39 protein-coding genes (1 of these 39 running past the window's edge) are annotated in these 57,671 nt (G+C 67.8%); 13 read left to right on the top strand and 26 right to left on the bottom strand.

The window, feature by feature from the left end:
- Positions 1 to 947: the 5' end (the start) of a type VI secretion system Vgr family protein gene (locus KEG57_RS45230; RefSeq protein WP_272427300.1), read on the bottom strand. It extends 1,261 nt beyond the left edge of the window; only the first 947 of its 2,208 coding nucleotides appear in the window; it begins with the start codon at positions 945 to 947; its stop codon lies off the left edge, out of view.
- A 72-nt stretch (positions 948 to 1,019) separates the two neighbouring features.
- Positions 1,020 to 2,501 carry a CHASE3 domain-containing protein gene (locus tag KEG57_RS45225; protein WP_272427298.1) on the bottom strand — a complete coding sequence of 494 codons (1,482 nt, stop codon included), beginning with the start codon at positions 2,499 to 2,501 and terminating at the stop codon, positions 1,020 to 1,022.
- A 316-nt stretch (positions 2,502 to 2,817) separates the two neighbouring features.
- On the opposite strand from KEG57_RS45225, the gene KEG57_RS45220 reads away from it, so the two are divergent.
- Positions 2,818 to 3,756, top strand: a complete 939-nt coding sequence (locus KEG57_RS45220) for a DUF72 domain-containing protein (protein ID WP_272427297.1) — start codon at positions 2,818 to 2,820, stop codon at positions 3,754 to 3,756.
- 3 nt (positions 3,757 to 3,759) lie between these two features.
- Here the strand turns inward: KEG57_RS45220 and KEG57_RS45215 are convergent, their stop codons facing one another.
- The 5 genes from KEG57_RS45215 to KEG57_RS45195 all read right to left on the bottom strand — a co-directional run bounded on the left by KEG57_RS45215 (position 3,760) and on the right by KEG57_RS45195 (position 10,385).
- Positions 3,760 to 6,150, bottom strand: coding sequence for an alpha-amylase family glycosyl hydrolase (locus tag KEG57_RS45215; RefSeq protein ID WP_272427295.1), 2,391 nt, complete (start codon positions 6,148 to 6,150; stop codon positions 3,760 to 3,762).
- 31 nt (positions 6,151 to 6,181) lie between these two features.
- Positions 6,182 to 7,021 (bottom strand): 2-oxo acid dehydrogenase subunit E2, encoded by an 840-nt coding sequence (locus KEG57_RS45210; RefSeq protein ID WP_272427293.1) that lies wholly within the window; start codon positions 7,019 to 7,021, stop codon positions 6,182 to 6,184.
- Between the two features lie 38 nt (positions 7,022 to 7,059).
- Complete coding sequence (locus KEG57_RS45205; RefSeq protein ID WP_272427291.1) at positions 7,060 to 7,923, bottom strand: Crp/Fnr family transcriptional regulator; 864 nt, start codon at positions 7,921 to 7,923, stop codon at positions 7,060 to 7,062.
- Between the two features lie 95 nt (positions 7,924 to 8,018).
- Positions 8,019 to 9,446 carry a PAS domain-containing protein gene (locus tag KEG57_RS45200; protein WP_272459684.1) on the bottom strand — a complete coding sequence of 476 codons (1,428 nt, stop codon included), beginning with the start codon at positions 9,444 to 9,446 and terminating at the stop codon, positions 8,019 to 8,021.
- A gap of 138 nt (positions 9,447 to 9,584) precedes the next feature.
- Positions 9,585 to 10,385 (bottom strand): crotonase/enoyl-CoA hydratase family protein, encoded by an 801-nt coding sequence (locus KEG57_RS45195; protein WP_272427288.1) that lies wholly within the window; start codon positions 10,383 to 10,385, stop codon positions 9,585 to 9,587.
- A gap of 112 nt (positions 10,386 to 10,497) precedes the next feature.
- Between KEG57_RS45195 and KEG57_RS45190 the strand changes: the two genes are divergently transcribed.
- Positions 10,498 to 12,060 (top strand): serine/threonine-protein kinase, encoded by a 1,563-nt coding sequence (locus tag KEG57_RS45190; protein ID WP_272427287.1) that lies wholly within the window; start codon positions 10,498 to 10,500, stop codon positions 12,058 to 12,060.
- 378 nt (positions 12,061 to 12,438) lie between these two features.
- Here KEG57_RS45190 and ybaK read toward each other — a convergent pair whose 3' ends face one another.
- The 3 genes from ybaK to KEG57_RS45175 all read right to left on the bottom strand — a co-directional run bounded on the left by ybaK (position 12,439) and on the right by KEG57_RS45175 (position 14,294).
- On the bottom strand, positions 12,439 to 12,912 hold the full coding sequence (ybaK, locus tag KEG57_RS45185) for a Cys-tRNA(Pro) deacylase (RefSeq protein ID WP_272427286.1): 474 nt from the start codon (positions 12,910 to 12,912) through the stop codon (positions 12,439 to 12,441).
- A complete protein-coding gene (locus KEG57_RS45180) occupies positions 12,909 to 13,865 on the bottom strand; it encodes a PLP-dependent cysteine synthase family protein (RefSeq protein WP_272427284.1) in 957 nt (318 codons plus the stop codon). Before KEG57_RS45180 ends, ybaK begins: the two co-directional genes overlap by 4 nt.
- Positions 13,866 to 13,934: 69 nt before the next feature.
- Positions 13,935 to 14,294, bottom strand: coding sequence for a DnaJ family domain-containing protein (locus KEG57_RS45175; protein ID WP_272427282.1), 360 nt, complete (start codon positions 14,292 to 14,294; stop codon positions 13,935 to 13,937).
- A gap of 199 nt (positions 14,295 to 14,493) precedes the next feature.
- Here KEG57_RS45175 and KEG57_RS45170 point away from each other — a divergent pair, with 199 nt between their 5' ends.
- The 4 genes from KEG57_RS45170 to KEG57_RS45155 all read left to right on the top strand — a co-directional run bounded on the left by KEG57_RS45170 (position 14,494) and on the right by KEG57_RS45155 (position 28,569).
- Positions 14,494 to 15,132, top strand: coding sequence for a hypothetical protein (locus tag KEG57_RS45170; protein WP_272459683.1), 639 nt, complete (start codon positions 14,494 to 14,496; stop codon positions 15,130 to 15,132).
- The gene (locus KEG57_RS45165) at positions 15,132 to 16,721 is read left to right on the top strand and encodes an SDR family NAD(P)-dependent oxidoreductase (RefSeq protein ID WP_272459682.1); all 1,590 of its coding nucleotides are present in this window, start codon (positions 15,132 to 15,134) and stop codon (positions 16,719 to 16,721) included. The genes KEG57_RS45170 and KEG57_RS45165 overlap by 1 nt, the downstream gene beginning before the upstream one ends.
- Before the next feature lie 229 nt (positions 16,722 to 16,950).
- Positions 16,951 to 22,665, top strand: a complete 5,715-nt coding sequence (locus KEG57_RS45160) for a sensor histidine kinase (RefSeq protein WP_272427277.1) — start codon at positions 16,951 to 16,953, stop codon at positions 22,663 to 22,665.
- A 234-nt stretch (positions 22,666 to 22,899) separates the two neighbouring features.
- Positions 22,900 to 28,569, top strand: a complete 5,670-nt coding sequence (locus tag KEG57_RS45155) for a sensor histidine kinase (protein WP_272427276.1) — start codon at positions 22,900 to 22,902, stop codon at positions 28,567 to 28,569.
- On the opposite strand, the gene KEG57_RS45150 is transcribed toward KEG57_RS45155, so the two are convergent.
- From KEG57_RS45150 to cysK, 6 genes are all read right to left on the bottom strand, one after another.
- Entirely contained in the window at positions 28,566 to 29,720 is a 1,155-nt protein-coding gene (locus KEG57_RS45150; RefSeq protein ID WP_272427275.1) for a PAS domain S-box protein, read from the bottom strand. The genes KEG57_RS45155 and KEG57_RS45150 overlap by 4 nt on opposite strands.
- Before the next feature lie 62 nt (positions 29,721 to 29,782).
- On the bottom strand, positions 29,783 to 30,742 hold the full coding sequence (locus KEG57_RS45145; protein WP_272427274.1) for a glucose 1-dehydrogenase: 960 nt from the start codon (positions 30,740 to 30,742) through the stop codon (positions 29,783 to 29,785).
- An 8-nt stretch (positions 30,743 to 30,750) separates the two neighbouring features.
- A complete protein-coding gene (locus tag KEG57_RS45140; RefSeq protein ID WP_272427272.1) occupies positions 30,751 to 31,647 on the bottom strand; it encodes a DUF1295 domain-containing protein in 897 nt (298 codons plus the stop codon).
- Complete coding sequence (locus KEG57_RS45135; protein WP_272427270.1) at positions 31,644 to 33,866, bottom strand: molybdopterin-containing oxidoreductase family protein; 2,223 nt, start codon at positions 33,864 to 33,866, stop codon at positions 31,644 to 31,646. The genes KEG57_RS45140 and KEG57_RS45135 overlap by 4 nt, the downstream gene beginning before the upstream one ends.
- 75 nt (positions 33,867 to 33,941) lie before the next feature.
- On the bottom strand, positions 33,942 to 34,910 hold the full coding sequence (locus tag KEG57_RS45130) for a serine O-acetyltransferase (RefSeq protein WP_272459681.1): 969 nt from the start codon (positions 34,908 to 34,910) through the stop codon (positions 33,942 to 33,944).
- Between the two features lie 53 nt (positions 34,911 to 34,963).
- Positions 34,964 to 35,947 (bottom strand): cysteine synthase A, encoded by a 984-nt coding sequence (cysK, locus tag KEG57_RS45125; RefSeq protein WP_272427267.1) that lies wholly within the window; start codon positions 35,945 to 35,947, stop codon positions 34,964 to 34,966.
- A 135-nt stretch (positions 35,948 to 36,082) separates the two neighbouring features.
- Here cysK and KEG57_RS45120 point away from each other — a divergent pair, with 135 nt between their 5' ends.
- Positions 36,083 to 37,630: a beta propeller repeat protein gene (locus KEG57_RS45120; protein WP_272427265.1), complete on the top strand. Its 1,548-nt coding sequence runs from the start codon at positions 36,083 to 36,085 to the stop codon at positions 37,628 to 37,630.
- A 27-nt stretch (positions 37,631 to 37,657) separates the two neighbouring features.
- Here KEG57_RS45120 and KEG57_RS45115 read toward each other — a convergent pair whose 3' ends face one another.
- On the bottom strand, positions 37,658 to 38,239 hold the full coding sequence (locus KEG57_RS45115) for a hypothetical protein (protein ID WP_272427262.1): 582 nt from the start codon (positions 38,237 to 38,239) through the stop codon (positions 37,658 to 37,660).
- A 236-nt stretch (positions 38,240 to 38,475) separates the two neighbouring features.
- Between KEG57_RS45115 and KEG57_RS45110 the strand changes: the two genes are divergently transcribed.
- Positions 38,476 to 38,784: a hypothetical protein gene (locus KEG57_RS45110; RefSeq protein ID WP_272427260.1), complete on the top strand. Its 309-nt coding sequence runs from the start codon at positions 38,476 to 38,478 to the stop codon at positions 38,782 to 38,784.
- On the opposite strand, the gene KEG57_RS45105 is transcribed toward KEG57_RS45110, so the two are convergent.
- Positions 38,775 to 39,329: a hypothetical protein gene (locus KEG57_RS45105; protein ID WP_272427258.1), complete on the bottom strand. Its 555-nt coding sequence runs from the start codon at positions 39,327 to 39,329 to the stop codon at positions 38,775 to 38,777. The genes KEG57_RS45110 and KEG57_RS45105 overlap by 10 nt on opposite strands.
- A gap of 112 nt (positions 39,330 to 39,441) precedes the next feature.
- Between KEG57_RS45105 and KEG57_RS45100 the strand changes: the two genes are divergently transcribed.
- Positions 39,442 to 40,776 carry an ATP-binding protein gene (locus KEG57_RS45100; RefSeq protein ID WP_272427256.1) on the top strand — a complete coding sequence of 445 codons (1,335 nt, stop codon included), beginning with the start codon at positions 39,442 to 39,444 and terminating at the stop codon, positions 40,774 to 40,776.
- On the opposite strand, the gene KEG57_RS45095 is transcribed toward KEG57_RS45100, so the two are convergent.
- Positions 40,769 to 41,968 (bottom strand): hypothetical protein, encoded by a 1,200-nt coding sequence (locus KEG57_RS45095; protein WP_272427255.1) that lies wholly within the window; start codon positions 41,966 to 41,968, stop codon positions 40,769 to 40,771. The two genes, KEG57_RS45100 and KEG57_RS45095, sit on opposite strands and share 8 nt — an antisense overlap.
- A 205-nt stretch (positions 41,969 to 42,173) precedes the next feature.
- On the opposite strand from KEG57_RS45095, the gene KEG57_RS45090 reads away from it, so the two are divergent.
- Genes KEG57_RS45090 through KEG57_RS45080 form a run of 3 tightly spaced genes read left to right on the top strand, consistent with a single transcriptional unit; the run spans position 42,174 to position 45,820 of the window.
- Positions 42,174 to 42,740: a hypothetical protein gene (locus KEG57_RS45090; RefSeq protein WP_272427254.1), complete on the top strand. Its 567-nt coding sequence runs from the start codon at positions 42,174 to 42,176 to the stop codon at positions 42,738 to 42,740.
- An 11-nt stretch (positions 42,741 to 42,751) separates the two neighbouring features.
- Positions 42,752 to 44,122: an SGNH/GDSL hydrolase family protein gene (locus tag KEG57_RS45085; RefSeq protein WP_272427253.1), complete on the top strand. Its 1,371-nt coding sequence runs from the start codon at positions 42,752 to 42,754 to the stop codon at positions 44,120 to 44,122.
- Positions 44,123 to 44,173: 51 nt separating this feature from the next.
- Entirely contained in the window at positions 44,174 to 45,820 is a 1,647-nt protein-coding gene (locus KEG57_RS45080; protein WP_272427251.1) for a DUF2169 family type VI secretion system accessory protein, read from the top strand.
- On the opposite strand, the gene KEG57_RS45075 is transcribed toward KEG57_RS45080, so the two are convergent.
- The 7 genes from KEG57_RS45075 to KEG57_RS45045 all read right to left on the bottom strand — a co-directional run bounded on the left by KEG57_RS45075 (position 45,821) and on the right by KEG57_RS45045 (position 55,272).
- On the bottom strand, positions 45,821 to 46,879 hold the full coding sequence (locus tag KEG57_RS45075; RefSeq protein WP_272427250.1) for a S41 family peptidase: 1,059 nt from the start codon (positions 46,877 to 46,879) through the stop codon (positions 45,821 to 45,823). It lies immediately after the preceding gene.
- A gap of 13 nt (positions 46,880 to 46,892) precedes the next feature.
- Positions 46,893 to 47,438, bottom strand: a complete 546-nt coding sequence (locus tag KEG57_RS45070; RefSeq protein WP_272427248.1) for a DUF3540 domain-containing protein — start codon at positions 47,436 to 47,438, stop codon at positions 46,893 to 46,895.
- Between the two features lie 10 nt (positions 47,439 to 47,448).
- Complete coding sequence (locus KEG57_RS55960; RefSeq protein ID WP_272427247.1) at positions 47,449 to 49,128, bottom strand: pentapeptide repeat-containing protein; 1,680 nt, start codon at positions 49,126 to 49,128, stop codon at positions 47,449 to 47,451.
- Positions 49,125 to 51,557, bottom strand: a complete 2,433-nt coding sequence (locus tag KEG57_RS45060) for a DUF2169 family type VI secretion system accessory protein (RefSeq protein ID WP_272427245.1) — start codon at positions 51,555 to 51,557, stop codon at positions 49,125 to 49,127. Before KEG57_RS45060 ends, KEG57_RS55960 begins: the two co-directional genes overlap by 4 nt.
- Before the next feature lie 18 nt (positions 51,558 to 51,575).
- On the bottom strand, positions 51,576 to 53,123 hold the full coding sequence (locus tag KEG57_RS45055; protein ID WP_272427243.1) for a hypothetical protein: 1,548 nt from the start codon (positions 53,121 to 53,123) through the stop codon (positions 51,576 to 51,578).
- A gap of 71 nt (positions 53,124 to 53,194) precedes the next feature.
- On the bottom strand, positions 53,195 to 53,806 hold the full coding sequence (locus KEG57_RS45050; protein ID WP_272427241.1) for a COMM domain-containing protein: 612 nt from the start codon (positions 53,804 to 53,806) through the stop codon (positions 53,195 to 53,197).
- Positions 53,806 to 55,272, bottom strand: coding sequence for a type VI secretion system Vgr family protein (locus KEG57_RS45045; protein ID WP_272427239.1), 1,467 nt, complete (start codon positions 55,270 to 55,272; stop codon positions 53,806 to 53,808). Before KEG57_RS45045 ends, KEG57_RS45050 begins: the two co-directional genes overlap by 1 nt.
- Positions 55,273 to 55,412: 140 nt before the next feature.
- On the opposite strand from KEG57_RS45045, the gene KEG57_RS45040 reads away from it, so the two are divergent.
- Entirely contained in the window at positions 55,413 to 57,464 is a 2,052-nt protein-coding gene (locus tag KEG57_RS45040; RefSeq protein ID WP_272427238.1) for a type VI secretion system Vgr family protein, read from the top strand.
- Positions 57,465 to 57,671: the final 207 nt, after the last annotated feature.

Raw genomic sequence — 57,671 nt, 5'->3', positions numbered from 1 at the left:
ACCTCCGAGACGAGGAACCGTTGGTCGAAGAGATCCGCGCCGCCGCCCGCGACTTCGACCAGCCGGCCGGGCCGGAGGCGCATGCAATCGCTCGTCGCCGTGACCTTCACCTCGTCGCGGCGGAGCTGTTCGAGCCTGCGCCTCGCCCGCGCCTCGGCCGCGCGCGCGTCGGGTACACAAGCCGGGTACTCGAGCCATTCGAGCGCGCCCTCGCCGGCCTCGCCGTCGAGGTAGACGTCCGGGTGATCCACGTCGAAATCGCGGACGAACACCCGATCATGGGACAACCCCGCCTCCCACGCGAGCGAGAGGAGCGCGCGCACGCCCCTCACGCGCGTGGCGCCCGGTCCAGCGAAGGGCAGGCGCGGATCGCCGTCGATCCCGTCGTGCGAGGCCGTCCCGTCGCCGAAGAGCACGCGCCACGCGCCGTCCTCGTCCGTCTCGGTCCAGAACGAGATGCCCTCGCGCGCGAGCAAGCGGCGCACGAAATCCCACTCGGCCTCGCCATGCTGCGTGCAGAGCGGATACAGCGGGTATTCGCCCGAGAGCCTCGCCACGATCACGTCCCGCGGCACGCCCGCGCCCGCGAGGACCTCGGTGACGACCTCCTCGGAAGTCTTGTCCCGAAAAACCCGATACCCCGCCCGGAGCGCGAGCGGCGCGAGCGGATCCGCGAGGCGGAGCGAGAGCACACGATCGCGGCCGCGGCCCGCCTCCTCGGCCACCTCCATCACCACGAGCTGGATCGCGCGCGCCGTGCCCTCCTCGGGATCGGAGAGCACGAGGACGCACGGGGCCCGGACGAGGGATGCCGGATCGACCTCACCCGCGGCGACCACGACGATCTCGAACGACGAGAGGTCGTCCATGATTTCGCGTCCGTCGAGCGAGAGGACCACGTTCTCGCCGAGGGGCTCGCAGACGAAGGCGACGTCCTGGGTCGTCACGAGGCACGAATCTACAGGACCGGGCGTACGACCTCAAGCGCCGCCGTCCACGGCAATTCGTAATCGATGGCGTCAGGCCGCGAGCTCTTGGGTATCCTTGCGGACGAGCCGCGAGAGCTCGCGTGACATGACGACGATCTCCGAAGCGGTCTGGAGCGTCTGGCCCGAGCTCGCCGCCGTCTCGCGCGCCGTCGCCGCGACTTCCTCGATGGCCGTGCTCATCTGCTCCATGGCGCTCGTCTGCTGTTGCGTGCTGAGCTCGATCTCGCGCGAGGCTTCGGCCGTGCTGGCCACGTAATCGGCGATCCGCTTGAAGCTCTCGGTCAGCTCGCCGAAGCGGCGTGTCCCGTTCTCCACGGCCTTGGCGCCGTCCTCGGTCGCCATGACGGTCGTGTTCGCGGCACCGCGGATCTCCTCGATGAGCCGGCGGATGTCCTTCGTCGCGCTGCCCACGCGATCGGCGAGCTTGCGGATCTCGCTCGCCACGACGCCGAACCGCCGCCCTGTGTCGCCCGCGCCGACGGCCTCGATGGTCGCGTTGATCGCGAGGATGTTCGTCTGCTCGGAGAGCTCGTTGATGATGTCGAGAATGCCGCCGATCTCGTGCGATTTGCGGCCGAGATGGATCATGTGATCGACGATGCGCTGGACCTCGTTCTGCACGCCGAGGATGGCCTCGGTCGCGGCCGCGACCGTGCGTTCGCCGGTCCTCGCGGCCTGCGTGGTCTCGCCGCCGAGCTGCGTGACCCGCTGCGCGCTGCCGGCGATCTGGCGCGCGGTGGAGACGAGCTGGCGCGACGTCGTCGACACTTCCGTGGTGGTCTGCGATTGCTCCTTCGCGCCCCGAGTTTGCTGCGTCGCGGCGGCTTCGAGCTCGGCCGCGGCGCTTTGCATGCGCTGCACGAGGCCTCCGATCTGCTTTCCGAGCCCCCCGATGATGAGGAGCGCGGCCGCGGACACCACGAGGATCGCGGCGAGTGTACCCCCGAGGAGCACGCCCGTTTGCCTGTCCGCGGCTTCCTTGGCATCCGCCCCGCGCTGCTCGAGCAGCTTGTTTTCCTCGTCCACCATCTCGGCGATCGTCTTTCGGACCGCGTCCATCTGCGCCTTGCCCGGCCCGTCGGCGATGTTTTGCACGGCCGCTTCGAACCCTTTGTCGCGACGAACCACGATGGACGCATCCGTGTTGTCGACCTTCGCGTCGATCTCCTCCGAGAGGCGCGCGATTCGCTCCTGCTGGCGCGGGTTGTCGGACATCAGTTGCTTGACTTGCTCGACGTGTTTGAACACGTCGCCACGACCGGAGTGATAGGGACCGAGGAACTCCTCCTTGCCCGTGAGCACGTACCCCCGCTGGCCGGTCTCCACGTCCTGCAAATCGGAGAGGATTTCCGCGAGATCGGTGAGCGCCTCGTGGGTATGAGCCACCGACGCGCTCGTGTCCATGAACTGCTGCGTGCTGCGGTACGAGAAAAATCCCAAAAGGCCGAGGATGATGAGCGGCAGGGCGAAGCCGAGAGCGAGCTTCTGCCCAATCGTCCAGGAAGACAACATGACGCGCCTCCGAGCTGGCGCGCGCCCCCCACGGGCACGAGCGCACGTTGGTTTCCATGAATGCATGACTCGGACGAAATTGCACGCTCTCTTTTGTGGACGAACGGTTGGCCGGTCGCAAGAACATCGAGCGGTTTACAACCGCTCGATGTTCTTGCTCTTTTGTCCCGAGGGGGACGCCTCGCGTCCCCCTCTCGTCCGGGCAAAGCCCGGACGATTCACCCCCTGAGGGAAGATCGCTTCGCGATCTTCCGAGCATCGAACCGGTCGATGCTCTAGGGTCCCGGCTGGCGCGACGCCTGCATGCGAAAGAGCCATGCCTGCGCTCGTGAAGATCGGTATTTCGGCGTGGACGGAGCCGACGCTGCTCTCCTCGGGCTTTTATCCGCCCAGCGTCCGGACGGCCGAGGCCAGGCTGCGGTATTACGCGTCGTCGTTCCCCATCGTCGAGGTCGACAGCACGCATTACGCCTTGCTCGCCGAGAGAAACGCCGAGCTCTGGAGCGAGCGCACGCCCGAGGGGTTCACGATGGACGTGAAGGTCGTGGCGCCGCTCAGCGAGCATTACATCGCGCCGCGTGGGCTGCCGCGGGACATGCGGGACGCGCTGCCGCGGGCGGTCCGCGAGAAACAACGCATCTATCCGCAGGACCTCGGCGATGACGTTCTGAATGAGCTCGCCGGGCGGTTCGTTTCGGCCCTCCGGCCGCTCCAGGCGAGCGGCAAGCTCGGGCTCGTGCTGTTTCAGTATCCGGTGTGGTTCACGTTCTCGTCCGCGTCGCTCCGGCGCATCGAGCGGACGCTTGTGCTCTTCCGCGGCCATCGCCTCGCGATCGAATTCCGGAACGCGGGCTGGCTCGGCGAGCGGCACCGGGACGAGACGCTCGCATTTCTCCGGGAACAAGGGCTCGTGTATACGTGCGTGGACGAGCCGCAAGGCTTCGCCTCGTCGGTTCCGCCGATCGCGGAGGCGACGGCCGATGTCGCGCTCGTCCGTTTCCACGGCCGCAACGTCGAGACGTGGGAGAAGAAATCGGCCAGCGCCGCCGAGCGCTTCGCCTACGAATACGAGAAGGCAGAGCTCGCGAGCTGGGTGCCGAAGATCGTGGGGCTGTCCCGACAGACGCGGGAGGTCCACGTCATCATGAACAACTGTTATCGAGACTGGTCGGTGCGGAGCGCGGTGGATCTGACGGAGATGCTCCGGAGGGCGGGCGCCCGCATCGTCGAGCCGCGGGCAAAGCTCGCCGCGTGATCGTCAGGGGGAGAGGACGATCGCCGATTTCGCGGGCACGGTGAGCGTCATCATGCCGCCTTGCGGGACCGTCACATTGGGGCCGCCCATCGCGTCCTTCAAAACGGTCCCGGACGCGAATCCGAGCGTGGCGGCGTCCACCGTCATCTGCGCCGGCGCGTCCGCCCGCGTGAGCGCGACGATCGCGCCGGTCGCGCCCGGGAGCTTTCGCCCGATGACGAGCGTGTCCTCGGTCGCGCCGAGCGAGACATACTCCCCCCGCCGGAGCGCCGGAATGGCTTGCCGCGCCGTGCCGAGCTTGCGCACGAACGAGAGCGTCGCCTTCTCCTCGGCCGAAAGCCCGTTCTCGGGCCGCCACATGAGCCGGTTGTTCGGATCCGCCCCGCCCCACTGGCCATACTCGTCACCGTAATACATGAGCGGCGCGCCCGGCAGCGCGAGCAGCCACGCCATCGCCACGCGCATCCGCTCGTAAGGCACGGCGTCGGAGGGCGCGACGGCCGTGTTGTCCCACTGGTTGCCGGGGATCCCGCGGTCGCCGTCCGCGTAATCGGCGAGCGAGACGAAGCGCGGGGTGTCGTGGCTGCCGATGTAGGGCGTCATGACCGCGCTTTTCGGCCATTTTTCGAGACCGTGCCGGGTCCAGTAATCGGCGTGGAGCATGCCCTTGTCGCCATACGCGAACGTCCGGTACGAGACGCCGTGGTAGAGCACGAAATCGAACTGGCCGTCGAGGCCAAAGGGGCCGATGTACCGGGCGATCGTGCCGTAATTCTCGTCGTTGCAGGGGTCGCCGCAGTCGTTCCACCCCATCGCGGTCTCGCCCATCAGGAAGTAATGGGTCCCCGCCTTCTCGAAGGTCTCGCGCACCTCGACGGAGAGGTTTCGCGTGGCGAGCTCCTCGACGTGCTTGACCGCGTCGACCCGCAGGCCGTCGAGATCGAACTCGTCGAGCCACCACACGGCGTCGTCGACGAACTGCGCGTTCGCCTCGGGGACCGAGTGGTTGATGTCGGGCATGTAATCGGCGAAGAGGCATTCGAGCGCCTTCGCCGTCCAGTCGCAGTTCGCCGTGCCGCAGACGCAGCCCGTGCGGAACCACTCGGGGTGCGACTTGAAGTATTCGTGCTCGATGTGCACGTGGTTGACCACGTAATCCTGCAGGATGCGGATCCCGTGCGCGTGCGCAGCCTTCACGAGCGCCCGCAGCGCGTCCGGGCCGCCGAGGCGCGGATCGACCTCGCGCGCCTTCACCGGCCAGTAGCCGTGATACCCCGTGACCTTGTGCACGCCGTCGGCCGCGAGGTACGAGGCCTCGGGGTTCGTCTGGAACGGCGTGAGCCAGATGGCGCGAATGCCGAGCTTGTCGAGCTCACCCTCCTCGATCGATTGCGTGAGGCCCACGAGATCGCCGCCCTTCCAGTCGCCGCGCACGTCCGCGCCGGGCGTCGGCGAGGCATTGTTCGAGGGGTCGCCGTCGCGATAACGATCGGTGAGGACCATGTAGACGACCGCGTCGTTCCAGGAGAAGGGCTCGGCCTCGATCCAGAAGGGCAGGTGAACGGGCTCGCCGACACGCCCGCTCTTGGTGCGCGGCCGGAGCGTAACGCGGTATTTGCCGTCGGCGAGGCCCGCGAGCGAGACCTGCACGTTTCCTTCGGGCGAGACCGTGACCAGCGGCGCGGCGAGGGGCTTTTTCGTGCCGTCTTCGAGCAGCGTGGCCTCGAAGCCCGCGGCGTCGGCCCCGCTCGCGTCCGCGCCGTCGACATAATCGAGCGCGGCCGTGAACACGCCCTGGCCCGGTGACATGCGCGTCGCTTTCGTGGATTTCACGGGCAGCGTGGGGAGGTTGCAATCGCGCACCTTGACGGCGCTGTTCTCGATGCCGCCGAGGTATTTGCGGCGGCCCTGCGCCGGGTCGAGGATCCATTGCGTGCCGCCGCCCGCGTCCTGGTAGGCGAGCTTGTAACCATGAAGCCCCGGCGGGAGCATGACCGTGGCCTTGTAGGCGCCGCTCGCGTCGGGGCCGGTCATCACGGGCGCGGTTGCGAGGTCGAAGCCTTGCCATTCGCCGGGGACACGCGGCGAGCTCGCGCCGGAGGGCGGGATGAACGTGAAGGTCGTCGGGCAAAGCGCGTTGCTGCCGCCGCCGCTGCCGCCCGCGCCGCTGCCGCCCACGCCACCGCTGCCGCCCGCACCGCCGCTGCCGGGGCCCGCGCCGCCGCTGCCAGGGCCGGGCCCCGCGCCGCCCGGGCCGCTGCTACCGGGGCCCGTGCTGCCGATGCCAAGGGTGCCCGCGGAGCCGCCGGAGCCGAGCTCGTTGCCGTCGCCGCACGCGACGAACGCGAAAGGAAGGGTCAGGAAAGCGAGAAGGAGGGGACTGCTGCGCGACATGGGCCCAGAGTAGAGCCCGGCCGCCTTGGCGTCACCCGCCGTTCGTCGCGTGCGCCTCGGGCGCATCGTTCGTGGCCCACGGCGCCTTCGTGACGCCGTCGAGCGTCCAGGGCTCTTCAAAACCCTTCCGGAGCACCTTCGCGAGCTGGCCGAGCTGCGCGCCGTCGATGAAGCGGTGATCCACGGTCGCGGTGATCGTCACGAGCGGCCGCGGGACGACCTTGCCCGCGACGACCGCAGGCTGCTCGCGCACCGCGCCCACGAGGATGAGCACCGGCACGCGCGCGAACGGGGTCGGCGGGGCATACCCCTCGTCGACGCCGAACGCGCCGACGTTCGTGATGACGCACGAGCCGAACGGGAAGGGTTCCAGCCCGAACGCCGCGAGCCCGAGCGAGCCCGTCAAAAACCCCGTCGTCCAGAGGACGGGCTTGAGCAGCCACGAGGGCAGGGCCCGCACGATGCCCTTGCTCTTCTCGAAATCGGCGTCCTTTCCGCCGCGGAGCTTGCCCGCGCCTTCGGCGAGCGCCTTCGCGATGTCGGCGACCGATTTCTCGTCGGCGCGTGGGATCTTCGTCTTCGCGAGGTCGCGCCCGTCCTCCAGCGCGACGAGGAACGTGACGTCCACGGTCTCGTGGGGAACGTACTTGCCGAGGACGATGCGGCCGTTGAGCCCCGGCGCGCTCTTCAGGGCCATCGCCGCGGCCTTGCCGACGATGTGGCCGACCGTGACCTTCTCCCCGGTGGTCTTTCGCAGGTGCTCGATGTAGGCGAGCGCCTCGCCCGCATCCATGACCAGCTTGCCGTAGATGTTGCCCTCGCGCGGCGAGGACCATGTGGCAATGGCGAGCTTGCGCCTCGTCGAGTTCATGTCTTTCCCCCGGGGGATTGGGTTCGCTACCGGAACGATTACACCACGAAATCGAGCATCTGCACACGCGTCAAATGCTCGCTGAGCTTCTTCGCGTACTCCTCGATGAGCAGGTCGAGCTCGATGAGCACCGAGCCCTCGCCCGCCTGCCGCACCTTGCCGCTCACCGGGATCTCGCCGTTCGGGATCACCAGCACGAAGCTCACCTCGTCGCCCGCCTTCGCGTCCGGCAAGGAGACGAGCTCGAGGTACCGGTCCGACATCGCGCTCACGGGGATGAGCACGCCCGTGTCGAGGCGGACCGAGGTCGAGAGCGCGTAGGCCGGCGTGACCATGTAGTGAACGCGGCGGTTGTGCTCGATGAGCGTGTCGAGCGTCTCGCAGACCGCGCGGCTGATCGGCGTCTCCTCGGCCTCGAGCACGCGGTCGCGCAGCTCCTTCATGGCCTTCTGCGTGCGGATGATGTTCGCCCGCATCTCGCCCTGCCGCATCGCATCGCGGTGGACCTTCTGCGCCACGATCTTGAGGAGGTTGTGATAGAACGGGAACGCGACGTCGCCGTGGCTCTCGAAGAACCGCATGAGCGCGACGACACCGATGCGGTAAAGCTCGGACGCCTCGGTCGCGACCGCGCGGGTGTTGCGGTAGAGCCCGGTCAGCGCCCCGAGCTCGCCGATGGGCGCGATGGGCGCGAGACGGAAGCGGACCTCGCCGGCCTGCTCGAGGGCGATCTCGCCCGAGGCGAGCAGCCACAGGTGTTTCGGCTCGGTGCCGGCCTCGAAGAGCACGTCGCCAGGCGCGAGCGTGACGCGCTCGAGGCCCTCGATGAGCTCGGCGAGGTGGGCCTCGGTGATGCCCTCGAAGAGGGGAATCGCGTGGAGATCGGCGGGTCGAATCGTCATGGCAGGTCCTTGTCGCCGCGGACCCAAGCGTTGAAAGGGTTTTCCGCGGCGCGGGGGGCGGATCCTGGCATGAATGCGCGCGCTGCGCGAGAGGGTCAGCGCTTCGGGCGCGCGCCGAGCCCGGCACACGAGCGCAGCGCGTCCTTGAGGCTGCGGAGCGTGCGCGTCTGCGTGAGGTTCACGTCGAGCCCGACCAGCGTCTCCGCGACCGAGGGCCGGATGCCGGTGATCATCCCCTCACAGCCGAGGAGACGCACGGCGTCGATCACGCGGACGAGGTGCTGCGCCGTGTCCGTATCCACCTTCTCCACGCCCGTGAGATCGAGCAACGCGAAGCGCGCCTGTCTCTCGACGACGGCTTCCAGAAGCGCCCCGAGCATCTGTTCGGCCCGCGCCGTGTCGAGCGTGCCCACGACGGGCACCGCGAGGACGTCCTGCCAGACCTCGATGATCGGCGTGCCGAGCTCGGCGATCGCCTGCTTCTGCGACGCGATGAGGTCGAGCTGCTCCTGGATCTTCGCCTCGAACAGCATCTGCTCGGTCGCGTCCTCGGCTGCCGCGCACACGCCGATCACCTTGCCGAACGGATCTCGCACCGGCACGTACCGGATGCGGACCTGGGTGTCGCGCATCGGGCGCACGACGACGTGCTCCTCGCCCGCGAGCGCGCGTCGCATGTCGGAGACGATGTCCTCGCGGTCGCCGTAGACCTCGAGCAGGTTTTTCCCAACGAGATCCGAGGCCGAGCGCCCCAGCCGTTTGCCGAGCGCCCCCGCGAAGAGCGTGCACGTCCCATCCTTGTCGAGCGCGAACAGAGTGATGGGCAGCCGCGCGACGCACTCCGCGAGGACCTTCGAGCGCTTGGCGAGCTGCACATCCTCGGCGAGGTTTATCGAGAGCGACTGGAGCCCCTTCACGGCGCCGCGCGCGTCGACGAGCGGCGTGTAGACGGCGAGCCAGTGCGCCTTCTCGGTCACGTCCTCGTGGAAGAAGGTCTCGCCGGCGAGCGTGCGCTTGACGATCGTGTGCACCGCCGCGTCCGGCGGGAAGAGCCGGAACACGTTCTTCCCCACGGATTGCCCGGGGACGAGGCCGAGGTGCGCGAGCCCCTTGCCATCCGACAAGAGGATGTTGCCCTCCGCATCGCACGACCAGACGATCGCGTCCATCTTGCGAAAGCAGTCGAGGAGGAGGCGTGCCTTGCGCTCCTCGTGCTCGTCGCGGCTCACCTCCGCCGAGGCCCAGAGCGTCTGCTCATCGGCGCGCCAGAACGAGAGCCTCGCGCGCTCGCCCTCCCGCGCGAGGCGCACGTCGAGCGAGCGCGTCGCCTCTGAAACGAAGGCTTCGCGTCGCGCCTCCGCGAGCGCGGCGCGCTCCTGTTCGTGCACGCGAGCGTCGAGCGAACCGCTGCCCACGCGTGCGTCCCACGCGGCGTTCGTCGCGAGCATCTCGCCGGAGAGCGAGAGCCGCGCGAGGGGCGTCGGGCAGCCACGAAGCAGCGTGTCCGCAGCGGGCAAGTCCATGCGCATCAAGCGTCCACCTCCAGGGGAAGCACGACGCCGCACCCCGGATTCGGTGCGATGTTCATGGCCCCCATCACAGGCCATGGTGCACCTCCAGCTCGTCCGCTCGCAACGAATTCGTCGTGTTTTCCCGCCTACTTACTTCCCTGCGAACCGCGGCGGTCGCTTCTCCATGAACGACGCCATGGCTTCGCCGAGATCCTCGGACGCGAGGAACGCCGCGTTCCACGCCGCGACGTAGGCGAGCCCGTCGGCGACCGACTTGCCCTCGCCGTGATCGAGCACCGCCTTGACGCCGCGCACCGTGAGCGGCGGATTCGCCGCGATCTCCAGCGCGAGCTTGCGCGCCCCCGCCTGGAGTGCCGCCGCGTCGTCGAAGAGCTCGTTCACGAGGCCGATCGAGAGCGCACGCTCGGCCGAGAGATCCTTGCCCGTGAACGCGAGCTCCCGCACGAGCCCCTGGCCGAGCAGGCGCGGCAGCCGCTGCAAGCTCCCGAGATCCGCCACGATCGCGATCTTGGTCTCGCGCACGGAGAAGTACGCGTCGCGCGTCGAGAGGCGGATGTCACACGCCGCCGCGAGGTCGAGCCCGCCGCCGATGCAAGGCCCCTGGATGGCCGCGATCACGGGCACAGGGCAGGCCGCGACGGCGTCAAAGCCGCGCTGGTAGCGCCGGATGAGCCCGAGCAGCTCCATCCGCTCGGCGGCGCCTGCGCCCGCGAGGTGCGGGCCGAGATCGGCCATCGCCGCGCGCAGATCGAGCCCGAAGGAGAACGCCTTCGCCGTCGACTGCACGACGACAGCGCGCAGGCCCTTCTCGGTCGCGAGACGCTCGAACAGCACCTCGAGCTCGACGAAGAGCGCGGGCGGCATCGTGGGCCGGAGAAGTGTGACGGTCGCGATCGCTTCGGAAATCTCAAGAGAGACGAACTCACTCATGCGGGCGAGGCTAGCAGAGACCGCTCGGGCGTCGGCCGGAAGCCGGCCGAGACCCCGGCCTCGCGCCTCCCCACTTCACCGCGCTACCCCGGACGTCGTATGCTCGGGTGCGATGGCCCAGGACGTCTTCGGGATCGCCGGCACGACGCAGGGCCCCTTCACCATCGAAGAGGCGGTGGCCGAAGGGGGGTTCGGCGTCGTCTACCGCGCGCTCCACGGAGCGTTCCGCGCCCCCGTCGCGCTGAAGTGCCTGAAGATCCCCACGATCCCGGAGGACCTGCGCGCCGGTTTCCTCGAACGATTTCGCGAGGAAGCCGAGATGCTCTTCCGGCTCTCGGCCACGATCCCGGAGGTCGTGAGGCCGCTGCATTACGACGTCATCACGCTCGACAGCGGTCTCATCGTGCCGTTCATCGCGCTCGAGTGGCTCGAAGGACGCACGCTCTGGTCGCTCATCGAGCAGCGCGCCACGGACGGCCTGCCGCCGCTCAGCTACGTCGAAGCCGCGCGGCTGCTCACGCCCGTCGCCCGCGCCCTCGACATCGCCCACAACTTTCCCGCGCCGCAGGGGCCGATCTGCGTCATCCACCGCGACATCAAGCCCGCGAACATCTTCCTCGCCGAGGTCCACGGCACCGAGTACGTGAAGATCCTCGACTTCGGCATCGCCCGCGCCCGCGATGCAGCCTCCGTGATGGCCGGGGAAATGACGCGGGCGGACGAAGCCACGCCGCTCGCCTTCACGCCGCGGTACGGCGCGCCAGAGCAGTGGGCGCCGAAGCGGTTCGGCACGACCGGCCCGTGGACCGACGTCTGGGGCCTCGCGCTCGCGTTCCTCGAGACCATGGCCGGCCGCGTGGTGATCGACGGCGACGCCGTGGCGATCATGGGGACCGTGCTCGACGAGAAGCGCAGGCCCACGCCGCGGAACGAGGGCGTCGTGGTGCCCGACGCGCTCGAAGCCGTCTTCCGGCGCGCGCTCGCCGTGGACCCACGCGAGCGCCCCGGGAGCGCCGGCGCATTCTGGGACGAGGTGGAGCAAGCCCTCGGCACAGGGACGCGCCTCTCCGCGCCGACGGTGCATCGATCCGGGACCCTGCGCGCGCCGCTCCTCGAGGGGCAGGAGACGCGTCGCGCATCGGGCTCGATGCGCGCCGTCTCCGTGCCGCCCGCGAGCCTCGACGTCGCCTCCACGGTGCTCGCCGACGAAGGCGCAGGCCGCATCTCACGGTTGTCCGACCCGCCCGCGGTGCTGTCCGGAAGCGCCCGGGACGCCGCCGCGATCGACGTGGACTGGGGTGCGAGCGGCCCGAACGCGCCTCCGCGCCGATCGAGCACGTCGATGCCAGCCGTACGCGTCGATGCGCCGGTGTCGCAGCCGAGCCCGCGGGTCTCCTCGGTCCCGAGGTCACGCGTGTCGTCGGCCCCGCGCGGGCCGCTCCCGAGTGTGCCCCACGAGCCCGCGCCCGACGTCCGCAGCATGCTCGGCGGCCCGGTCGCGCTGGCCAGCGCGGGTGTGCTCATCCGCGTGCTCGACCAGATCGCCGGATGGCTTTGGCTCGGAGGAGAGCGCGTCGGGTTCGGGCCACTTCGGTTGTCCTACGTCGCCGCCATCCTCATCGGCGCCGGCGCGCTCCTCGCACTCGCGCGCCTGCTGCGACATTTGACCCGGTAGGTGTCCTGGACGCGGAGGTCGTTGTCCTGGACGCGGAGGTCGTTGTCCTGTCTCATCTGGGGGGCGCTTCGCTGGGGCGTTGCCCCAGGCCCCACCGGGGCTATCCGCCCCTGGACCTGGACCAGCGCAAGCGCTGGACCCGGGGTCGATGAACTGCGCGGTGCGCAGTTCATCGAACAGGCCGAGGAACGACCCCTGCCGACCAAGACAGCCGCGCTGCCATTTCTACTGGCAACGCTGTCCCTGGTCTTGCCACCGGCCTGTGGAAGAACTGCGCATCGCGCAGTTCTTCCAACACGAGTCCAGGGCTTGCCCTGGTTCGGGTCGAGGGGCGAACAGCCCCCGCGGGGTCCGGGGCAGCGCCCCGGCGCGGCGTCCCTAAGCGCTGCGGGCGATCGGCGCGAGCTTCCCGTTCACCACCCGCACGTAATCGGCCGGCGCGAGCAGGATCTGCAACCCCCGCACGCCTGCCGAGACGGACACCACGTCGTGAAGCTCGATCGTCTCGTCGACGACCACGAAAAACTCTTTTTTGCCGCCGATCGCGGTCACGCCGCCGCGCACGTACCCCGTGAGCGGCTGCACCTCCTTCAGCGGCACCGTATCCACCTTCCGATCGCCCGTGGCCCGCGCGAGTGCCTTCAGATCGAGCTCCTCGTTGCCCGCGAGCACGGCCATCAAGACGCCCGTCCGATCCCCCCGACATACCAGCGTTTTCCAGACCTGCTCCACGGGCAAGCCGATCTTGTCGGCCACTGTCCCGGCCCGCAGATCCTCGGGATCGACCTCGTACGCCCGGAGCTCGTAGGAAATGCCGTGCGTATCGAGCAGCCTCACCGCATTCGTCTTCATCGTGTGCTTTTTGCGGCCTCGTCCCCCGACAGGTCCTGGAACATATCGGTCGAGAAATACCGCTCCATCCGGTCGCAGAGCACGGTTGCGATGTCGTGCCCCGGCCCGAGCTTGCGCGCCAGCATCCGCGCGCCGGCCAGATTGAGCCCGCTCGACGGGCCCACCGGGAACCCTTGCGACACGAGATCCCGCGCCGCGCGAATGGCCTCCGCGTCCGGTACGGGCAGCGAGACCACGCCCCCCACGGCGTCCTCGTCGAGGATGTGCGAGAGCCCATCCACGACGCCCGGAATCCCGCCACAGATCTCGGGTTGCCCCTCGAAACACACGCCTCGCTCGGGCCGGGGCCTTCCGATCACCGCCTTTTGCCCTGCCTCGACGAGGGCCCGCGCGATCCCCATGAGCGTCCCGCCGGTCCCGACCCCCGCGACGAACCCGTGGATCGTGGTGCCGACCTGGGCGATGAGCTCGGGCCCGGTGGTCCGCTGGTGGGCGAGGGCATTCTGGGGATTCTCGAATTGTCGCGGCCAGAAGACCCGCGGGTCCGCTTCGGCCATGCGCCGCGTCTCGTCGATCGAGCCGGGCACGCCGAGGTGCTTCGGCGTGAGCACGACCTCGCCGCCATAACGACGGATGATGAGCAAGCGCTCGCCGCTCACGCCTTCGGGCATGACGGCGCGGAATCGCACGCCGATCATGGCGCAGGCCATGGCGAAGGCGATCGAGGTCGAGCCGCTCGACGCCTCGACGACGACGCTGTCGCTGCCGAGCACGCCCCGCTCGACGGCGTGGCCGAGGATGAAGCTGGCGATGCGGTCCTTCGTGGATCCGCTCGGGAGCATGTACTCGAGCTTGATCCAGAGGGTACACCCCGTCTCTTCGTCCCGGAGCGGGACCGTGGGCGTGCCCGCCGCGAGTCGCGCGAGCCAACATTTCATCGAGCGTCGGAGCATGGGGGGGAGGCTAGCCGAGGTCGCCGCAGTTGTCCTTTCCGAACCGGAAGTTGGCCGCGGCGCCGCCCTTCACCGCGGCTCCGTCAACTTGCTGTGCACGAGCACGTTCCGCCCCGACGCCTCGAACAGGATCGAAAGCCGCGTCGTCTTCGCCCCGAGCGCTTCCGTAAGCTTCGCCCGCTCCTTCTCGTCCTTGCAGGCCGCGAGCCGCTCGCGCAGCGCTGCGATGTCCCGCAAGAGCTCCACCTCCTCCGGCGCGCTCCCCGCGATGCGCTGGATCCGCGCGGCCATGCGGTCTTCCTCGGGCAGGCCGGCGAGGTCGTCCGCGGGCATCGCCTTGCCCTTGCCCGGCAGGTCCTCGAACGCCCCTCGCGCCTCCGCTTCCCGGATCCGCGCCTCCACGAGCACATGAAAATCCCTGGAACGCACGCCTCGTCTCCTTGCTCGGGTTGCCCGTCGATACTCGTCGTGGGGTGCGCCCGCAGGCCGGTCAAGGCACGACGTTACGGTACATTGGGTGGACGTGAACATTCCCCGCGGCCGTTCCGGACGCGCCTGCCGGACGAACCCAAGCGGTCCCCTCCAAAGCGGCTGGTCAGCGTCTCCGATCCATGTATGCTCCGCCGCGATGCGCTACCGCGCTGGGGACGCTCCTCGTCCATTGTCGGGCAGGCGATTCGGGCCACCGGGCCTCGTCCGGCTCGTTTGCTCGTTTGTGGCCTTCGCCGCAGGCCTCACGGCGACGGCGGTGGCCTCGGCCGAGCCCCCTGCGTTTGCGCTTACGCCCGAGCCCTCGTCCCCGAGCCGCGGCAACCTGCGCCAGGCGAAGAATTTCGTCGGCCTCGGGCCACTCTTCGGCATCACGGGCCACACCGACGACACGATCTCCGGCGCCCTCGGCTTCGAGCTCTCGTACGTGCGATATCCTGTCGAAGCGTTCGGCTTCGGCCTCGGCGCCTTCGCGCAGGCCCAGTCCGTCGGGTTCACGCATGGCCGATGGGCGTTTGGCCCGCAGATCAACTTCATGATGTTCGGCGCCGAGATCGGCGCGTACCTCGAGGAAGGCTACGGCAATCGCGCCACCACCATCGGCCTCCACGCCTCGCCTTTCGTCTCCATTGGCTTCTTCTCCGCGGCCCTCCGGATCGGCGTCCCCGTCAGCGCCTTCTCCGAGGGGACCCCGTACGGCCTGGATCTCGGGCTCATCTGCGCCATCAAGGCGCCCATCCCCCTCGACGGCCAGCTCTTCGGGCTCGCATTCCATTGATGAACGACGATTTCGCGGACGAACAGGACGAACAGGAAGACCACGAGCCCAAAGCCCCCGAGCAGGCTCCTTTTTCCGAGAACGATTTCCGCGTCGCCCTCGACGTGCTCGAAGCCGTGGTCCGTGACCGGGCCGTCCTCGCGCACGTGCCACGCGAGGCGCGCGTGCGGCTGCTCGAAGCGGCAGGGCGGGTCTCGCGGCCCGATCGCGCCGAGCAACGCCGCCTCGCGAAGGCGCTTCGCAGAAAGGATCGCCTCGCCGTGAAGGCCGAGGACGCGGCGCTGCTCGACGCGACCGGCATTCGTGCCGCCCGCCGCGCCCCCGTCTTCCAGACCCCGCCGCCGAGCTTCGGTGTTTTGCCCGGTCCCACGGAGACCCCGCCGCCCGCCGAGCTCACGGGCGCGCGCAAGTGTTACGTCTGCAAAGCCGAGTTCCGCAGGGTCCACTTCTTCTACGATCAGCTCTGCCCGCCCTGCGCCGAGCTCAATTACCAGAAACGCACGCAGACGGCCGACCTCCGGGGCCGCGTCGCGCTCGTGACCGGCGCGCGCGTCAAAATCGGATACCAGGCCGCGATCCTCCTCCTCCGCGCCGGCGCGCGTGTCGTCGTGACCACGCGTTTCCCCCACGACGCCGCCCTCCGCTATGCCCGCGAGAGCGATTACGAGGCCTGGGCCGATCGGCTCGAAATTCACGGCCTCGATCTGCGCCTCACCCCGAGCGTCGAGCGGTTCGCGCGATTCCTCGAAGGCCACCTCCCGCGCCTCGATTTCATCATCCACAACGCCTGCCAGACCGTGCGCAGGCCGCCGGGCTTCTACGAGCACCTCCTCGACATCGAGCTGCAATCGCCCGATCGATTGCCCCCCGAGGCGGCCCGCCTCGTCGCGAGCCACGAGGCCGAGCGCGCCGCGCAACGAGCATTTGCCCGGGCAAACGACGCCGCCCTCGCCCCGCGTACGGGCTCGCTTGCCTTGTTCGAGGATCCTGTCGCGCTCTCGCAGATCCCGCTCACGGCCGAGGATCACGCCTTGCGCGGCCGCGTGGATCTCTTCCCCCGCGGCGCGCTCGACGCGGACCTCCAGCAGAAAGACCTCCGCGACAAGAACAGCTGGCGCCTCGCGCTCGCCGAGGTGCCCACGATCGAGCTCCTCGAGGTGCACCTCGTCAACGCCATCGCCCCGTTCGTGCTGAGCAGCAAGCTCAAGGGCCTCATGACGCGGCATCCCACGCGCGACAAGCACATCGTCAACGTCTCGGCGATGGAGGGGCAATTCTACCGCGAGCACAAGACCGACAAACACCCGCACACGAACATGGCCAAGGCGGCGCTCAACATGCTCACGCGCACCTCGGCACAGGATTACGTGAAGGACGGCATCCACATCAACAGCGTGGATACGGGCTGGGTGACGGACGAGGATCCCGCGGAGATCGCGGTCCGCAAGCAATCCATTCACGGCTTCCACCCGCCGCTCGACATCGTCGACGGCGCGGCCCGTATCGTGGATCCGATCTTCGAGGGGTTCGCCACAGGCATCCACGCCTACGGGCAGTTTTTCAAAGATTACAAGCCGACGCCGTGGTGAGCACCAGGGATCGTTGATCCGCGGCGTCCTTCACGCATATCCTTCCCACGTGAAGCTCTTCGCCCGCCCGAGCGCGCTCGACGCGGGGGCCATGGCTGTGGGCTAGAGCGGAAGGCACATCCCATGCTAGAGGGATGGGCGTTCGAGGGGCTGTCGACGGAATGTCGCGGCTGGGCCTCTTCCCGCGTGCCCCTTCCCGGGCGCCCGCTCCTGGCGGCGAGCTCTTCCCATGCCGATGAAGGACGTACCCCCGTTCGCCATCCTCGAAACGCTTCACGAGGGGAGAGAGACCCTTCTGCTCCGCGGGGTCCGGACGGCCGATCACCTCCCGGTGATCCTGAAGGTGCTGGACCCGAGGCGCAGCCACCCGCGCGGTCTCGAGCGTTTGAAGCGCGAATACGAGATCCTCGGGCGACTCGACGCGCAGGCCATCGTCAAGCCGATCGCCCTCGACACGCACGAGGGAATGCCGGCGCTCGTGATGGAGGATTTCGGTGGTCAGTCGCTCGACCACTTCCTCGGCGCGCCCTTGCCCACCGAGCGGTTCCTCGACCTCGCGGTTCGTATCACGGCGGCCGTGGCGGAGCTCCACCAGCGCGACATCATCCATAAAGATCTCAAACCCCAGAACATCCTCCTCAACGCGGCCACCGGCCAGGTGAAGCTCGCCGACTTCGGGTGCGCGTCCAGCCTCCCCCGCGAGCACAAGGCCTCCAAGAGCCCGCGCCTCGTCGAGGGCTCGCTGCCCTACCTCTCTCCGGAGCAGACGGGGCGGATGAACCGGTCGATCGACAGCCGCGCCGACCTCTATGCCCTCGGCGTGACCTTTTACGAGATGCTCACCGGGCGGCTGCCCTTCGAGGCGCACGATCCGCTCGAATGGGTGCATTGCCACGTCGCCCGTGCCCCGCCGTCGCCCTCCACGTTCGTCTCGGAGCTACCCGAGATCCTCTCCGCGATCGTCCTGAAGCTCCTGGCCAAGATGGCCGAGGATCGCTACCAGACCGCTCGCGGCCTGCTGAACGACCTCGCGCAGTGCCGGGGCCAGTGGCGAGCCGAGGGCCGGCTGGAACCGTTCCCCCTGGCCGAGCACGACATTCCGGATCGCCTCCAGATCCCCCAGAAGCTCTATGGTCGCGAGGGCGAGATCGCGGCGCTGCTCTCCGCGCCCGAGCGCGTGCTCGATACGGGATCCCCCGAGCTCGTCCTGGTCTCGGGTTATTCCGGCATCGGCAAGTCGGCGCTCGTGAACGAGCTGCAGAAGCCGATCGTGCGCGAGCGAGGCTTCTTCATCGCAGGGAAGTTCGATCAATACAAGCGCGGTATCCCCTACTCCACGATCGTCCAGGCCTTCCGGGACCTCGTGCTCGAAATCCTCACGGAGAGCGAGGAGCGGATCGCCGCCTGGAGGCAGCGGCTGCTCGGCGCGCTCGGGATCAACGGACAGCTCATCGTGGACGTGATCCCGCAGGTCGAGCTCGCCATCGGCCCGCAACCGCCGGTCGCCGAGCTGCCCCCGGCCGAGGCGCAGAACCGGTTCCGCATCGTGTTCCGGCACTTCATCGGGGTGTTCGCCCGGAAGGAGCATCCCCTCGCGCTTTTCCTCGACGATCTCCAGTGGGCCGATTCGGCGAGCCTCGGACTCCTTCAGGATCTGCTGACGCACGGAAAGACGTGCCATCTCCTCGTGATCGGTGCATGTCGAGACAACGAGGTGAGCCCCTCGCACCCGCTCATGCTGATGCTCGACAAGGTGCGGAAGGAGGGCGTGCGCGTCTCGGATATCGTGCTCGGCCCGCTTTCCCGCGAGCACCTCGCCATGTTCGTCAGCGATGCGCTTCATTGCCCTCGCGAGGGCGTAAGGCCACTCGCGGACCTCGTTCACGAGAAGACGGCTGGCAATCCCTTCTTCGCGATCCAGTTCCTCACGGCGCTTCACGAAGAGCGCCTGATCGAGTTCGATGGGCGCGCGGGGATCTGGCAATGGGACGTGGCCAAGATCCGCGAAAAGGGCTTCACCGACAACGTGGTCGACCTGATGATCGGGAAGCTCGTGCGGCTTCCGGCAAGCACCCAGGAAGCGCTGAAACACCTCGCTTGTCTGGGAAACACTGCGGAGGCCGCCATCCTGACGATGGCTCGCGGCGGATCGGTGGAGGACACGCACGCGAGCCTCTGGGAGGCCGTTCGCGCCGGGTTCGTCCTCCGCCTGGACGACGTATACAAGTTTCTCCACGACCGTGTCCAGGAAGCGGCCTATTCGCTCATCCCCGAGGAGCAGCGGGCCGAGGTGCACCTGCGGATCGGCCGGCTCCTTTTGGCGAAGTTGCCAGAAGAGGTGATCGCGGAGCGGGTCTTCGATGTCGCGAACCAGCTCAACCATGGCGTCGCGCTCATCACCGATCCACGCGAAAAGGAGACGCTCTGCCGGCTCGACTTCCAGGCGGGAAGAAGGGCGAAGGCCTCGATTGCGTACGCGTCGGCGCAGAGCTATCTGGCCCAAGCGACGGCGCTTTTGGCCGCGGACGCCTGGCGCACGCAGTACGAAGAAACGTTCGCCCTCTACATGGAGCGGTCCGAATGCGAGTACCTCGTCGGCAACTTCCAGCGGGCCGATGAGCTATTCGACCTGATATTCCAGAACGCCCGCTCCAATCCCGACCGAGCCAGGGTCTACCGGCTGCGTATCAGGCTGTACCAGGTCTCGGGGCGATATGCCGACGGGGTGACGGTCGCACAGGAAGCCCTGCGGCTCTTCTGCGTGACATTGCCCGCGTCGGACGAGGAGATAAAGGCCGCAGTCGAAGCCGAGAACCGGGGCATTTCGGCCAGCCTGCGCGGCCTCCGGATCGCCGACCTCCTCGACGCGCCGGTGGTGAGCGACCCCGATGGGAGGGCGATCATCGGCGTGCTCGTCGACTCGATCCCCTGCGCGTACAACGCGCGACCGGAGATGTTCGCGCTCGGCGTCGTCAAAGCGTTGAGCTTCTCCCTGCGGTACGGGAACGCCGAGGAAACCTGCTTCGCCTACTGCGCCTACGGCATCATGTTGGCGTCGGTCTTCGGCGACATACCGTCCGCCTACGAGTTCTCCGAGATGTCGCTGCGGCTGAACGAGAAGCTCAACGACGCCAAGCTCAAGGGCAGGCTGCTCTTCATGCATGGCGGCCACATCCACTCCTGGCGGAGGCCCATTGCGACCAGCGTTCCGATCATGGAGCAGGCATTCCTCGCCTGCTTGGAGGTCGGCGATCTCGTTTTTGCCGGCCTCGTAACCGTTCTGACGGTATGGCTGGTTCTGGAGACCGGCAGCCCGCTCGACGAAGTCCTCCGCGTGGCGCAGAAATACCTCGCGTTCGCCAGAGAGAGCCACAACGATACGGTATTTCATACGATCCAGCTCGAACGGCAGTTCGTGGCGAGCCTGCAAGGACCGACGCTGGAGCCGGCAAACCTCGACGATCGAGCTTGCGACGAAGCTGAAAGTCTGGCCGTGATCACGGGGGCGACATTCGGCTGCGGGATTGCCTTCTACCATGTCATGAAGCACGTTGCCGCGTTTAACGACGGACGGTATCGCGAGGCGCTCGATGCTGCGGCCCGAGCGGCGACGATGCTGGGGGCGGTCATGGCGCAGCCCATCGAGGCCACGCATCACTTCTACCATGCGCTCACGTTGACCGCGCTCTATCCGCAGGCGCCTGCCGCGCAGCAGCGGGAGTTCGCGCGCACCCTCGAACGGGGGCTGCAGAAGCTCAAGCTCTGGGCGGACAACTGTCCCGAGAACTATCTGAACCGCTACGCTCTCGTGTCGGCCGAGGTGGCTCGCATCGAGGGCCGAGAGCTCGACGCCGAGCGTCTCTATGAAGAGGCCACCCGCTCGGCGCGCGAGAATGGCTTCGTTCATATCGAAGCGCTCGCCTACGAGCTCGCGTCTCGGTTCTACCGGGCGCGTGGATTCGCCCTGTTCGCCGATACGTGCCTCCGCGAGGCGCGCGCCTGCTACGCCCGCTGGGGCGCTGATGGCAAGGTGAGACAGATTGACCAGCAGCATCCCCGCCTCCTCGAGTCGAGGTCGCTCGCGCCCACCACCACCTTCGGGGTCCGGTCCGAGCAGTTCGACCTGCTATCGGTGACCAAGGCCTCGCAGACCATCTCGGGCGAGATCACCTTCGACAAGCTTTTGCGCACGCTGCTCACGGTCGTGCTCGAGCAGGGCGGAGCGCAACGAGGCTGCCTGATCCTCTGCCGGGATGGTTGCTCTTCGATCGAGGCGGAGGCATCCCTCGAGGGAAGCGGCGTGGCGACGAAGCTCCTGGAATCGCAGCCGCTCTCGTCGTCGCTCGTGCCCGTCTCGATCGTCAACTACGCCATGCGGACGAAGGAGCGCGTGATCCTCGAGGACGCGGCCGAGGCGGCGAAATACGCCTCGGAGCCCTACATCGCCCGCGTGAAGCCGAGGTCCCTCCTGTGCTTGCCCATTCTCCGGCAGACCGAGGTGGTCGGTCTGCTCTATCTGGAGAACAACCTCCTCGCCGGCGCGTTCACGCCCGATCGGCTCGTCGCCCTTTCGCTCCTCGCCACGCAGGCGGCGATATCCCTGGAGAAGGCGCAGCTCCTCGGCAAGGAGCAGGCAGCACGCGCGGCGGCCGAGGCGGCGCGGGCAGCGGCCGAGGTGGCGCGCGCGGCGGCCGAGGCGGCGGAGCGCCGGGCCACGTTCATCGCCGAGGCGGGGGCGCTCCTTTCGGAGTCGCTCGATTACAAGGAGACGCTGGCGCGCCTCGCGCGGCTATCCGTGCGATCCATTTCCGACTGGTGCGTGATCGACATCGTGGAAGGTGGCGAGATCCGGCGCATCTGCGGCGCCCACAAGGACCCCGCGAAGGAGCCGTTGCTCGAGCAGCTCCAGCGGTGGTATCCTCCTCGCACGAATTCACCTCACCCGGCCTCCAAGGTCTTGCAGACGGGCGAGCCGATCCTGATTCCCGATCTCACCGAGGAGGTCATTGGGAAGTTCGTCGTCAACGAGGAGCACAGGAAGCTCAGCCGCGAGCTCGGCGCGCAGAGCTCCATTGTCGTGCCGCTCGCGGCGCACGGACAAACCCTCGGGGTGCTGAGCGTCGTCTCCGCCACGCCGGAGCGCCGCTACGGGCGCGCCGATCTCGCGCTGGTCGAAGATGTCGCGCGCCGCGCCGCGGTCGCGATCGACAACGCGCGCCTCTACCGCAAGACGCAGGAGGCCGTCCGCGTGCGGGACGAATTCCTCACCGTGGCTTCGCACGAGCTCAATACGCCGGTGACGTCGCTCCGGCTCACGCTGCAATCGATGGATCGGGCCATCCGGTCCGGTCGATCGGGCGATACGCAGGTGATGAGCAAGCTGGTCGAGCGGGCGCTGCGTCAGGGGACGCGCCTGGCCCGGCTGAACAAGGCCCTCGTGGACGTCTCGCAGCTCCACGGAGGCCGGCTCCCGCTCGAGCGCGAGGACGTCGACCTCGCGACGCTCCTCCGCAATGTGCTCGACCAGCTCAAGCCGGAGCTTTCGCAAGCGCGGTGCTCGGTCCACATCCAATACGACCACCACGTCGTCGGTCGTTGGGATCCCGACCGCATCGAGCAGATCCTGACGAACCTCCTCTCGAATGCGATCAAATTCGGAGCCGGTAAGCCCATCGAAATTTTCTACGGCGAGGAGCAAGGGATCGCGCGCATCGTGGTCAAAGACCATGGAATCGGTATCGACCCGGCGCGGCAGGAGCGTATCTTCGAGCGATTCGAGCGCGCCGCCTCCGAGAATTACGGCGGCCTCGGGCTTGGCCTGTACATCAGCCGCCGGATCGCGGAAGCGCACGGAGGCGCGCTCCGTGTTCAGAGCGAGCCGGGGGTCGGCTCGTCGTTCACTCTCGAGCTTCCGTGTGCCGGCCACCTCTCGACAGCCTGCTGAGCCCGCGACGCGCGGATCACATCCAAGCTGGTGAGCGAGGTCATATGCCGTGGCTCGCCCTCTCGTTGGGGGCGACACCACCGGCCGCGCAAGGGTCTGTCCCTCGCAAAGAGGCGCTCCGGAAGGGCGCGTTACATGCTATGGGGGTTCAGGGGGCTGTTGATGGCCCTCATGGCTGGGCATCGTCCCCGTGCGCCTCTTGCCTGGCGCCCGCTCCGGTCGGCGAGCTTTCCCATGAAGGACGCGTCCCCGTTTGCGATCACCGACACATTGCACGAGGGCGGAGGCACCGTTTTGCTCCGCGGGGTCCGGACGGCCGATCATCTCCCCGTCATCCTGAAGGTGCTCGACCCGAGGTGCAGCCGCCCGCGCGATCTCGAGCGCTTGAAGCGTGAATACGAGATTGGCAGGCAACTCGACTTACCGGCGATCGTCAAGCCGCTCTCCCTCGAGACGCACGAGGGAATGCCGGCGCTCGTGCTGGAGGATTTCGGCGGTCAGTCGCTCGACCACTTCCTCGGCGCGCCCTTGCCCATCGAGCGGTTCCTCGACCTCGCGGTTCGTATCGCGGCGGCCGTCGGGGCGCTCCACCGGCGTGGCATCATCCATAAAGATCTGAAACCCCAGAACATTCTCGTCAACGTGTCCACCGGCCAGGTCAAGCTCGCCGATTTCGGGCTCGCGGTATGCCCATCCCGCGAGCGCCAGGCAGCCCTCCGCCCGAACCTCATCGAGGGCTCCCTGCCGTACCTCGCGCCGGAGCAAACGGGACGGATGAATCGGGCGATCGACAGCCGCGCCGACCTCTATGCCCTGGGCGTGACGTTCTACGAAATGCTCACCGGGCGCCTGCCCTTCGAGGCTGAGGACCCGCTCGAATGGGTGCATTGCCATGTCGCCCGTGTCCCGCAGCCGCCGTCTGCGCTCGTGCCGGGATTGCCCGAGGTCCTCTCCGCGCTCGTCGTGAAGCTCCTCTGCAAGATGGCGGAAGATCGCTATCAGACCGCGCGGGGCCTGCAATACGACCTCGATCTAGCCTTGGCCCAATGGCGCGCCAAAGGCAGGCTCGAGCCGTTTCCTCTGGCCGAGAACGACGTCTCGGGTCGGCTGGAGATCCCCCAGAAGCTCTACGGCCGCGAGGAGGAGATCGCCGCGCTGCTCTCCGCGTTCGAGCGGGTGGTCGGTACGGCAGTCCCCGAGCTCGTCCTGGTGTCGGGCTATTCCGGCATCGGAAAGTCGGCGCTGGTCCAGGAGCTCGACAAGCCCGTCATCCGCGAGCGCGGCTTCTTCGCCTCGGGGAAGTTCGATCAATACAAACGCGACGTCCCCTATTCCACGCTCGTCCAGGCCTTCCGGGAGCTCGTGCTCGCGATCCTCGCCGAGAGCGAGGACCGGATTGCGAAGTGGAAGGAGAGGCTCTTGGGTGCCCTCGCGATCAACGCACAGATCATCGTGGACGTGATCCGAGAGGTCGAGCTCGTCATCGGCTGGCAGCCGCCGGCGCCCGAGCTGCCGCCCATGGAAGCGCAGAACCGGTTCCGCATGGTGTTCCGGCACTTCATCGGGGTGTTTGCCCAGAAGGAGCACCCGCTCGCGCTCTTCCTCGACGACCTGCAATGGGCCGATTCGGCGAGCCTTGGGCTTCTTCAGGATCTGGTGACATATCCCGAGACGCGCGATCTCCTCGTCGTCGGCGCGTACCGAGACAACGAGGTGAGCCCCACGCACCCGCTCATGCTGGCGCTCGACAAGATACGGAAGGAGGGCGCGCGCGTCTCGGACATCGTGCTCGGTCCGCTTTCCGGGGAGCACGTCGTCGCGCTCGTCAGCGATGCGCTCCATTGTCGCCGCGAGGACGCGGTGCCGCTCGCAGAGCTCGTCCACGAGAAGACGGCCGGCAACCCCTTCTTCGCGCTCCAGTTCCTCGCCGCTCTCCATGAAGAGCGTCTGATCGAGTTCGATGCGCACGCGGGGGCCTTTCGGTGGGACGTGGCGAAGGCCCGCGAAAAGGGCTTCACCGGCAATGTGGTCGACCTGGTCGTCGGGAAGCTCGCGCGGCTTCCCGAAAGCACCCAGGAAGCGGTGCAAACGCTCGCCTGTCTGGGCAACACCGCCGAGGTCACCGTCCTCGCGACGGTCAGCGGCCGCTCGGAGGAGGCGTCTCATGCGGATCTCTGGGAGGCCGTCCGTGCGGGGCTCATCCTCCGCATGGCCGACACGTACAAGTTTCCCCACGACCGCATCCAGGAGGCGGCCTATTCGCTCATCCCCGAAAGCGAGCGGGCGGCGGTGCATCTCGAGATCGGCAGGCTGCTCTCGGCGCGTACGCCGCCCGAGGAGCTCGAGGAGAACATCTTCGAGATCGTCAACCAGCTCAATCGCGGCGCCACGCTGATCACGACGCGGGGCGAGCGAGAGCGAGTCGCCGAGCTCAACCTCGTCGCGAGCAAGCGTGCCAAGGGGTCGACCGCCTACGCCTCGTCGCTGAAGTATCTCGCTGCAGGCTCCGCGCTCCTGGAAGAAGACAGGTGGGAGCGGCGGTACGAGCTCACCTTCGCGCTCGAATTTCACCGAGCCGAATGCGAATTTCTGACGGGCTACATGACGGAGGCGGAGGAGCGGCTCTCGACGCTCTCACGCCGCGCTGGAAACCTCGTCAACAGCGCCGCGGTCGCATGCGCCCGCATGGCCCTTTACCTGACCCTGGATAGGACCGACCGCACCATCGAGGTCTGCCTGGAATACCTCCGGCGCGTCGGCGTCGAGTGGTCACCGCGCCCAGCGGAGGACGAGGTACGGCAGGAATACGAGCGGCTGTGGCAAAAGCTCGGGAGCCGCGCCATCGAGGAGCTGATCGATCTGCCCCCGCTGACCGATCCGGCGTTTCGCGCGACCATGACCGTCCTCATGGAGTGCCTGCCGCCAGCCATGTTCAGCGACCAGAATTTGCTCTGCCTCATCATCGGTCGCATGGGGAATCTCAGCCTCGAGCACGGCAACAGCGACGCATCCTGTTACGCGTATGTCTGGCTGGGCATGATCCTGGGGCCACGTTTCGGCGACTATCGGGCCGCGTTCCGGTTCGGCAAGCTCGGCTTCGATCTCGTGGAGACGCGCGGGTTGGACCGGTTCAAGGCGCGCGTCTACCTGGGCTTCTGGCACTCCGTCAATCCTTGGACGAGGCATGTACGCACCGGCCGCGAGGGGGTGCGGCAAGCCTTCGACGCGGCGCAGGAAGCCGGCGATATCACCTTTGCGGCCTACTGCTACACCACCTTGATCACGGACCTCCTCGCCGTCGGAGATCCCCTGGGGGACGTGCAGCAGGAGGCCGAGAACGGGCTCGAGTTCGTGCGAAGGGCGAAGTTCGGTCTCATCGTCGATACTATCATGGGACAGCTCGGGCTCATCCGAACGCTCCGGGGGTTGACGCCGGATCTCGCCTCCTTCAACGACGCGACGTTCGACGAGGGCCGATTCGAGCGGCACCTGGAGGGTGATCCGCGCCTGTCATTCGCGTCGTGCTCGTATTGGACCCGCAAGCTGCAAGCCCGCTTCTTCGCTGGCGATCACGCTTCGGCCATCACGGCGGCATCGAAGGTCGAGCCGCTTTTGTGGACGGTGCCTTCACAGCTCGAGGTGGCCGAGTACCATTTTTATGGCGCGCTCGCGCTGGCGGCACACGACGACGCGCCCTCTGCCCAAGAGCGGGCTCTACATCGGGAGGCGCTCGTTGCCCACCATAAAAAGCTAGAGGTATGGGCGGACAACTGCCCCGAGAACTTCGAGAACCGCGCGGCGCTGGTGGCGGCCGAGATCGCGCGCATCGACGGCGAATGGGACAAAGCAGCGCAGCAATACGAGCGAGCAATCCGCTCCGCTCGCGACAACGGCTTCGTTCAGAACGAGGCAATCGCCTACGAGACGGCCGCGCGCTTCTACCGCGGGCGCGGCTACGAGCTGATCGCCGACACGTACCTGCGCGAGGCGCGCGCTCGCTATCTTCGCTGGGGCGCTGACGGTAAGGTCGCGCGGATCGACCAGCAGGCGCCCCACCTGCTCGAACCGAGAGCCCTCGCGCCGACCGCCACCTTCGTGGTCCGGCCCGAACAGCTCGACCTGCTCTCGGTGACCAAGGCCTCGCAGACCATCTCGAGCGAGATCACATTCGACAAACTGGTACGCACGTTGCTCACGGTCGTCCTCGAGCAGGGCGGCGCCCAGAGAGCTTGCCTCGTCCTTTCTCAGAGCGGCAGCCTCTCGATCGAAGCGGAGGCCGCCCTCGAAGAGCGAGGCGCGGCGACGTGCACCCTCGGGCCCTTGCCGGTCGATTCCTCGCAGCGCATCCCCGTATCGGTCGTCCATTACGTCCATCGGACGAAGGAGCGCGTCATTCTGGGCAATGCCGCTGCGGACGCGGGCAAGTTTTCCGGTGACGAACACTTCGCGCGGCGTCGACCCAAGTCGGTCCTCTGCATGCCCATCCTCCGGCAGGCCGAGGTGGTCGGCCTGCTCTATCTGGAGAACAACCTCCTCGCCGGCGCCTTCACGCCCGATCGCCTCGTCGCCCTTTCGCTCCTCGCGACGCAGGCAGCGATTTCCCTGGAGAAGGCGCAGCTCCTCGGCAAGGAGCAGGCGGCGCGGGCGGCAGCCGAGGCAGCGGAGCGCCGGGCCATGTTCATCGCCGAGGCGGGGGCGCTCCTTTCGGAATCGCTCGATTACACGGAGACACTCGGGCGCCTCGCGCGACTGTGCGTGGAATCGATCTCCGACTGGTGCGTGATCGACGTCGTCAAAGGCGGGGAGATCCGGCGCATCGCCGGTGCACACAAGGACCCCATGAAGGCGCCGCTGCTCGAAGAGCTCCAGCGGCGGTATCCTCCTCGCTGGAATTCACCCCACGCGGCCTCCAGGGTCTTGCGGACGGGCCAGCCGATCCTGATTCCCGAGCTCTCCGAGGAAGTCATTGGAAAGCTCGTCGTCGACGACGAGCACCTGAGGCTCAGCCACGCGCTCGGTGCGCAGAGCTCCATGATCGTGCCGCTCGTGTCGCATGGACAAACCCTCGGGGTGCTGAGCGTCGTTTCCGCCGCGCCGGAGCGCCGTTATGGGCGCGCCGACCTCGTGCTGGTCGAAGAGGTCGCGCGCCGCGCCGCGGTCGCGATCGACAACGCGCGCCTCTATCGCAAGACGCAAGAGGCCGTGCGCGTGCGGGACGAATTCCTCACCGTGGCCTCGCACGAGCTCAATACGCCGGTGACGTCGCTCCGGCTCACGCTGCAATCCATCGACCGGGCCATCCGGTCCGGCTGGCCGGCCGACACGCAGGCGATGTGCAAGATGGTCGAGCGGGCGCTGCGTCAAGGGACGCGCCTGGCCCGGCTGAACAAGGCCCTCGTGGACGTCTCGCAGCTCCACGCGGGCCGGCTCCCGCTCGAGCGCGAGGAGGTCGACCTCGCGACCCTCATCCGCAATGCGATCGACCAGCTCAAGCCGGAGCTCTCGCAAGCACGGTGCACGGTCGACATCCAGGACGGTGAGCACGTCGTCGGTTATTGGGATCCCGACCGCATCGAGCAGATCGTGACGAACCTCCTCTCGAATGCGGCCAAGTTCGGGGCCGGCAAGCCCATCGAGGTTTTTTACGGCGAGAACGAAGGGATCGCGCGGATCGTGGTCCATGATCACGGCATCGGCATCGACCCGGCGCGGCAGGAGCGCATCTTCGATCGCTTCGAGCGCGCCGCCTCCGAGAATTATGGCGGCCTCGGGCTTGGCCTGTACATCAGCCGCCGGATCGCGGAAGCGCACGGAGGCACGCTCCGTGTCCAGAGCGAGCCGGGGGTCGGCTCATCGTTCACGCTCGAGCTTCCTCGTGTCGGCCGCCTCTCGACAGTCTGCTAAACCCGCGACGCACGAATCGCGTGGCGGAGCGCCGCCTGCAGCGAGCCGAACGTCTTGACGGCGAGCGGCACGTCGAGCTCGACCAGCGTGCGCGCCATTCCGGGCCCAAGGCCCGACACAAGGCATTCGCTGCCGATGAGGCCGGTCGCGCGAATCATGTCGCCAAGGTGCGACGCAATCGAAGCGTCCATCGTCGACGCCCCGGTCAAATCGAGGATCGCGAATCGTGCGCTGCACCGCACGATTGCTTCGAGCAGGCTCTCCGTCATCCGCGTCGCGCGCGCGCCGTCGATGGAACCGACGACGGGCATCGCGAGCACGCCCTTCCACAGATCGAGGACCGGCGCCGAGAGCTCTTCGATGGTGGCGGCCTGCGCGCGCTCGCGCTCGCGCATCTCCTCCTCTTCCTTCACGCGCTCGGTCACGTCGGTCACGAGCGACGCGACGCCCACGATCTGGCCTTCCTCGTCGACGAGCGACGTATTCGCCCACTCGCACGTGATGCTCCGGCCGTCCTTGGTGATGTTCTGATTGCGGGCGCGCACCGGCCCCTTGGCCTGCTTGATTTGCTCCCAGACGTCGGCCACGTAGGGTCGGACCTCCGGGGGCACCATGAGATCCTGGCCGTGATGGCCCACGGCCTCCTCGCGCAGCCAGCCGAAAATCAATTCCGCCGCCGGGTTCCAGTCCACGACGCGGAAATCGGTGTCCCACTCGATCATGCCGAGCGGCGCCTGCTGGAAGTGCAGCGCGAGCCGCTGCTGCGAGCGGTAGAGCGCCTCGCGGATGCGTTTTTGTCCCGTGACGTCGACGCCGACGCCGTAGAAATACTTGAACCCGCCGTCGTCGTCGTAGACGGGCCTTCCATGCCACTCGACGAGCAGCTCCCGACCGCTCCGGGTGAGCACCCGGTTTTCATTGTACGTCGTGCCGCGCGACGACACGAGCTCCCCGAACACCCGCCGGAGCATCTCGTGATCCCGCACGGGGACGAACATCGTCGCATAATCCTGGCCGATGACCTCTTCGCGCGTATACCCGAGCGCGCCGAGCATCGTGCCATTCATGTATATTGTGCGGCCGCTGTCATCGATACCGACCACGAACGTCGGCGAGGTATCCAGGATCTCGTGCGCAAGCAGGGGTTCCACGGCGTCCGGCATGGTGGTTCGTGCGCCGCTCGCGTTTTCCGAATCCAGGCGGCCAGGGCACGTTACACCGAGGGCCTGCGGCACCGCAAGGCTCCACCTACGCCATTCGTGTCGCAGAACACGCGTAATTTAATTGACGCTCCGGGCGCGTATGCGTTTCGATTCCGAATCTCGCTCAACCGGGGCTTGTTTGAAAGCCCCGGCCGCTTGCTCGCTTTTTGCTGCGAAATGTCTTCGAGCCCCCCCGGCATCGGGTAGGGCCACGTACTCGCGGTCGCGCCGCCGTCGACCTCCAGGATCTTCCCCGTGATCCACGACGACGCCGGCGAGGCCAGGAAAAGAACGGAGGCCGCGATGTCCTCCGGCGTGGCGAGGCGGCCCATGGGCGTCTTCGCCGTCATCTTGTCCAGCATGTCGCCGGCTCCAACGAACGCTTCGAGCGCGTCCGTCATCGTCGCGCCCACGGCCAGCGCGTTGACGCGCACCCGCGGCGCCCATTCATGGGCGAGCAGGCGGGTCATGTGGTTCAGCGCGGCCTTCGCGGCCCCGTAGGCGACGAAGCCCGTGTCCACGCAGTGGCTCATCGCCGACGAGATATTGACGATGGCGCCTCGCGTCCGCGCGAGGTGTGGCGCGGCGCTCCGGGAGAGGTGCAGCGCCGAGACGACGTTGAATTGGTACGACTCCAGCATTTCCTCGTCCGACAGCGCGACCGCGATCCTCGGCGGATAGCCGCCCGCGTTGTTGACGAGCACATCGAGCCGGCCGAATTCCTCGAGCGTGCGCGCGAGCAGCCGGTCGAGCTCCGCGCCCGCGGTCACATCCGTCGGCACCACGAGCGCGCGCCGCCCGCGCGCGCGGACCTCCTTCGCGGCCTCCTCCAGCACGTCCGCGCGCCGCGCGGCGAGCACCACGTCGGCCCCTGCCTCCGCCAGCGCAATCGCCGATCCACGACCGATCCCGCGGCTCGCGCCCGTGACGATCGCGACCTTGTCGTTCATCCGGAAAACATCGAGGATCATGGACTCGTCTACCCCTTGGCCTTCCTCGGCAGGCGCGGGAAGAGCGCCGGCACGCGGTTCATGTGATCGGCATAGCCGGGCCTGCGCGCGACCGATCGTTTATCCATCAGCGGAATGCTGATGAAGACGAAGAGGCAGGTGATCCACGCGGGCCCGACGAGCGGATACCGGACGCCCGGATCCGAGGCGAGGGCGAACAGGAAAAGCCCCCACCAGAACGTGACCTCGCCAAGGTAATTCGGGTGGCGAGAGTATGCCCACACGCCGGTATCGAGGATCTTCCCCGGCACGTCATTATGGATCCGGAATGCGCGGAGCTCCGCGTCGGCGCGTGTCTCCAATGCAATCGCGCCCGCCGTCACCACGAACGCGGCCCCGTCGAGCCAAGAGAGCGGCCGCGTGCCCGTGGCGAGGGCCGGGAAGAGGGACAAACAGCCGAGGAAGACGCAGACCGTCGGCATGAAATGGAGGCCGAGGAAGCTGATCAGCCAGTAGGCGCGCCCCATCGACCGGCGCAGATCCACGTATCGAAAATCCTCGTGCCCGAGCCCATGCCAGCCGCGCGCCCAGTTCGACGTGAGCCGCGCGCCCCACGCGAGCACGAGCGCCGTGACCAGAATCCGCCGCGCCACCGGCGCATCCGCCGCCTCCGGCGACATCGCAATCGCCGGCGCGATCACCATCGGCGCAACGCTCCAGTACGGATCGTACACGCTCGAATTGTTGCAAAGCACGCTCCCGGCGAAGACCACCACTGTCGCCGCCGCGTCCGCCGCGGCGAACGCGAAGATCGATGAATGATCGTTCGCGAGTGCACGAAATACGAGCCACCCGACAACGGTGCCCGCGACATACGCGAGCGTCACGATCCCGAAATCCCGGGCACGATTCCCGGCTTTGCTCATGTCGTTTCCTCCGACAAACCCGACCAGCTCCGGTCGTCTTTGGGCCCGCGCGCCGGGACCACGTCCACGACGAACCCCGTGAGGTGTGCCATGCCCGAGACCCGTTCGAGCCGTTCCGGCCCATCGGCAGCGAGCAGGTTGACGTTCACGCCCCGCGTCTTTTGCGCGACGGAGAGGCCCACCGCGTGCTGATGACCCCAGCCGTGTGGCAATGCCACGGTCCCCGGCATGAGGTCGGCGAGCAGGCGCACGGGCACGCGCACCGTGGCCACGTCCGTTGAGACATCCGCGAAATCACCGTCCGAGAGGCCGATTCGTTTGGCGTCCTCGGGATGCACGTACAGGTGGTTCGTCCCTCCGTCCGGCTCGGCGAAATCTTCGAGGTTGTGGGTCCACGAATTGTGCGTCGTGACCCGCCGCCGCGTGACGAGCTTCAGCTTGCCCGCGCGGGCGATCTCCGCCTCGTAATCGGACTCGAGCTTTTTGGCGGCCGTGAGCAGCACCTCCGGCGCGAGATTCACCTTGCCGTCCTTCGTGATCACGCGCTTGCCGAGGAAATCGCCTCCGCGGTGCGGCGGGCGAAGGCGCCCGTGCGTTTGCTCGGCGAGGCGGCCGAAGGTCCCGTTCCCGGTCGCGAGCAGCATCGCGGAGAGCAAGAGCTCCTGCGGGATCGAGCGGGGTTCGTCCGGATGGAGCCACCCCCGCGCCGCCGTGAGCATCTCCAGGGCGCGCTGGGCGATGGCCGAGCCGAAGATTGGTTTGCCCGCGGCGCGACAAAGATCGAGGTACATCGTGGCCTCGTCGCGCTGATTGCCGTCCTGCGTCACGACGGGCCGGGTCGCCTGGAGGTAAGGCCGGCGCTGCAGGCCCAGGAGGAGCGGGAAAATGAAGGGCAAATCGGCCCGCTCGAGCGGCGACGTCGCGGGCAGGACCCAGTGCGCGAGCGAGCCAGTCTCGTTCACGAAGAGATCGATCGTGACGAGCAGATCGAGCTTTTCGAATGCGCGCCGCAGCCTCCCCGCGCCCGGCATCGTGATGAGCGGGTTTCCTCCGGTCACGAAGAGCGCGCGGATCTTGCCCGGCCCGTCCGTGAGGATCTCGTCGGCGAGCAGGCCGCCCGGGAATGCGTCGTTCACGGAGCGGAAATCGCCGATGCGGGATCGGTCTTCGCGGAGCAGCGTGCCCGTGCGCCGGCCGAACGCGGCGAAATCGAAGATTCCCCGGCCGACGAGCGTCCCGCCCTCGCGATCGAGATTCCCCGAAGCGGCATTGATGCACTCGGCGAGCCAGAACGCGAGCGAGCCATTCCGGCCCATGTTGACGCCCGTCGATACGTAGATGGCCGCGCGCCCCGCGTCCCGATACGCGCGCACCATCGCGCGGAGCACGTCCGGCGTGATCCCCGTGACGCGCGCCGTGCGCTCGGGCGTCCAGGGCTCTGCGACGGCGAGGACCTCGTCGAGCCCTTTCATGAAGCGCGCCGCGCGCTCGTGATCGATCCCGCCCACGGCCGCGAGCTCGCGCAAGAACGAGAGGAAGAACCAGACGTCCGTATCGGGCCGGATGAAGACGTGCTCGCCCGCGACCTTGGCGCTCTCGGTGCGGCGTGGATCGACGACGAAGAGCTTTCCGCCGCGCGCCTCGATGTCCTTCAGCGCCCGCGCCGGGTTCGGGACCTGGAGGAAGCTCCATTTCGATACGACCGGGTTCGCCCCCACGACGATGAGGCACTTCGTCCGATCGAGATCAGGAAACGAGAGCGTGAACGGGAATCCGTACATCTCGCGCGAAACCGCGAATTTGTTGCTGCAATCTTGCGTCGCCGAGGCATACATGCTGCGCGATCCGAGCCCCTGCATGAAGCCCTGCGCGAAGACGGGGTGCAGCACGGAGAAACCCGCGGCCGTGCCGACGTACATGGCGATCGCGTCGGGGCCGTGTTCGTCGTGGATCCTGCGCACGCGCGCGCCGATGTCTTCGAGGGCCGCGTCCCAGGACGCGGGCTCGAAGCGCTCGCCCCGGCGCGCGAGCGGGCTCCGCACGCGGTCGGGCGAGGCGTACATGCGGTGCTGCTTGAGGCCCTTGGGGCAAGCAAAGCCCTCGGTGGCGACGTGCCGCGCGTCGGGCCGGAGCGCGATGACGCGCCCGCCCTCGACGTCGGCCTCGAGGCCGCAGAGGGCCTCGCAGATGCGGCAAAAGGTGTGGTGTGTATCGACCATAAGGACGCGCCGGCGCGAGCCGGCGCGAGCCTCCTATAGTCATATCGCTGGCAAGTGACCAGGGGTCAGCAGGCTTCAGATCTCGAAATCGGCCGGATACTCGTCGTCCCCCGGCTGGCTACCCGCGGCGATGACGCGGGTCTCCGGGGGCTTCACCGCGACGCGCGAGCGCTTCGGGATTCCCCGCGTGAGGAAGACCGAGCCGCCGACGACGCTGCCTTGCCCCACCACGGTCTGGCCGCCGAGCACCGTCGCGTTCGCGTAGAGCGTGACGGAGTCCTCGACCGTCGGGTGGCGCTTCGTGTTGCGAATGACGCGGCCTCGCTCGTCCTTCGGGTGCGACATCGCGCCGAGCGTCACGCCCTGGTAGACTTTTACGTGACCGCCGATGTGGCTCGTCTCGCCGATGACGACGCCCGTCGCGTGATCGATGAAGAAGCTCTCGCCGACGGTCGCGCCTGGGTGGATGTCCGCGCCGCTCTGCGAATGGGCCCACTCGCTCATGATGCGCGGCATGAGCGGCACGCCGAGTACATAGAGCTCGTGCGCCACGCGATGCACCGTGATCGCGAGCATGCCCGGGTAGGAGAGGATCACCTCGTCGAGGCTGCCCGCCGCCGGATCCCCGTCGTACGCCGCCTGCGCGTCGAGCAGCAGCGTGTCGCGGATCTCCGGCAGGCGGCTGAGCAGCCGGCACGCGATGTGCCGGCCGTACTCGGCACAGCCGCCGACCTCTTTGTCCTCCGTGCCGTCGCGCTCCGACTCGCCAGCCCAGCAGAGGCATTTCTCGATTTGCGTCGCGAGCTTCTCGCGCAGCGTCGAGACGATCGTGACGACGTGGTACCGAACGTTGCCCTCCGTGAGGTCCTGACGCCCGTAATAGCCGGGGTAGAAGACCTGGAAGAGCAGCTCGATGATCTCGAAGATCTCCTCGCGGGAGGGCAGGAATTTCTTGCCGATGTAGTGGCCACGCCGATCGCGCTCGTAGCTCGCGATCAGCCCGTCCACGACTTTGCCGAGGCCGTTTTCCGGATCGCCCATCATTCACCATTCGGGGGCTCTGCGCGGCGAGCCGAGCTACGCCCCCGAACCCTCTTTCACGTGGCCGTCGCCTTCTCCACGGCCTCGAACATGCCCTCGAAGAGCGCGGTCGAGAGGTACCGCTCGCCCGCGTCCGGCAGCACGGTCACGATCGTCTTGCCCTCGAACGCAGGATCGTTCGCGAGCCTGAGCGCCGCGACCATCGCCGCCCCGCACGAGATGCCCGCCAGGATGCCCTCCTCGCGCGCGAGCTGCCGCGCCATCGCGATCGACTCGTCGTTGGTCACGGTCTCCACCCGATCCACGAGCGACAGATCGAGGTTTCGCGGGACGAACCCCGCGCCGAGCCCCTGGATCTTGTGCGGCGCGGGCTTCACGTCCTGGCCGGCGAGCGTCTGCGAGATGACGGGCGAGTGCACGGGCTCGACGGCGACCGTCAGGATCTTCTTGCCCTTCGTTTGCTTGATGTACCGCGACACGCCGGTGAGCGTGCCGCCCGTGCCGACGCCGCTGATGAAGACATCGACCGCGCCGTCCGTGTCCTCCCAGATCTCGGGGCCCGTGGTTTTCTCGTGGATGGCGGGGTTCGCCGGGTTCTCGAACTGCTTCATCAGCACGTACTTGTCGGGCTGGGTCGCGGCGAGCTCCTCGGCGCGGGCAATGGCGCCCTTCATACCGAGCGGCCCTGGCGTCAGGATGATCTGCGCGCCGAGCGCGACCAGCACCTTGCGCCGCTCCATGCTCATCGTCTCGGGCATCGTCAGCACGCACTGATAGCCACGCGCCGCCGCGGCGAACGCGAGCGCGATGCCGGTGTTGCCGCTCGTGGCCTCGACGATCGACATGCCCGGCCGGAGGGCGCCGCGCTCCTCGGCGTCCCACACCATCGCCGCGCCGATGCGGCATTTGACCGAGTAGGCGGGGTTTCGGCCCTCGATCTTGGCCAACACGGTCGCGCGCGCGCCCGCCGTGAGGCGGTTGATCTTGACGAGCGGCGTGCGCCCGATGCTGCGTGAGTTGTCTTCGTAGATACGCGCCATGGGGCGCGGACTCTACCACGCTCGCCGCGATTCGGGGGCTCTCTCGGCGCGAAGGGGTACGAAGGAAGCGGACGCGCGCCTCCTTCGCTTGACGCGCGAAAGCTCCCGCCGTACGGCCCATAACCCAGAGAATCCATGCACAAGATAGACTTGCTCGTCCCGGTCGCCGCGCTCCTCCTTTCCGCCTGCGGAAAATCCTCGGATCCGGCGCCCGCGCCGGCAGGCTCGGCCGCGCCGGCGGCGACCTCGGCGGCCGCGCCCGCGCCCACGGCGAGCGCCGCCGCCGCTGCGCCCGTGGAAACGAGCGCGTATTCGATCGTGCTCGAAGCGCCGGACGGGGTCGAGATCACGCCCCTCCAGGGCGGCGCGGTCTTGAGCGTCTCGAATCTCTACCTCCCGCTCGGCGAGGGGCCGCTCGTGCAGGATCCGGCGTTCATGAAGGGCCTCAAGAAGGGCGAGGTCTCCTACGTTGTCGGCGGCGAGTGGCCGAAGTCGGCCTGGATCATGGCCCTCAGCGCCGAGAACAAACCCAAGGCCTACAAATGGTTCGATTCCCTCGGCGGTCGTTGGGAGCCGCAGACGATCCTTCGCGAGGACGAGGACGTGCTCGACGTCGCGGTGATCGGCGAGAGCGTCGTCGCCGCCATCAAAATGCCCTCGAACGACATCCGGTTTGCCCTCGTCGGCGGCAAGGGCGGCGTCATTCCTGCGCCCTTCCCGTCGCAGAAAGCCGCGGCGAAGGCCGAGAGCGGCGAGGAGGGCGCGGGCGACACGCCGCCCGAGGACGACAAGAGCTGCAAGGTGAAGATGGCCCCCGAGCCGACGTATACGCTCGCCGGCACGCCCACGGGCGAGGCCTTCGCGGCCGGCTTCGAGTGCCAGGACGCAGGCGGAAAAGGCGCGCCGATGGCCGAGCGCTGGGAGCCGAAGAAAGCGCGCGGCACCGTGGATCCGCTCCCGGCGCCGTCCGGCGAGCTCACGATCGCCGATGTCGTGGCCGTCTCCGCCACGGACGCCTGGGTGTACGGAAACGCGGGCGACGCGCCGTACCTCGCGCACTGGGACGGCAAGGCGTGGGCCCTCGAAAAGGCGCCCTCCGCGAAGAAAATCCACCGCATCGTCGCGATCGACGGCGGCACGCTCCTCGCGTCCTTCGGGGATGGTTTGTACACCAAGAAAGCCGGCGGCGCGTGGGAGCTCGTGGCCATGCCGAAGAAGCTCGAGAACTTCGAGCCCTTGTACGTGTATGCGCGCACCACGAGCGACGTGTGGGTCGCCGGCAGGGCGGGCGGCAAGGGGTACCTGCTTCGCTCGGCGAAGGTGGACAAACCCATGACGATGCCCTCCGACAAGGAGGCCGAGGACACGTTGAAGTCGAACTTCCGCTACCTCGCGACGCCGCTTTGCGTGAAACCCTATGCCCACCTCTTCTCGATCGGCCCGAGCGCGGCGCCGATCCCGAAGGAATTCCCCGCGGTGAAGAAATCCTTCGAGGGCAAGAAGTTCGACGGCGCGAAACTCGTCGTGGAGGACGACGGCCGGAGCCTCTTCGTGGGCGCGAAGGCGGCAAACATCGAGCAGGCCGAGGCGATCGTGAAGGCGTTTGCCGAGGCAAACCCCAAGATGACGCCCCGCGTGTTCTGCCACGAGCCGCAGGTGAAGAAGGACGTCGACTGGCCCTGACGGAATGGGGGGAGGGAATCGCGTCCGCTACTGGCAGAACTCCTGCGTACAGAAGCCGCCGATCGGCGCGCAGATCCCGCAGCTCTCGTTGCAACAGTACTCGCCGGGTCCGCAAATGTTTTCCCTGCAGCGCACGCGCCCGGGGCCCCCTCCCGGGCCGCCGACCCTCAGGCAGCCGCAGCCGCATTCGTCGGAGAAGGGCCTGAACCCCGGCTCGCAGCGGAACAGCATGGCCGCGCACTGGGCCGGGTCTCGCGAGATATAGGTTCGCCGCGGGTTCGCGCAGCGAGCCGCTGTGGGTCCCCCCCGAACACACACGCCAATACAATCCGCGCCGCCTCGGGCCGGATCACAATCGTCCCCTGGCAGATCGATGCACCGCAGGCCGGCGGGACAGCGGAATCCCGCGAATCCGCCGCAACGCGGGAGCCGCGCGAAGTCCTGGATGGAGAGATCGTCCTCCGCAGCCCCGAGGTCCTCTTCTTCCGCGGCCGTGAGGGGCAGGCCCGCATCGCGCTCGTCGTCCGTCGGTTCGCCGGCCACGCAGGCACTCCCCATGATCGCGGCGCCGAAGGCGAGCCCGAGCAACGCGAATCCCTTGGTCCACATATGATTGCTCCCTTTCACGCTCGGGGGGGAGCTCGTGGAGACGAGCGAATCCCCCCATTTCCTTTGTCGAGCACGGCGCGTACCGTTCCCTTTGCGTGCATTCGGCGCCCGCGTGATCAGGAACGGCACAGCGCAGGTATGGCGCGCTTGGCAAATCGGGCGAGGAGGGAGGCGATTCGAGGGCGCCTTCCATTGACACGGCATTTCCTCACCCAAGGAAACGATCGAGGTGAGCCATGAGAAGCCGCATGGGTGGGACGATGCTGGCCTGCATGATCGGAATGATGTGCAGTTTCGTGGGGGCCTCGGCGCGCGCCGAGGAGCGGGGCGCGCCGAGGAGCGAGGCGCGCGCGGGGACCTCGGAGGCCCGAGGCACCCTCGTCGCCGAGCCGACGATGTGCGCGCGGTGCATGCGCGGGTGTCTGCGCGGCGACTATCGATGGTGGCCGTTCAATTGCGAGACGCTCTGCGCGGTCCTTCTGTGCAGGCCCGAGCACAGGGTCGGCGTCGACGTGGAGGCGACGACGCGCTCGGTTCAGCCCTGATTCGGGTCTTTTTGCAGGGCGGCCGCCGAGCCTCGGAACGCGGCGTTGCCCTGGAAACACGTGACCGAAGCTGCCCCGTTCGGGCCTCGCGGATGGTAACGCGACACGTCGACGGGCGCCTCGCGCACCGTGGTCCCCGCGGGCGTCGCGACGTATGCCGTGAGCGCGTGGGTCACGTCGTCGGCAAGCAAGCGGGTCGAGAGGACCTGGAAATTGGCGCTCCACGAGCCGTCCTCGGCGAGGTGGCACCATCCCTCGGCGATCGAGAGCGGGGCAATGACGTCGCACACCGCATCCGGCGGCGCTCGCATCTCGCATGCCCGGCCTGCGGGGGTGATCTCGATGCAGGGTTTGCCGTCGAGGAAAAGCTCGATACGATCGGGGTTTTCGCCGCCGGGAATCGCGCCGGGGGCGTCGAAGCGGACGCCGAGGCTCGTGAAGCAGTGGGCGCCCGGCACCTCGGCGTCGCGGACCGGCTGGGCCTGGGAGGCGAACGAAATCAGCAAGATGGCTGCGGCGGCGCCGCGCGTTCCGTGTTCGTACATGTCCCCTCGGCATACCAATTTCCATGCCGGTTCCGTCCGAAGGACACTGCGCGCTCCTTCCATTTGACAGGCAGGCGTCCCGGCGCTTTCATCCCGCGGCTGGAACACGAAGATGCCCGATACCGCCTTGCAGCTTCTCCCGTACGACCAGATCAAGCAGCAACTCGACACGGGCGCCGTCGCGTGCCTCGCGTCCGCGAGCCCCGAGCTCGTGAACGCGCACCTGCCGGTCATTTCCTACAAAAAATCCACGATCACGGTCGAGCTCTCGTTCCAGAGCCTCCCCAAGGAGGCGTTTTTCCCGACCGTCGACGTGCTCGCGCAGTACTTCCGGTACTTCTCGGAGTTCCGCCGCAGCTATTTCGGGGTCACGGTCGTCGCCGATCACCACAGCCCCTTCGATCGCCGGATGGCCGATCGTCGGAAACCGGGCGAGGGGCCCGAGCTCCCGCCGCCGATGAAGGTGACGTTCCGGTTCGATCCGAAGGGGCACGGCGCGATTCATTTCGAAAAAGAGGCGCTCCTCCTGCAAGAGGAGGTCAATTGCATCCTCGACGTCCTGCGCAAGTATGCCTTTCATACGGGCGACGCGGCGAACGCGAGCTCGCCCAAGCAAAAGCTCGCCGAGCTCGGCGCCGTGGTCTTCGAGGCGAGCCCCGCGTTCTCGGAGGACCGCATCGCCGGCTACGAGCGCACGAAGCGCGAGGTGCGCGAGACCATCGTGCTGCCGCTCCTCCACCCCGAGATCTTCATGGCCGTCGGCGAAATGGCCCGCACGCGGCCGGGCGCGAGCGTCCCGCGCGCCGTCCTGTTCGAGGGGCCGCCGGGCACGGGCAAGACCACGATGGCGCGCGTCATTGCGAGCCAGAGCGGGATCCCGCTCGTTTACGTGCCCGTCGAGTCGATCATGAGCAAATGGTTCGGCGAGTCGGAAAAAAGGCTCGACGCGATCTTCGACCGGGCCGGCGCGCTTTCGCGGAGCATCGTCTTCCTCGACGAGATCGACGCCTTCGCCGGCTCGCGCGAGCGGGCCATGCACGAGGGGACGCGGCGCATCCTCTCGGTGTTGCTCCGCCAGATGCAGGGGCTCGTCGATACGAGCAACGTGGTGGTGATTGGCGCGACGAACCGCAAGGACGACCTGGATCCGGCGCTCCTCAGCCGGTTCAACCTCTTCGTCCATTTCCCGCTGCCCGACGCGGAGGAGCGGGCGGCCATCCTCGCCTATTATGCGAAGCACCTCGGCCCGGAGGAGCTTCGTTCGCTCGCGGAAAAGGCCGAGGGTCGGTCGGGGCGTGAGCTCGAGGATGCGTGCGGCGTGGCCGAGCGGATGTGGGCCTCGCAGATCATCGCGACGAACGCGAGCGTGACGCCGCCTCCGGTGGAGACGTACGCCACGGCGTTCCGGCTGAAATTTCGAGGGTCGGGGGGAGGCGGGGCTACTTGACCTTCGGGCAGGCCGCGAGATCGGCTTCTTTGAATTTCTTGCCGTTCTCGATGTCCTTCTTCGTCTCGTCCACGTTGCCCTGCGTGGCGTCCTTGACGGCCGCCCAGGCGGCATCCTTCGCGGCGAAATCGGTGAACATCGCGAGGGCGCTCTGCTCGAGCTCGAGCTGCTTCTGGAGCGTGGCGATGTAAGTGTCGTCGGCCTGCGTGAGCGCCCCGCAGCCGTTCTTGAGCTGCTCGAGCGTCACGCTCGCCGGGTCCTTCTTGTACTTGTTCACGAGCGCGTCGTACGCCTCAGCGGCCTGCGTGCGCGTGCCCATGGCGATGACGCCCGCGGCGAGGCGCTGGTTGCGCACGAGCTCGTACTGCGCGAACGCGATCGGGGGTGGCGCGCCCTGGAACAGGCCGTCACGCGCGGAGCTCACGAACATGAACGTGTAGGGGACCGTGAGCTCGGTCGACGTCGTCTTGAGCGGGAGCGCGGCGACCTTCGGCTGCAGGCACGTGGCGACCTGCGTGCCGTTCGGGTCCGTCGGCGGCTTGATCGTCACGGCCGGCGCGCTCGTCTGCGTGAGCTTGACCTGGGCCGTGAGGACCACCGGATCCGCGCTCTTCCACGGCGCATAACAATCGCAGAAGCTGCCCTGCACGAGCCGGATCGTGCCGGCCACGTCGGAGGCTTCGCTGACGCCCATCTTGACCGAGGGCATCACGCTGGCGATGTGCTTGTATTGCACCTCGGCCGTCACGTTGCTCGCGGCCGTGGCTTTTTTCTCCCACTCGGGGGCGGTCGCGGCGAACTTGTCGACGGCGGCCTTGATGCATTGCTCGCCGGTGGGCGTGATGTTCTGGCCCGTGATGGCGTGCGCGAGCTTGCCGCCCGAGAGGGTGGTCTTGAGGGCGAGGCTCGTCTCGTCCGCGGGGCCGCGGTTCTTCGGGTCGACGAGGCATTCCATGACGAACGGCCGGGCCGCGACGAGCAGGCCGGTGAGCACTTCGCTGTTGATCTTCTCCGGCAGGGCGGGCGCTTGCTGGAAACAAACGCCGAGATCGACGGGGTTGGTGTTCACGATGCGCTGTTGCGTGGAGACGGGGCCCGTCGGGCCGGCGCCCTGGCCGGTCTGCGATGCGCCACCACACCCGAGCCCGAGGCCGAGGGCGAGGAGCGGTAGAGCTTTGCGGAGATGGATCATGACTTCTTCCAGGTGGTTTTACCGGCGTCCTGCCGGCGGGCGCGGAGCTTAGCGGAAGGGCTTGGCGGGGCACAAGCGTGGCGGGCATGGTTTTTCCGGCTGCGGGAGAGCTCGGACGGATCTTTTTCAGGAACCCTCGCGGTTCCTCGGGCGTCAGAGGTCTTCGGCCCGGCTGCCGCTGGGTGGATCGGACGGAGGTTCGGGCATGGACGAGCGCGAGGGCAGGGGGCAGGGCGAGGGGCCGGCGGGCGAGACGCGGAAGGCCCACGGCAGGGCCGGCGTCGCGCGGATCGCGCTCGTCCTGGGCGCGGCGCTCGCGGTCGTGGCGGGGCTCGAGTGTGCGCCTTCGCGGAGCACGAGCGGGAAGAAGCTGCCGGAGGCGCCGATCATCACGGCCGAAGAGCGCCCGCGCTTTCCGCGCAGCCCCCACGCGAACCCGCGCTGGTCCTGGCCGGGGATGGCGCAATTCCAGACCATGTACGATCAGGCGGAGCGCCAGGCCAAACCCATTCGACTCGTGTACGGCCGACTCGCAAAGGACGTGGACGGGCAGCACGTGGAGGTAGAGCGATCGATCAAGGAGTCGGGGCGCGCGGCGCCGATCGCGGCGAGGCTTTCGGCGTGGGCGAAGGACGGCGCGTTCGACGAGTATAACAGGGTCACGGCGACGCAGATCCTCGCGCTGCTCGAAGATGACGCGGCGCTCGCGGACGAGGCGTCGCTTTCGGAGATCGCGCGGTTGTGGCTCGCGTGGCATCGCGCGAAGAAGTAGTCTTTCCGGTCATGATCGCGATACGTCCGGCCCTCGCCCTGCCGTTCGTCCTGCTCATCGCTGCCTGTTCCGCGGACGGACAGGGTTCGTCGCCGGCCACAACGAGCAGCAGCGGAAGCGGAGGCGGAGGCGGTAGCGGAGACGGAGGCGGCGGCGGAAGCGGCAGCGGCGGCGGCGGAAGCGTGCCCGAACCGTCCGGTGCGATCCGATATCCGCACGGCCTGCGGCATTCGCCCCTCTCGAAAGCCGTCGTCGAGCGATGGAAAGGCATTCTCGCCACGAGCCCTGGCCGTACGACCGTCTTCGCCAAGGTCGGCGATTCGAATACCGTCAATACCGGATTCTTGACGTGCTTCGGCGGCAATGACATCCAGTGGGGCCCGAGCGCCGCCCTCGAGCCCACGCGCGCGTTTTTCGGGAAAGACCTTGCTGATGCGGCGAAATCCTCGTTCGAACGGACGACCCTCGCTGCGAAGGTCGGTTGGTCCTCGGGGGCCGTCCTCGCCGGTGATCCCTCGCCGCTCGCCCAGGAGATCGCCGCCATCACGCCTGCTTTCGCCGTCGTCCTGCTCGGCACGAACGATACCTATCCGCAGGGCGTCGAGCCTTTCGCGCAAAATCTCCTCCGCGTCGTCGACGAGCTCGCCGCGGCCGGCGTCGTCCCATGGCTCACGACCTTGCCCCCGCGCGACGATACCGACGAGGCCCGCGCGCTCGTCCCCGAGATGAATGCGATCGTCCGCGCCGTGGCCCAGGCCCGACAAGCGCCGCTCATGGACCTCTTCGGCGCGCTCGCCGAGCTATCCGAGTATGGCCTCGCCGGCGACGGCATTCACCTGGAATCGTTCGCGCAGGGCGGCGTGCACGCGTGCTGGTTCGACGCCGCGGGCCTCGGCGAGGGGATGAACCGGCGAAACCTGCTCACAATCGAGGCGCTCGATCGCGCCCGGCGTTTCCTGCTCGAAGGCGAGGCGCCCGAACCGCGGCCGAAGGATCTCGCGGGGGAGGGGACGTGGGAGAGCCCCTTCGAGATCGACGCACTCCCCTTTGTTGACGATCGCGACACCGCCGCGAGCAAGACCTCGATCGCGAATGTGTATTCGTGCAGCCCCGTTGACGAGGGCGGATCCGAGGTCGTCTACCGGCTCACGCTGACCGAGCCGACGAACCTGCGCATTCGCGTGTTCGACGCCGCCGGCGTCGATATCGACGTGCACTTCATGGAGGATCCGGGCGGCTCTGGGCTTTGCGTCTCGCGCGCCGACAAGGTGCTCGACGTGAACGCAGGGCCGGGGACCTACTGGATCTCCGCGGATACCTACGTGAGCGCGTCCGGGCCTTTGCCCGGGCCCTACCTCTTGACCGTGGTCGCGGTCGACTGAACGGGCGAATCCCCGGCCCCATCGGCCAGGCTCGTGATACGCTCCGCGTCGATGGCCCTCGTTGCCCATAGGCCCGTTCCCATCACGACCGTCGGACCGTCGAAGGGGGGAACGACCGTTTTTCGTCACGCTGGAAAGCTCCACGTTACGTGCGTGCTCAAGGCCACGTTCCAGTTCGTCTCCGGCGCGCCGATGCAGCCCGTCGCCCCGGAAGAGCTGTTCCGCGCCGAGATGCACCACCGCGACAACCCAACCCGCAGCATTCGCGCCACGAGCGACATCGTACCGCACCTGCCGCGCGTCGATATCGTGCTTTCCGGGCACGCCTGCGCGCCCGCGGGGACCACCGTGACCCGGCAGGCCGTGCGCCTCGCCGTCTTCCATGGCCACGCGCTGCTCGACAAGACGCTGCACGTCTACGGCGATCGCAAAGGCGCCGAGATCACGCCCTTCGACAAGATTCCCCTCGTGTACGAGCGCGCGCTCGGTGGCATCGGTTTCCGGCCGAACCCGCACGGGACGGGGAAAGCGCCCGGATCCGCGCCGCCGAATGTGGTGTATCCGACGGACGGGAGCCTCGTCGCGGGATTCGGGCCGATCTCGCGCGCGCTTGCGCAACGAAAATCGCTCCTCGGCTCGCTCGCGCCCATGGCGCTCGATCATCCCGTGCCGGAAATTCCGGCCGATTTCGATTGGACGTATTTCCAGTCCGCGCCGCACGATCAGCAGATCGAATCGCTTGTGGGCAACGAATGGATCGTGCTCGAAGGACTGCACCCGGAGCATCCGCGGATCTCGTCGCGCCTGCCCACCGCGCGGGGGCTCGTGACGCTCTTCGGTCTATCGCCGGGCGCGCCCGAGGCGGCGCGCACCCTTGCGATGCGGCCCGACATCCTGCGCATCGACGCCGACACGCTGCGGTGCTCGCTCGTTTGTCGCGTCGTCGTGCCCCTCGACGACGAGCGGGCCCTCGGCACGTTGCGGATCGCGGGCGGCATCGAGACCGAGGGCCGCCCGCTCGCGCACCTCTTGACCCCGCCGCCAATGCCGGAAAAGAAAGGGCAACCCCTGGTCACCACGGTCGACGACCTGGCCACGACCACGGCCCGGAGCGATACGTGGTCGCGCGGCGAGAGCGAATCGACGATGGTGCTCGAGGATATCGTGCCGAGCTCCGAGCCCATTCCATTTGCGCAAAGGCGTCCTCAAAACCAGTTCGAAGGGACGTTCGCCCTCGACGGGGACGCGGCGGTCGCCGCGCAGCACAAGCCCGCGATTCCGTTTGCAGGCGGGCCCAAGACCACGTCGCCCACGGCTGCGGGGGCTCCCATTCCGGGCGCGCCCTGGTCGGGGGGGCCCGCCGAGGTCGCACCGATGCCGATCGTCGAAGAAGTGACGCGGGCGCTCTCGTTCACGGCCGATTTGGCGAATCTCCATTTTTCGGGGGCGGCCGCCGAACCGCCGCCCCCGCCGCCGAGCGCGCGCGCGCCGAGCCCCGAGCCGGACGCGCCGAAAGCAGCTCCGGCTGCGGCGGCTCCCCCGGAGCCGCCGCGCCCCGCGCGGACCGATCCGTGGGCAGAAAGCCCGAAAGAGCCGAAGGTCGAAATCCCCAAACCCCCGCCGCCGCGCATCCCGCCGAAGCCGGCGGTCAACAAGTCGCTGTACGGCGGGTTCGGGCCGCCCAAGAAAAAGAGTTAGTCAGGACAGACGGGCGCGGGCCGCGTCACACGCGGCCGCGAGCCACGCGGGGCCGAATTCGCCGTCGAGGACGAGATCGGGCTCGACGCCGACGCCGTCGATCGCAATCCCGCCCGGCCCCGTGGAATGCACGGCCGTGCGATAAGCGAACGAATCCTCCTCGCCCGGGACGAGGCGCTGCGCGCTGCCTTTTCCGTGGGTCCGCTGGCCGAGGACGAGGGCGCGGCCGTGCGCCTTCAGCGCCGCAGCGAGGATCTCCGCGGCCGAGCCCGTCCCACCGTCGACGAGCACGACGAGTGGCATCGTGTACGCCGCCGGCAATGCGGCGCGGCGAATGAGCTCGTCCCCTTCGGCGTCCTCGATCCGGACGATCTCCGCGCCCGCGTCGAGGAACGTCGCCGCCCACGCGACGAGCGCGTCGACGTCCCCGCCCGGGCAGCCCGCGAGATCGAGGACGAGCGCCCGCGCGCCTTCGGCTTCGAGGTTTCGCGCCGCCACGTGAAAGCGGCTCGTGATGTCCGTCGTGACGAGCGCGACCCGCACGTATCCGATTCCGTCGTCGAGCATCGCGGCCGCGAGCGGCGCCGTGCCTGCGCGGCCGAGGATGGCGTCACCGAGAGCCGCGGCGCGTGTGGCCGAGACGCTGTCCGGCGAGGCTGCGGCCGGGGATTGTGCGTATCCGTAAAACACGTTCACGGCGCTCGGGACCACGACGGCGCCGAGGGCGTTGTTCCCCGTGTTGCCCATCGTCGGGCAGGTCAGATTGATCGCGGGCATCTTGTCGACGAACACGATCGGATTGCCCATGATGTACTTGCCCGGGCCCTTCACGGTCCAGTGCGCCGTGCCGGCCTCGTCGCCGGAGGTCATGGCGATCATCGATCCGAGGTTCAGCGCGTGGACGCCCGAGACCTTGACGATCGGCGAGAACACCGAGGCCTGCGCGTTCATCGCGATGTTCGGATACGGAATGGGGACGGGGCCGACCGGCGTCGGCGTGAGGCAGACGTCCGGAAACCCGAAATTCATCCCGGCGCCACGGTTCGATGCAGGGAGCATGGCAGAGCGCCTCCTAGCCCAGGTGGACTTCCTTGCCGTTGATCGAGACTTTTTCCTCGGTGAGTATCGTCGCGCTCTTCGCCTGCGAATGCATCGAGCCCTCGACGACCGTGTGCGTTTGTCCCGCTTGCACACTGAGGAGCTCCGTGACGCGCTGGCGCAGCGTGGTGAACGCGTGGACGACCTCCGAGGCGATCGTGCGGATCTTCTTCGAGGTCACGGAGAGCTCGGGCGCGGCGATTTCGACCCCGCGATCCGCGGCGATCCGGAGCGTCCCCGCGGCGCGCAATTCGGCATCGGCGGGGAAATGCAGGACCGCGGGGCCTCGCGCGTGCACGACGCCGATGATCCAGTGGCCCTCGGCGTTCCCGATGACGAGCACCTCGTCGCCGGGGACGGGTTCGTATGCATACGCGAGGGCGAGGCGCGCGTGGACCTTGCCGCCTTTTGGCAGGTCGATCTCGATTTCGGCGGGGCGGACGGACGCGACCGTCGCCGGGCCGAGGTAGAGGCCCTTGTCCGCGGTTTCCTCGAAACGCAATCGCGCTACGTTCGACATGGGGTCTCCTTCAAGCTCCTTCGCGCGGCGGGGGCCTGTAGGCCTCCGCTTCGAGCCGGTCGACATCGGTGCGGCGGACGCCGAGCAGGTTCGCGCCCACGAAGAGCGCGCCCGAATCCCGGACGTTGTGCAGGTTGGCGTGGGAGAGGTTCGTCGTGGAGAAATCGGCCTCGCGCACGTCGGCGTGGGAGAAGTCGGCGTGGGAGAGCTTCGCCCCGCCGAAGATCGCGCCTTTCGCCTTCGAGCGCACCCAGAGCGTCTCGCGCAGGTCCGCGCCGCCGAAATGGGCGAAGCCCGCCTCCGCCCCGGTGAACGTCGCATGCCGGAGCCGCCCGCCGGTAAAGCGCGCCCCCGACGCCGCCGCGTCCCCGAAAAACGCGCCTTTCGCTTGCAACCCCGAGAGATCCGTCGTTTCCAGCCGCGTGCGCGCAAAGCAGGCCTGCGTGGCCGTGGCATTCGTGAGCTTCGCGCCGGACAGATCCGCGTCCGTGAAATCCGCATGCGTAAAATCGCAGCCGGCGAGGTTCATGCCGCGGAGGTTCGATTTGAAGAACGAGCAGCGGTGCATGGAGAGGCCCGCGAGGCGCAGGTTCCGGAGATCCATGCCGCCGAAATCGACAGTCTTCCACGTCGTCCGCTCGATCTTCGCGCCTTCGAGGTTCGCCTCGCGGACGCTCGCGCCCCACAAGAACGCGTGCGAGAGCACCGTCCCCGCGAGGACGGCTCGATCGAGCTGGGTCATCACGAGCCGCGCGCCTTCGAGGTTCGCGCCGGAGAGGTCGGCCTCGGTGAGCGCGGTCATTTCGAGGTCTTGCCCCGCGAGGTTGACGAGCACGAGCTTGGCGCCCTGGAGGATCGTGCGCTTCAAATTCGCGCCGGCGAGGTCCGCGCCCGTGAGATCGCAGCCCGAGAGATCCGTCATTTCGAGGTTCGCCCCCGAGAGGCGCGCGTCGCGCAGGCAGACGCCGCGCAGCGACGCGAAGAAGAGGTCTCGGCCCGCGAGATCCGCGCGCTCGGCCTCGCCTTCCTCGGCGGGGAGCGTGGTCCCATCCTCGCGGAGCCGATCCCGCGCGCTCAGGATCGCCTGGTCGAGCTGGCACTTCGAGAGCGACCTCGGCAGCCTCGCGCCGCGCAGATCGGCCTCGCGGAAGATCACCATGTCGAGTGTCGCGCCCTCGAGGTTTGCCCGGACGAGCTTCGCGCCCGCGAGGACGGCCTGCTCCAGGCGAGCGCCGCCGAGGAGCGCGCCCGTGAGGTTCGCCCCGAGGAGGGTTGTCCGGACGAGCACCGCGCCCTTCAGATCGGCGCCCGAGAGGTCGGCGTCCTCGAATACGGCCTCCGTGAGATCCGCGCCCGCGAGGCGCGAGCGCGCGAGGTTCGCCCGCGACATCGCGGCGTTTCGCAGATAGGCCGAGGTGAGGTTCGCGCCCTCGAAGCTCACGCGGAGGAGCCCCGTGTCCTTCAGGTTCGCCCCCGAAAGGTCGGCATCGGCGAACGAGGTCTCGACGATCCGCGCCTCCGAGAGGTCGGCGCCGCGCAGGATCGCACCGTCGAGCCGCATCCTCGTGAGCTTTGCTTTCGCGAGCCGCGCGGCGCCGAGGTCCTGCCCGCGCAGGTCGACGCCGTCGAGCGAGGCGCCTTCGAAGTTTTCCCCCGAGCGGAGGCGTGCGGCGAGCTCGGCCGGGTTCACGCGCCACGCTCCAGGGTGGAACGCTTCAGGTTCGCGCCGTTGAAATCGGCGTCCTTGCCCTGCGCGGCGGTGAAATTCGCCTCGTAGAGGTTTGCCTTCACGAACTTCGTCCGGCTCACGACCGCCCTCGAGAAATCAGCCTGGAAGAAATTGGCCTGTGTCGCGTCCACACCCTCGAGCTTCGCCTTGTAGAAACGTGTCCCGGGGAGGTTTGCCCGGACGAACGAGGCCGCGGTCGCGGAGACGCGGGTGAAAAACGAGCCCGGGAGATCGGCGTGGGAGAGATCGGCGTCTTCGAGGTTCGCGCCTTCGAGGAGCACTTTCTCGCCGAAGCAATCCGCGAGCGAGGCAAGGACGAGGTGCGCGTCCTTGAAGCTCGCGCCCGTGAGCCGCGCGCCCGTGAGCCGCGCTTTCCTCCCACGAAGACGCGACAGGAGCGCGGAGACGAACGAGGCACGCTCGAACGAGGCGCCCTCGACCGTGGCCTCGGTGAAATCGGCGTGATCGAAATCGGCGCGCTCGGCGCGGGCGCCCGCGAGGTTCGTCCGCGTGAAGATCGCATAAGGGCTGCTCGCATTCGCCAGCGTGGCGCCTTCGAGGTCGGCGTCCTCGAAGAAAGCGGTTTCCAGGGACGCGCCCGTGAAGTCGGCTCTCTTTCCGCGGACGCGGGCGAGGTTCGCGCGCCGGAGGTCCGCGGAGGCGAGGCGTGCGCCTTCGAGGTTCGTCTTGAAGAGCACGGCGTCACGCAGGTTCGCGCCCGAGAGATCCGCGCCGGAGAGGTCGGCGCGCGTGAGGATCGCGCCTTCGAGGTTCGCGCCGCGCAGATCGAGGCCACGCAAATCGCGCCCCGTGAGGTCCTGCTCGGAGAGATCCCGCCCCGGCCCGGGTTCGTCCGTCGAAATGGGGCCCGTCGGCGGGCGGTAGGCAGGATCGAGCGTCTGCCAGCGGGGATCGTGGGGGATGGCCTCGAGCGCGGCGAGCTTGGCCGAGAGCTCTTCGCGTTTGTCCCCGGGGATGTCCTTGTCCGCGAGGGTCTTCTTGACGTTCTCGACTTCTTCGAGCACGCCGCGCATGGTTTTGCGCAAGCCTTGCGGCGGCAGGACGCCGGGCTTCCGGACCATCATGGCGGGCGGCTCGTCGTCCATGGCGGCTGCTGCCTTCGCGAGCTCGGGCTCGATGTCGCGGTGCCCCTTTGCCTTTTCGCGCGCCTCCGCGATGCTCTTTCCGACCTCCTCGACGATGTTCGCGCCGAACGCGCCGAGCTTCTGATCGATCTTCGCCGAGATGGGGTCGAGATCCGTTCGCAAGGGGGGAGGCTCGCCGCGGCGCTCGGCCTCTGCGCGGGCGATGACGTCGGCGAAGTTCGGCGGCAGGGCCGCGGCAAACCCGACCGGATCCTTCTCGAAGGCGAGCAAGAGGTCCCGGTAATGCGCCTCGGGCAGGGGCTTCGTTCCGAGCTGCTCCTGGGCGACGAGCATCGTACGCACGTCCTCGAAATCGTGCTCGCGCACCTCGATCACGCCGCGGAACGTCAATTCGAGGACGTTGCGATCGAGGTCGGCGAGCAAGGTGTCGAGCGACATCGGCACTTCGCGGAACCGGCCGGCATCGTCCCGCACGAAGGCGCGGACACGCGTGCCGGGTAGGCGCGTGCGCAGCGTGGGCTCCGTGGGGGAGAGGTTCTGGAAGAGGAGCTCCTCGTCGCCGCGAAGATACCCGGGGAGCTGCTGATCCGGGGGCGCGGCGTGGAAATGGGTCCAGTCGAAGTCCTCGGCGTAAAACGGGGCGCGTTTGTCCTGCCAGGCCTTGCCGTACTCCTTGCCGATCTTGCCAGCGCGAGCCGGCCACTGGGCACTCACGGGGCCAAACCCCGCCGGGACCGGGCGATCGCCGCGGCTCCGGACCGGTTGGTCCGGGTACTCCACGCTCGGCAGCTCGTCGCCGAGCCCCTTGCCCGAGGGGTTGTCGGGAAAACCGATACCGCCGAAGGCGTTCGCCCAGGTGAGCGGCAATTTCGTGAAGCCGAGCGGGGCCGAGGGGACGGCGCCCGGCAGTTTGTCGGACCAGGCGCGCCGCCCGACGACCCGGAGCGTCTTCGACCAGCCGCCGACCGCGAACCGGACGAGGCACTCCGTCAAGGGGATCCCGCCGGCCGCGTGGCAATGGCCCTTGAGGAGGACCTCGGCATTCAGCTTGAAATCGGCGAAGTCATTGGGGAAGAGGCATTCCCCCGTGCGCTCCTCGTCATGGTCGGCAAACGTTTCTCCCGAGAGGAACCGCTGATCGATCGGCTGCTCGACGACGGTGAGCGCGCCGCCGGGCCCGAGGGCGTACGTCGCGCGAACGACGACGGTCATCTCCGGCTGCGGCGGACGTCGCGAGGTGAGCTTCGTCCCGACGAGGAATGGGGTGAGGTTTTTCGTGAGCATCGATGCGCGCCCGTCCGGTCACATGCCGATGGCGACCTGCATCCCCTGGAGATGAATGGCGAGCGCCGTGAGCTTCTCGTCCATGCTCATCCGCTTGTTGATGAGGGTCGTGTGGAGCCGGTCGAGCGTCGTATCGAGCTCCTTCAGCTTGACCTTCTTCTTCATCGAGTCCGTGTCCTCGTGCGTGCCGAACTTCCACTCGAAGCTGTTGCCGACCGTGACGATGCGCTTTTTCGCAACCACCTCGACCTCGCCGACGAGCGCGGCGACGCTCACGCTGCCCTTCACGGCGATGAGCTCCACGTCCCCCTGCGCCGCGGCGAGCGTGAGGCTACCGAGCGTGCCCGCGATCGTGGTCTCCATCTGCACGCCGACGTTCGTCAACGCGTTCGAAGTGACGAGGGTCGTGAGGCTGTTCGACGCCACCGCGTACGTCTCCTCGTGCATGGCCGGCACGGGACGGTCGACGCGGCCGGTCTTGGAGGTGATCGTGCCGTCGCAATACGTGGTTTCGCTGATGCTCAGCTTGACGTCCGTTGTCGAGCTCGTCGTGTCCGCGTACGTCTCCTCGTGGATCGAGGGGATCCGCACGGTCGAGCTGCCGGTGTAGCTCTCGATCTTGCTGGCCCAGGTCCTCTCCACGATCGCGGGGTTGCCGTAGGGTTTTTCGAGCTCCTCGTGCCACTCCACGGGCGACTCCGAGCCGATGACGGACTCCTTGTGGTTTCCGTACCAGTGCTCGTAAAAGTCGCCGGCGTAATCGCTGGTCTGGCAGAAGTTGTTCGTCGTGTTCTCGAGGTGCCAGGTGCCGCGTTGCCCGAACATGCCGGGCCGGAACTCCACGCGTACGCTCGCGCCAGGCATCGAGGCCGGGCCGAGGTCCTGGACGTGGCCGCCCGAGAGATCCCAGCCACCCGCGCCCTCGGGGTTGTCCTGGCGGCTCATGACGACCATCTTGTAGTTGCCGCGGATCACCTCGACCTTGTCGCCGTAGGTCGTCGAGATGCGATTGCCGTCGGTATGATCCCACCAGCCGCCGCGCGTGAGCAGCGCCGCGCTGTGCTCCATGCGCTCGGACCTGGGGCGTGATTGCCCCTCGAGGTCCGTCGAGCTCGACCGCGGATCGCCGATGCGCTGATCGTCGAGGAAAACGCCCCGATCCGGCTCCGTCAGGACCTTGCCATCCTTGTCCGTCAGGATCTTGCCGTCCTCGCCCCTCAACGGGATGCTGCCGACGCCAGTGTTGTCTGTGTTGACCTCGGCTCCAAACTCATCCTCTTCCGGAGCCGGGCCGCCCTGGACCATCGTGACCTCGAGGGCCACCTTGGCGAGCGCGAGCGCGCGTTTCGCCGCTGGATCGTTTTCGGGCGACTGGTGGAACGCGCCGAGCCGCAGGAACGAGCTCATGGTCTCGTCCTTGCGATCACCCGTGGGAATTTTCCTCGAGTTGGGATCCTCTTTATCGGCCAGCACCAGCGGGCCAGGCTTGAGTCCCACCGTATCAACAGCGAAATCGGGCACCGAAATCAGAAGATACTTGCCCTCCGCCGAGACATCGTCCGCCATGTGCTCGCGCCTCCTACGGAGGAGACGCTAACAGAGCGCTCATCCGGCTGTAAAGCTATGAAGTCGAATGATCAGCTCGACATGCGCTCGCATGCCCGCCGGAGCTCTTCGAGTTTCTCGGATGACAGATGCAGCGTGATGCGATCTTTACGATCCCCGTCGCGGTAGCCGAGCGTGAGGACCGCGATCTTCGCGGCCCCCGTGTCGCCGCGACTAGAAGCGAGGACCGCGTCGACCCGCCATTCGATCGATTCGACGACGGCGCCGTGATCCGTGAGCGTATCCCGTAAGGCGCCTGCCCCGATGGCCGAGCGTACCGCGTCGTACTTCGAGAGCAAAATGGGCGCGATCACCGCGGCTTCCGGCGAGAGCGGGCCGCCCGCGAGGCCGACGACGTCTTCCTCGAATCGCGAGCGATCGAGGCCCCGCGCGCACGCCTCGCGCACGAGGAAACGCGAGGCTTTGAGCGCGCGGGCGAGATCGTCCCGCGGGGCCTCGAAGGCGCGCGCGAAGGTATCGAGCGCAGACTCGACCGAGGCCGGCAGAGGATCGGGCAGCGCCGGGCCGAGCGCGTCCCAGAATCGCGCGCGGGCTCGCTCCGGCAGCCGCGCGAGGGTCTTGAGATCGGCCGCGATCGCCTCGGGCGCGGCTTTGCCACCGAGGCAAAACAAGGGGAGGGTCATCAGCTGCTCTTGATCAACGCGTCCTTCATCTCGATCAGAATCCCCGTCGCCGTCTTGATACGGTGCGCCGGCGCAGAATTCGCGGCCACAGGCGAGGGCGTGAGCGCATTGGGCACAGTGTGCAGGATGATGGGCCGGTCCGGATCGCCGTCGATGAAACCAATGAGGACCTCGGTCCCGGGCTTCAGGGGATGATGATGCCCGTAATTCTGGCCCGAGTGCGGCTGCGCCATACGAATACGACGCGAGACGAATTGTCGGTCGCCGGTTTGCGACGTGTCGAACATCATGCGGACGAGGTAACGGCCCTCCTCGTCAATGCGCGCGAAGAGGCTCTCCGTACCTTCCATCTCGTGCGCCACGACCCCGTTGATGATGCCGTGGATCCGGGGCTTCGGCGTGACGCGCGGGGGCCGGAAGGGAATGGAGCTCTCGATGGCGCGGAAGGTGTTCGTATAAGGAATCTCTTCCCTGCCGCCGAAGATGGCCACCGGATGACGCGCTGCGTGCTCGATTTCGGTGACGACGAAGGTCACGTCGCCGAGCTTGGGGTGCCCTTCGAGCGTGAAGCGGCCGCCCGCGCGGATCCAGCCGAGATCACTCTCCAGGCTGAAGACGCGGTGCGTCGCCTCGGTCTCCTGGGCGCGGATTTTTGCGAGCCGCGCAGCTTCCACGGGCGTCTTGCAATGGGCGCCGTACTCGACGAGACCGCCACCGAGCCCGGACGGCGCGTCGGCGCTGCCCGTGGGATCGACGAGCGGTATACGATAGTTGTAATCGTGCACCACGTGGGCCCGGGGTACGAGGCGCGTGGTCGCTTCGATGTGGTAGATGTCACGGCGCTCGCCGCGCGACCGGAACACCGCGTGGTCGTGGCCCGGCGCCACGGGAAAACCCTGGTTGTCGTCCGTGAAGACGATCTTGTCGCGGTCGCCGTCGTGCTCGAAGAAAAACGTGATGCCCTCGTGTTCGGCGAGGCGCGAGACGAACGCGAGGTCGGTCTCCCTGTACTGCACGACGAACTCGTGCTTCGGGTACGTCGCGGTGAGCCGCATCTCCACGTCGTCCCCGCCGAGCCCCACGAGCTCGAGTTTCTTCTGGATGATCTCGGGGACCGAGAGCTCCATGAAGATCTCCTGCGTTCGCACGAGCGAGAGGCGATGAGCGCGCGGGACGAGGAGCAGGTCGTACGAACAGGTGTTCGCCTCGGTGTCGAAGCGGTCGCGGATCTCGGCGATCATGCCGTGGATGCGCCGTACGTCCTGGCCCTGTACGTCGAATACGAGCGTCGCCATCGCGCCCTCGACGAGGGCGAGGTCGAGCCCCGGGGGCTTCGTACTGGCGACGCCGATCGAGAGCGCGAACGGCTTTCCGAGCGATTCGCGTCCCGAGAGCTCGAAAACCTGCAAATCGTCGCAGGGGAAATCGTCAGACTCGATCCGGAGGTGCACGAGGTCGTCGGGCATGGGGAGAGGACAACAAATGGCGGCGTGACCGTCAAGACAAGATGGGTGGGGCATTCAGAATGCCTCTCCCCGACGGCGTGGCAGTCGTGTTAGCTTCTCGTGCCGCCCCGATCCCGGGGCCTTTCGCGCGGGACGACGTCATGAGCGCCTCAAGAACCAGCAATCTCTCGGTCGAGCTCGCCTCGGGCGATGGCTTCGATGTCCGCGAGTTCTCGGTGAGCGAGAAGATCTCGCAGCTCTTCGAGGTGCGCCTCGTCGCCCTCAGCGACAACCCCAACGTCGATTTCGAGGCCATCGTCGGCCAGCCGGCGCGCTTCGTGATGCACGGCGGGCACGGCGAAGGCGGGCAGCCGCGGATCTGGACCGGCATCTGCAACGAGCTCGAGCAGCTCGGCGCGGAAGAGACGGGCCTGTCGTCGTACAACATCTCGATCGTGCCCACGCTCTGGCTCGCGACGCAGCGCCGGAACCACCGCATGTTCCAGCAGCTCTCGGAGCCCGACATCGTGGTGAAGATGCTCTCCGAGTGGGGCATCGAGCCCGTCCTCAAGATCGACAAGGGCGCCTACAAGAAGCGCAAGTACCGCGTGCAGTACGCGGAGACCGACTACCAGTTCATCAGCCGCATGCTGGAGGACGCGGGGATCAGCTTCTACTTCGAGCCGTCCGAGGAGGGGTCGAAGCTCGTGCTCTCGGACGCGCCGCAGTCGAACGCGGCCCGCAAGCCGATCGCGTTCCGAGACAACCCCACGACGGCCGATCGCGAGCACGTGACCGTGGTGCGCATGGCCCGCAAGGTGCGCCCCGGCAAGTACACGATGCGCGACGTCGATTACCGCAGGCCGCCCTCGTACAACCTCGCAGCCACGGCCTCCGGCGCGGAGATCCCGCTCGAAGACAAGCTCGAGCGGTTCCACTACACGCCGGGCGCGTTCCTGTTCGGCGCGGAGAAGGGCGACGACACGCCCTCCGCCGACGACAAAGGCAAGGCCCGCACGGACGAGGCCGAGGGCGCGAAGCTCGCCCAGAAGCGGCTCGAAGCGAAGCGCGGCAGCGGGACGGCGATCTCGTTCCAGACGAACGTGCTCGACCTCGGGCCAGGCGTGGTGACGAGCTTCCTCGATCACCCGCGCGCGGATCTCGCGTCGGACAAGCAACTGCTCATCATCGCGTCGCACATGGCGGGCACGTCGACGGGCGAATGGACGCACCATTGCGAGGCGAAGAGCACGAAGATCCCGCACCGCCCGAAGGCCGTGATGCAGCGGCCGAAGGTGAACGGCGTGGAGAGCGCGACGGTCGTCGGTCCCGCCGGCGAGGAGATCCACTGCGACGAGTTCGGCCGCGTGCGCGTGCACTTCCACTGGGATCGCGAGTCGAAGATGGACGACAACAGCTCGTGCTGGATCCCGGTGAGCCAGCCCTGGGGCGGCGCAGGCTACGGCGGCATGAACCTGCCGCGCATCGGGCAGGAAGTGCTCGTCGACTTCCTCGGCGGTGATCCGGATCGGCCGGTGATCGTGGGCCGCGTGTTCACGAACCTGCAGAAGGTGCCGTGGAAGTTGCCGGACAACAAGACGCAGAGCGGTCTGCGTTCGAACTCGACGGGCGGGAGCGGCGGCTACAACGAGATGATGTTCGAGGACGCGCTCGGCAAGGAGCTCGTCCGTTTCCAGGCCGAACGCGACTACAACAAACTCGTCAAGAACGACGAGAACACGACCGTCGGCAACGATCGGACGAAGGTCATCCAGCGCAACGAGAACGTCACGATCGGCAACGATCGGACGAAGACGGTGAAGGCCAACGAGACCATCAGCATCGGCAAGAACCTGATGAAGTCGGTTCAAGCGAGCGAGCGCGAGGTGACGGGCATGAACCGCAGCGTCGTGGTCGGCGTGAACCGCTCGACGCAAGTCGGCGGGATCGACTCGACGATGGTCGGCGGGACGCACTCGGTGCAAATCGCGCCCCCCGGCGAGGGCGGCGGCGGGGCGACGACGGCGCACGTGATGGAGCACGACAAGATCACGCTGGGCACGCCAGGCGGCGCGAGCATCACGCTCGAAGGCAACAAGGTGACGATCACGGCGACGACGATCGAGGTCGCAGGCTCGGGCGTCGTGAGCGTGACGTCGTCAGGCGGCGACGTGATCATCAAGGGCGGCCCGATGGTCAAGATCAACACCTGAAGGATGCGCGCGGGGGGGGGGTGGCGCCCCCCCCCCACCCGGCGGGCCGCCCCCCCCCCCCCCCCCCTGCTGGGGGCTGTCCGCCCCCTCCCCCCCGGACCTGGCCGGGCCGGGCCCGCGGGCCTAAAACCCGCGCGCTGGGCGGTTTATCGGACGGCCCGTGGCAAGACCCTCCACGACCTTGCCAACCAAGACAGCAGCGCTGCC

It is taken from the genome of Polyangium jinanense, assembly GCF_028435365.1.
Note: the sequence above shows the minus strand (reverse complement) of the source record. Positions and strands in the feature narration are given on the sequence as shown.

Coding starts and splice junctions, on each gene's coding strand:
- KEG57_RS45225 (WP_272427298.1), bottom strand. CDS start 2,501: ATGTTGTCTTCCTGGACGATTGGGCAGAAGCTCGCTCTCGGCTTCGCC.
- KEG57_RS45220 (WP_272427297.1), top strand. CDS start 2,818: ATGCCTGCGCTCGTGAAGATCGGTATTTCGGCGTGGACGGAGCCGACG.
- KEG57_RS45215 (WP_272427295.1), bottom strand. CDS start 6,150: ATGTCGCGCAGCAGTCCCCTCCTTCTCGCTTTCCTGACCCTTCCTTTC.
- KEG57_RS45210 (WP_272427293.1), bottom strand. CDS start 7,021: ATGAACTCGACGAGGCGCAAGCTCGCCATTGCCACATGGTCCTCGCCG.
- KEG57_RS45205 (WP_272427291.1), bottom strand. CDS start 7,923: ATGACGATTCGACCCGCCGATCTCCACGCGATTCCCCTCTTCGAGGGC.
- KEG57_RS45200 (WP_272459684.1), bottom strand. CDS start 9,446: ATGGACTTGCCCGCTGCGGACACGCTGCTTCGTGGCTGCCCGACGCCC.
- KEG57_RS45195 (WP_272427288.1), bottom strand. CDS start 10,385: ATGAGTGAGTTCGTCTCTCTTGAGATTTCCGAAGCGATCGCGACCGTC.
- KEG57_RS45190 (WP_272427287.1), top strand. CDS start 10,498: ATGGCCCAGGACGTCTTCGGGATCGCCGGCACGACGCAGGGCCCCTTC.
- ybaK (WP_272427286.1), bottom strand. CDS start 12,912: ATGAAGACGAATGCGGTGAGGCTGCTCGATACGCACGGCATTTCCTAC.
- KEG57_RS45180 (WP_272427284.1), bottom strand. CDS start 13,865: ATGCTCCGACGCTCGATGAAATGTTGGCTCGCGCGACTCGCGGCGGGC.
- KEG57_RS45170 (WP_272459683.1), top strand. CDS start 14,494: ATGCGCTACCGCGCTGGGGACGCTCCTCGTCCATTGTCGGGCAGGCGA.
- KEG57_RS45165 (WP_272459682.1), top strand. CDS start 15,132: ATGAACGACGATTTCGCGGACGAACAGGACGAACAGGAAGACCACGAG.
- KEG57_RS45160 (WP_272427277.1), top strand. CDS start 16,951: ATGCCGATGAAGGACGTACCCCCGTTCGCCATCCTCGAAACGCTTCAC.
- KEG57_RS45155 (WP_272427276.1), top strand. CDS start 22,900: ATGAAGGACGCGTCCCCGTTTGCGATCACCGACACATTGCACGAGGGC.
- KEG57_RS45145 (WP_272427274.1), bottom strand. CDS start 30,742: ATGATCCTCGATGTTTTCCGGATGAACGACAAGGTCGCGATCGTCACG.
- KEG57_RS45140 (WP_272427272.1), bottom strand. CDS start 31,647: ATGAGCAAAGCCGGGAATCGTGCCCGGGATTTCGGGATCGTGACGCTC.
- KEG57_RS45135 (WP_272427270.1), bottom strand. CDS start 33,866: ATGGTCGATACACACCACACCTTTTGCCGCATCTGCGAGGCCCTCTGC.
- KEG57_RS45130 (WP_272459681.1), bottom strand. CDS start 34,910: ATGATGGGCGATCCGGAAAACGGCCTCGGCAAAGTCGTGGACGGGCTG.
- cysK (WP_272427267.1), bottom strand. CDS start 35,947: ATGGCGCGTATCTACGAAGACAACTCACGCAGCATCGGGCGCACGCCG.
- KEG57_RS45120 (WP_272427265.1), top strand. CDS start 36,083: ATGCACAAGATAGACTTGCTCGTCCCGGTCGCCGCGCTCCTCCTTTCC.
- KEG57_RS45115 (WP_272427262.1), bottom strand. CDS start 38,239: ATGTGGACCAAGGGATTCGCGTTGCTCGGGCTCGCCTTCGGCGCCGCG.
- KEG57_RS45110 (WP_272427260.1), top strand. CDS start 38,476: ATGAGAAGCCGCATGGGTGGGACGATGCTGGCCTGCATGATCGGAATG.
- KEG57_RS45105 (WP_272427258.1), bottom strand. CDS start 39,329: ATGTACGAACACGGAACGCGCGGCGCCGCCGCAGCCATCTTGCTGATT.
- KEG57_RS45100 (WP_272427256.1), top strand. CDS start 39,442: ATGCCCGATACCGCCTTGCAGCTTCTCCCGTACGACCAGATCAAGCAG.
- KEG57_RS45095 (WP_272427255.1), bottom strand. CDS start 41,968: ATGATCCATCTCCGCAAAGCTCTACCGCTCCTCGCCCTCGGCCTCGGG.
- KEG57_RS45090 (WP_272427254.1), top strand. CDS start 42,174: ATGGACGAGCGCGAGGGCAGGGGGCAGGGCGAGGGGCCGGCGGGCGAG.
- KEG57_RS45085 (WP_272427253.1), top strand. CDS start 42,752: ATGATCGCGATACGTCCGGCCCTCGCCCTGCCGTTCGTCCTGCTCATC.
- KEG57_RS45080 (WP_272427251.1), top strand. CDS start 44,174: ATGGCCCTCGTTGCCCATAGGCCCGTTCCCATCACGACCGTCGGACCG.
- KEG57_RS45075 (WP_272427250.1), bottom strand. CDS start 46,879: ATGCTCCCTGCATCGAACCGTGGCGCCGGGATGAATTTCGGGTTTCCG.
- KEG57_RS45070 (WP_272427248.1), bottom strand. CDS start 47,438: ATGTCGAACGTAGCGCGATTGCGTTTCGAGGAAACCGCGGACAAGGGC.
- KEG57_RS45060 (WP_272427245.1), bottom strand. CDS start 51,557: ATGCTCACGAAAAACCTCACCCCATTCCTCGTCGGGACGAAGCTCACC.
- KEG57_RS45055 (WP_272427243.1), bottom strand. CDS start 53,123: ATGGCGGACGATGTCTCGGCGGAGGGCAAGTATCTTCTGATTTCGGTG.
- KEG57_RS45050 (WP_272427241.1), bottom strand. CDS start 53,806: ATGACCCTCCCCTTGTTTTGCCTCGGTGGCAAAGCCGCGCCCGAGGCG.
- KEG57_RS45045 (WP_272427239.1), bottom strand. CDS start 55,272: ATGCCCGACGACCTCGTGCACCTCCGGATCGAGTCTGACGATTTCCCC.
- KEG57_RS45040 (WP_272427238.1), top strand. CDS start 55,413: ATGAGCGCCTCAAGAACCAGCAATCTCTCGGTCGAGCTCGCCTCGGGC.